The organism is Brevibacillus sp. SYP-B805, assembly GCF_011059135.1.
In the GTDB taxonomy this organism is placed as follows: domain Bacteria; phylum Bacillota; class Bacilli; order Brevibacillales; family Brevibacillaceae; genus Brevibacillus_F.
This window is the reverse complement of sequence record NZ_JAALGD010000009.1, coordinates 57,227-113,007: the sequence shown is the minus strand read 5'-3', so window position 1 is coordinate 113,007 and position 55,781 is coordinate 57,227. Positions and strand designations below refer to the sequence as shown.

The window sequence follows — 55,781 nt, the reverse complement described above, 5'->3', positions numbered from 1 at the left end:
GCAGAGCAGCATCTTTCTGCCGTCGGCCGTCTCTTCGATGACCGACATCATTTTGCGATCGGAATCAAACGGCAGCTCATCGATCCGCCTGTCCCCGGCCGCCAGCCGCTTGCCCGCTGCCTGGCCGCGCAGCGCTTTGGCAGCCATGACGAGCAGGGCCCCTTCCGTCGGGTCGCCGATCACGTTCCAGGCGCGCTCCTTTTTGCCGAACAACAGCCCCTGCCCCTCCTGCTGCTCCGCGACCAGCCGGGCGTTGTTGCAGCGTTCCGCGATCCGGCACAGCTGTTTCAGCCCGGGATCTGCCGCCACCGTGACCGTCCTTCCCTGCAGCCTGATCTCGCCGACGGGTTCATAACCACTGCCGGTTACCTCGAAGGTTTGGTCACTGTGCCAGATGCGGGTGACCGTCATCTTGTTCTGGGTCAGCGTCCCCGTCTTGTCCGAGCAGATCACGGAGGCACAGCCGAGGGTCTCCACGGAGGGCAGCTTGCGCACGATCGCGTTCCGCTTGATCATCCGCTGTACGCCCAGCGCAAGCGCGATGGTGACGATGGCCGGCAGCCCCTCGGGTATGGCCGCCACGGCCAGGCTGACCCCGGCCAAAAACATCGTCAACAGGTCATGACCGTGCCAGACACCCGCAATAACGACCACGGCCGTAAGCAGGACGGCGACGCCCACCAGGATTTTGCCCATCTGTTCCAGCCGAAGCTGCAGCGGCGTCTCCATCGTCTCCGCCTCATTCATCAGATGGGCGATTCTGCCCAGTTCGGTATCCATCCCGATCGCCGTGACGATCCCCTTGCCTGTGCCGCCCGTCACCAGCGTCCCCATGAACGCCAGGTTTTTCCGGTCGCCGAGAGGCAGTTCCCCTCCCCGCCCTGCCGGGACGCAGTCGGTCACTTTGGTGACGGGAACGGACTCGCCGGTAAGGGCCGATTCTTCGATTTCCAGCCGGGTGGCGCGGATGAGGCGCAGATCGGCCGGCACACGATCACCCGCCTCCAGGAGAACCAGATCACCAGGCACCAGCTGCGAAGCCGGAATCACCGCTGTCTGTCCATCGCGGACCACCCGGGCCATCGGGGCGGCCATCTCCTTGAGAGCCTGCAGCGAGCGCTCCGCTCTTGCTTCCTGGATAAAGCCAAGCACCCCGTTGATAAAGATGATGGCGATAATGGTGATCGCATCCAGATACTCTCCCAGAAAGAAGGAGATGATCGTGGCAATCATCAGGATGACGACCATGAAATCCTTGAACTGGCCGAAAAAGACGGCAAACAGCGAGACCCGTTTGGTTTCGCGCAGGGTATTGGGGCCAAAACGGTTCCGCCTTTCCTCCGCTTCCCTGCAGGAGAGACCGGATTCCCCGTTGCTTCCCAGCAGGCGGGACGCCTCTTCCGTCGACATTTGATACCATGGTTTGGTCGCTTGCATGGTTTCCCAACTCCTCCAGTGCTCGTCTCATCTCCATTTCTATGCGCCCGCGGGAAACTTATGAGAGGAATTTATTATACTTTTTTATTTACTAAGTATATTATATGGCGTATACTATGGGAAAAAGCAGGAAATCAGGTGAACGAAATGATGATGTTGAAACGATCCTCATCCGGTATCCGTACAGTGTTCCTGCCCTATCCCCGCGAAGCGCTGCTGTTTGTCGCCGCCAGCTTCGTCAACGCGCTGGGCAGCGCCTTCATGTGGCCGCTTACCACCCTGTATGTTTATCAGGTGTTGGGGCGTTCCGCCGCAGATGCCGGGTTTGTCCTGATGCTGCAGTCGCTGGCCGGGATTGCCGGACAGTTCACGGGCGGCGCGCTGTTCCACCGGCTCGGCGCCAAACGGCTCATCGTGGGTTCGCTCCTCTGCAGCTCCTTGCTCCAATGCTCCCTGCTCTTTCTCACGCATTGGCTGGTCTATGCCGGTGTTATGGCCGCACTGGGCTTTCTTAACGCCGTCACGATGCCGGCCATCCAGGCGTTTATCGGGTTTCGCTGGCCGAACGAGCGGCGTTCCCTCTTCAATGTGGTGTATGTCGGCAACAACGTAGGAATGGCCGTTGGCACGTCGCTGGCCGGCATTCTGGCTGCGCTCTCCTTCCCCCTCACGTTTCTGGTGGACAGCATCACCACGCTGGCCTTCGCCCTCTTCTTCCTTCTTTTCATGCGCATCTCCGCCGATGCCGACAGCCAGGTATCGCTGCTGTCGCTCAGGGAAAGCGCGGGTCAGCAGCCCTGGATGCTGCTGAGGCAGTACCGTCTCTACCTTTTTCTCGCCCTGGGCTCGGCTGCGCTCTTTTTTGCCACCACCAGCTGGAGCACAGGCGTCGCGCCCTACCTCGCCGATCAGGGCATGAGCATGGCCGCCTACAGCTTCCTCTGGACGGTGAACGGCATCGTCATCTTTGCGGGCCAGCCGGTCACTTCCTTCATCAAGCGCATCCTGGCCAAAACCCCGACGGCCCAGCTGATCGCTAGCGCCGCCTGCTATACGATCGGGTTTGCCTTCATGCTGCTGTTTCACCGTACATATGACATGCTGGTGCTCGGGATGGTGATTACCACCTTCGGGGAGATGCTGAAGGCGCCTACGGTTCCCGCCTTCATTACGGAGTACACCGGCAGTGCGGCTCCCTTTTACCTCGGGGTGGTTGGCAGCATCGGCAGCCTGGGCCGTCTGTTCGGGCCGCTGCTGCTGGGATCGATGTATGATGTCGGCGGCATCGTGCCCGTGGCGGCCCTGGCCTCCGCGACGTGCGCCGCAGCGGTCGTTCTTTTTGCCGTCCATGCCTTCTTGCATCGCCGGGTCATCCTCAGACAAAAAGAAGCCGGGCTCCTGTCATGAACAGGAACCGGCTTCCTTTGTCAGCAACACCCTGTCAATTGCCGATGGCATTGTCGAAGTTGACAAGGGCCAGATTGTACTGATACACTGCGGACTGGTGCTGGTTTTCCCGATTGGACAGCTCTTCGTCCGCCTGCATCACTTCCACCGTCGTAGCCATGCCGTTTTGATAGCGCAGCAGGCTGAGACGGTAGTTTTCCTTGGCGGCATCCAGTGCCTTTTGATAGGAAGCAAGGGCTTCCTTGGCGGCCTGCAGGTTATAGTAAGCCTGGGCCGCTTCCAGCGAAACGCTTCGTTTCGTATCCTCGAGGGCCAGTTTGGCCTTTTCTACCTCATTGCGGGCCATGTCCCCCTGATAGGTGGAGAGCGCCAGATATTTGTCGATCAAATCCACGTTCAATTCGGCCACTTTCAATTCTTCCTGCTTTTGCAGCACTTCCGCCCGCTGCCGGGCTGCCAGGGACGCCGCTTCTTCGGCCGTCATGTTCAGCTGCTCGGCGGCCAGCTTCTCCGGCTTCAATTCCCATTTCTTCATCAGGTCCGTGCCCAGCATGTCGTTCAGCTTCATCTCGGCAACCTTGACGTTTGTTTCAGCTACCGCCAGGGCTGCTTTCGCCGCAGCGACGCCGGCCTCCGCCTGCAGCACGTCCGTCTTGGCCCGGGTGCCTACCTGGAAGGCCACATTGGCGATTTTCAACTGCTGCTCCGCCCGGGACAGGCTCTGCTGCTTCAGGGCCAGATCAGCCTGGGCATTGAGGAGGTCGTAATAAGCTTTCTCCACGCCCAGCTTGATTTTGCTCTCCGTCGCTTTCACGAAGGCGGCGTTCACCTTTTTGGCCATCTCCGCTTTGGCCTGGGTCACATATTTCTGCTGGGCCATATCGAGCGATTCGATAAGGGAACTGGGAATATCCTTTACCTGCGAGTTGACCAGGCGGGCGTTGATATCCGCATTGTCGGCGTCCAGGCGCAGTGACAGCAGATCGCTGTTGGTTTTCAGCGCCATGTCAACCGCCTGGGCCATGGTCAGCTGCTCCTTCTGCTGCTCCTGGTCCTTGGATGGAGCGGGCTCGGCCGGCGCTGCCGGAGCCTGGCCGTCCGCCGTTCGAATCTCTACAACCCGGTCGTTTGCCCGCCAGGTTACGGTCGCGCCCAGCGCCTCACTGACGAAGCGAAGCGGAACATAGGTGCGGCCCCTTTGAATGACGGGGGGCGCATCCAGCAGGATCTCCTTTCCTGCTCCCTCCACCTTGGTCGAGCCTACCGTCAGGACGATGTTCCGCTCGCCCTTGGTGACGGTCACCTGGCTTGTTTCAGGCTTCCAATCCACTTGTGCCGCCAACGCCTCGCTGACGAAGCGTACCGGAACCATGGTGCGGTTATGGCTGCGATCAATGTAGGGATTGGCATCCGGCAGCACCAGCGGCTTGCCGTTGATCTCGATTCCGACGGCGTCGGCTGTCTGACCCGCTTGAACCGTTTGTGCCGCTTGCGGCTGGCCCGCCGCCAATGCAGCGCCTGCGGAAGGGACGGAAGCCAGTACGGCGGCGCTCAGCACCATCGTCATCAGCTTTTGTTTGGAATACGGGTATGACATGTTCCGATCATCCTTCTTTCGTCTGGGGTATTGCCTCTCGTCGGTTGTCAGAAGGCATTATTTCGGTATACGAAATTTTTGGTTACAAAGATAATATAGCATATCTGCCACTTTGCCGTTAAGGGAAATAACTACCAATTGACGTGCCTGGCGCCGAAAAAAGGAACCTGCCAATCAACAGGTCCCTTCAGTCAAGCTGCTTATGAAAACGCCAGCTCAGGCAGCTGATACCATTCGCCCGACATCCACTCGCTTGCTTTCCAGCGCAGCACATCCGCCCGCACCAGCGGCATGATCTCCCGGAAAAAGGCGAGCCGTTCCACATCGTTCATGGGCGTAAAGCTGGCAGCCGCCTTCACGTCTGCCTCCAGTTCGCTCATTTTGCTGATGCCCAGAATCGCCGTCGATACCGGCAGGCTCCATGTATAGCGGAGCGCCTGCTCGGTCCAGGGAGCCAGTTTGCCGAGCGCCATCACTTTCATGCCGATCACCGCCACTCCCTTTTCAACCGCCAGCGGCACGAAGTCGTGGGCAAAGCTGTAAATAAAATGGTCAAGCGCGGACAGCGCCACCAGCGCGCTGTCGAACGGAAAACGTCGGATCGCTTCGGCCAGCAGGCGCGGGTCGGTATGGCCGCTGATGCTCAGCTTGCGGACCAGCCCCTGCTCCTTCGCTTCGATCAATGCCTGCAGGGCGCCGTCTTTCGCAAAAATTCCCTCCAGATCATGCGGCTGCATAACATTGTGCACCCGCCACTCATCCACGTAATCGGTCCGAAGCCGCTTCAGGCTGGCTTCGAGGTCCCGCCACGCCAGGTCACGGCTGCGGCCGCCCGTCTTCGTTGCGATCCATACTTTGTGGCGCAGCCCTTCCAATCCCAGACCGAGGCGCGTCTCCGACTGCCCGTCGCTATAGCTGGGCGCCGTATCGAAATAGTTGACGCCGAGCTCGACGGCCCGCCGGATGATGGCGATCGCCTCCTCTTCCGTGCAATCATGCTCGTCCACGATGCGCTGCGCGCCAAAACCAAGCAGCGATACCCGGTGCGGATCGCGTCCGAATGGTCGTGTTTGCATGGGTTCATCCATCCTTTTCTTCTATGGCGGAAAGAAAAACGCCCATCGCCGGGCGCTTTTTCGTCCTGATTAATTTTTGCAGTATTGATCGTACAGGGAGGTCAGCAGCCCGGAGATGGTCTGCAAATCGTTGTTTTCGATCTGGTGGCGTTCGATCATGCCGACCAGCTTGCCGTCCTTCATCAGGGCGAACGATGGCGAAGACGGCGGATATCCCTCGAAATATTCGCGCGCCTTGGCGGTTGCTTCCTTGTCCTGGCCGGCGAATACCGTGTAGAGAAGATCAGGCTTCGGGTCATGCTGCAGCGAGTGGGCGACGGCCGGACGAGCCAGACCTGCTGCACAGCCGCACACCGAGTTTACCACCACCAGAGCGGTGCCTTTCATGTTGGCAAACGCCTGCTCCACTTCCTCCGGCGTCCGCAGCTCGGTAAAGCCCACGCGGGTGAGCTCGTCGCGCATCGGCTGAATGACCTGATTCATATATGCTTCATAAGACATCATTGGCAACTCTCTCCTTTTTCATATACTCATTTCTATTATATCCGTTCTGTGCTGTCCGGAGAATGCCCGCATGCACTTCATGGCAGAAAACGCCTCTGCCTCCAGCGCGTGTCACACTTCCATCAGGATGGTCAAAATCATCGGGTTGCGGCCTGTTTTCTCATAGATGAACGGCTTCAGCACCTCGTTGATCTGCGCCTTCAGTTCGCTCCATTCCTTGATCTTCCGGTCAAGCGCTTCCGTCAGCTTCGCCCGCACCCGCTCGGTCGCTTCCTGGATCAGCGATTCCGATCCGCGCACATAGACAAAGCCCCTGCTGACGATGTCCGGCCCCGTCAGGATCTTGAAATTTTTCATATCGACGCTGACGACCACGACCATCAGCCCGTCTTCCGCCAGATGCTTGCGGTCGCGCAGGACGATGTTGCCGACGTCGCCAATGCCGCTGCCGTCAATCAAGACAATGCCGGCGGGCACCTTCTCCAGATGGGCCCTCTCCCGGGTACAGCAGAGCACATCCCCGTTGTCCAGCACGAAGATGTTCTTCTCGTCAATCCCCACCTGCGCCGCCAGCCTGGCGTGCGTTTTCAGCATCCGGTACTCGCCATGGATCGGCATGAAATAGCGCGGGCGAACGAAGTTGAGCATCAGCTTCAGCTCTTCGCTGCTGCCGTGCCCCGAAGCATGGATGTCAAAAACGGAACCGTGGATCACATTGGCCCCGGCGCGGAAAAGCTTGTCGATCGTCCGGTAGACATTGACCGTATTGCCCGGGATCGGCGATGCCGAGATGATGACGGTATCGTCCGGATAGATCTGGACATTGCGGTGGGAGCCGGACGCGATCCGGGTCAGCGCCGCCATCGGTTCCCCCTGGCTGCCGGTGCAAATGATCAGCACCTGATTGTCTGCATAATTGTCGATCGTCTTGATATCGATCAGCATGCCCTCCGGCATCTGGATATACCCCAGCTCCTGCCCGATGAGAAACGCTTTCTCCATGCTGCGCCCGATCACCGCCACTTTGCGGTTGCACGCCATCGCCGCATCCACCACCTGCTGGAGACGGTGGACGTTGGAAGCGAACGTCGCCAGGATGATGCGCCCTTTGGCCTGGGACACCACCTCCATGATCCCTTCGCCGACCGTTCGCTCCGACATGGTAAAACCGGGACGCTCGGCGTTGGTGCTGTCCGAGAGCAGCGCCAGCACATCCCCGCTGCCGATGCGGGCCAGCTTGGCGTATTCGGTGGTCGCTCCCACCGGCGTCATGTCAAACTTGAAATCGCCTGTATGCACGACCATTCCTTCCGGCGTGTCGATCACGATCCCGTAGGAGTCCGGAATGCTGTGGTTGGTGCGGAAAAACGATACCTGCATGTGCCGGAACGGAATGACCGTATCCTCGTTGACCGTGATCAGGTCGACCTCGTTTTGCATGCGGTGCTCTTCCAGCTTCGCCCTGACCAGCCCCAGGGTCAGCCTGCCTCCGTAGATCGGCGTCTTGATCTGTTTCAGGACATAGGGAATCCCGCCGATATGGTCTTCGTGACCGTGCGTCAGCACCATCGCCTTGATCTTATGCTGGTTGTCGATGAGATAGGAGATATCCGGGATCACGAGATCAACGCCAAACATCTCATCTTCCGGAAACTTGACCCCGCAGTCGATGATGACGATCTCGTCCTCCACCTCGACGCAGTACATGTTTTTCCCGATTTCTCCCAATCCGCCCATGGCAAAAATTCTTACTTCACTCAATCGAAACCCTCCTGTTTTTCCGCAACCGGATAAATGCCGTTCAAAAACCCTTCTTCTATTGTAACACAGATGATTGCATTCGTTTCCTTGGTCTTGCCAATCTTGGCAAACCGTTGTTCATGGCCAACCTTCCTGTGGTATCTTTGGAATGAACGCATCCGTGAAGGAGTGGACCGTATGCTGCCCGATCAAGCCCAAGCCAAACGTCTGAAGGAAATCGCCCTCTCCTTCCTGAAACTGGGAACCGTTGCGTTCGGGGGCCCCGCCGCCCACACGGCCATGATGGAAGAAGAGTTTGTCCGCAGGCGCAAGTGGGTGGATCGCGAAACCTTCATGGATCTCCTGGGCGCCGCGAACCTGATTCCCGGCCCCAACTCGACGGAACTGGCGATTCACCTAGGTCTGAAGCGTGCCGGATGGCTCGGCCTGCTGCTGGCCGGAACCTGCTTTATCCTGCCCGCGATGCTGATTGTGCTCATGCTGGCGGTTCTCTATACCCGCTACGGCTACCTGCCGCAGACGGCGTCTGTCCTGTATGGCATCAAGCCCGTCATCATCGCGGTGATCCTGCAGGCATTATGGAATCTCAAATCGACTGCATGCAAGAACCGGTTGACGATCATCGCGGCGGCCGCCTCCATCCCGTTGGGGGCGCTGGGGGTAAACGAGCTGCTGCTGCTTCTGTTATCCGGCCTGTTCGTGATGCTTGCAGCCAACCGGCAGCGGCTACGCAGCCGTCTTTTTGCCCTGCCGCCTCTTCTCTCTCCGGTCATGCTGTCGGCAGGGACGGAGCAGGCTCCCGCTGCGCTGGGCAAACTGTTCTGGCTCTTCCTGAAGATCGGCTCCGTCCTGTATGGCAGCGGCTATGTGCTGATCGCCTTTTTGCAGGCGGACTTCGTCGACCGCTGGGGCGTCCTGACCGCCCGGCAGCTGCTTGACGCGGTCGCGATCGGCCAATTTACCCCGGGCCCGCTCTTTACCACAGCCACCTTCGTCGGTTATCTGATCGCCGGGATTCCGGGGGCGCTGCTGGCGACGCTCGCCATCTTTCTTCCGGCCTTTCTGTTCGTTGCCCTGACCGCGCCATGGCTACCCAGACTGCGCCAGTCCCCCTGGACCGGCCCGCTGCTGGACGGCGTGAATGCCGCCTCCGTCTCCCTGATGGCGCTCGTCACCGTCCGGCTGGGGAGCACGGCGCTGGTCGACGGGCCGACCGTTCTCATCGGCTTGGCCAGCTTCTTGCTGCTCTTCCGCTATTCCATCAACTCCGCCTGGCTGGTTCTCGCCGGCGGTCTCTGCGGCTTCCTGATCCACCTTGCGTAAAGGAAAGAGGCACTCGCCTGGCGATGACGGCCTGCCTCTTCCTGTTCATCCTGCCTGCGACAGCATCCCCTGTCTCCCATCCCCAATGGGAAACCGCCGTTTCGAAGTATATGTATCAATCACCTTCGCGGCCGCAACGGACAAGGTATTCTCCATCCGCTTCCGCAAAGGGCGCAGCATGCATGGCCTACTCGTCGGCGAGCTGCTCCAGATCGCGCGTGACGGCATCCGGATCCATCTCCGCCCCCATGCCGTGCATCACGCGCAAGTTCCGCTCCTTGTCCAGGATGAATGTACGCATCGTATGCAGGTAGGAGCCATCCGGCTGTTTCAGCACACCGATGCCGAACGCTTTCGTGACCTGCGCGACGGTCGCCTCATCCCCGCGCAGAAAATACCAGCCGCTCTGATCCGCATGAAACTGCTCGGCATACTTTTGCAGGACTTCCGGGGTATCGCGCTCCGGATCGAACGTGATCGTCAAAAAGACGACATCCTTGCCGTACAATCCTTTGGCCTTCAGCTCCTCCTGCATTTTGGCCATATAGAAGGTGGTCGCCGGACACACATCCGGACAATGGGTGAAAATGAAGGAAACCAGCCTCACCTTTCCATCCGTATCCCGCAGATGAAACGGTGTGCCGTCCAGTTTTTCCAGCGTGAAATCATCCATCCGCTTGATCACCGGAATCTGCTTGCTCTGCCAGTAGGCAAAGAGCAGCGATCCCGCCGCAGCCAACCCGATCAAACCGACCAGCAGCGCCAGCCAGTGGCGGCGCCAGAATGGGGGTTGGCCGGCCGTCTGAACCCGATCTTGTTGCAATCTCCTTCTCTCCTCTCACTGCGCCAAATCGATCTCATAGGCAAACGAGCGGCTTTTCCCCTGCTCGTCCGCCCAGACCAACCGGAGCTGCCATTTGCCCCCCATCATCAGGTGAGGGCCTTCCCCCTTCCAGGTGCCATCCGGTTGGGAAGCAAGCGCCAGTTCGCTTTTGCCGTGTTCCATCCCGGCCATTGCGAAATACAGCGTCGCCCTGCCGCCGGTGACCGTCTGATGCTGTTGGTCTTTCAAGGTCACGGTAAATGTGTTCGGGCCTACGCTGCCCGGCGCTATCGCAAGCGCGGCTGAATATCCGTCGCTTGTCCCGATTAGGGAAATCGGCCCCTGGCTTTCGGTTTTCCCGCACCCGGCCGCCAGGAGGAGCAGGCAGAAGAACAGCACCCACACTCCCCGCTTCATCCCATCATTCCTCCTGTATGGAAAAAGGCACCAGCCTTTCTGATGCCGCGCTTTCCCGTTATCTTTCGATTTCACCCGGCCATGCCAGCATGCCGCCGACCATATTGGCGGCATCAAATCCCAACATCGTCAGGTATTCCGTCGCCCGGTGGCTGCGCGCGCCGCTGCGGCACACCATGATGATCGGCGTCTCTTTGTCCAGTTCATCGATCCGCACAGGCAGCGTGCCGAGCGGAATCAGCTTCGCCTGCGGGATGTGGCCGGCATGCCACTCCTCTACCTCACGCACATCGATCAGCTGGATCGCTTCCCCTTTCGCCAGCTTTTCCATCACTTCTTCCGGCATGATTTCCTTCACGTACGTCTCCATATCGCGCCGCTCCTCTCTCTACGGTGCTGTCCGCCTCATGTGCCATCTGATCCATCATATCACATGGGAAGGCGATTTTCTAATTGCTGTGATAGGAACCGGCAAATCAGCCAACATTAGAAAGGAGAATGTTGGAGGAGGGGTTTGCTTGACCCGATTGCTGTGGAAACTGATACTGATCCCCGCAGCCGTGCTGCTGGGGGATTACCTGATCGGAAGCGTCTTCTATCCGTCTTATCTGCAGCCGATCCTGACAGGACTCGCGCTGGCCGTCGCGCAGCATGCGATGGAGAAAGTATGGCTGCGAACAGGAACGCTATGGCTCATGACCGTGCTGGACATCTTGGTAGCTGCTGCGGTTCTCTGGTTAAGCGCCGCTGCGTTTCCGGGTGCCCGGGTGCCGCTGGATGGCGCGCTGCTCGTCGCCCTGCTGCTCGGCATTGTCGAATACGTTTACCATCGCTGGCTGCTGAAAAACCCGATTTATGCGCGGAATTAACGATTTTCTGTAGATTTGTTGGAACAATCATGGTAAAATGGAATACGTTGATGCGTTTTCCCATAAGGTAAAAAAGTAATGACCGCAGGTGCGGCAACACCTGCGGTTCTGTACAATAGGCGTTCCCCACAAGGGGGCGGCTCATATCGCGATGTTGTGGATCACCTGGATGGAAGTGTTCAAGGGTGATCTACTTCTTTTTAGGGAAGGACAGTATCGCCACTATCAGCATGGCAAAAGCAATCATCACTGATATCGACTCATATACTGTCATAGCCCCACCCCCTTTCGATCGGGGATGAGCCGACCACCCTTGAGGAGCCGATCTACTGTACAAGGAAAATTATACCATATGGAGACAAATTAGAAAAAACGCAAATAGTCCTTTTTAATCGAATTTTTCGACAACGATTGCCGCCTTTTCCGAAAGGACCCATATGCGTTTCCCATCAAAAATGGCGTCATTACCTGTGTTTTCGGGAATCACTCCTGCCGGACGGACTCCGAAAAATTCGGCATCTGGGTCTAACTCCTCAATTTTATTGTAAAAAAATGGAACGTATGTCCCATACCTCCCTTTCCCACTCTTTTTTTCTCGCCCGCCGCCGGATCGGCAGCGCCAAAATGCCCGGCCGCTACAGCCAACACGGTGTCCCCAGCACGATTTTCACAATTCTCATCGCATTACTCGGAAATAATGATTGACGATCAGACGGAACTTTCGTACAATTATGAATAACTTCATACGCATCATCGAGAGTGGTGGAGGGACTGGCCCGATGAAACCCGGCAACCGGCATGAAAAGATGCAAGGTGCCAATTCCTGCAGAATCGATCCGATTCTGAGAGATGAGCCTGCGTGACAGGGTATACGCGCCTTCTTCTCCTCAGAAGAAGGCTTTTCTGATTTCAACCGACATTTATGAAAGGGAGAGATGATGATGGCGGAAAACCAAGCATGGAGACTGGAAACAATCGCCCTGCATGGGGGGCAGGAACCCGATCCGGCTACCGGGTCGCGCGCGGTACCGATTTATCAGACGACTTCGTATGTGTTCCGCGATACGGAGCACGCCGCCAACCTGTTTGGCCTGAGAGAGTTCGGCAATATTTACACACGGATCATGAATCCGACCCAGGACGTGTTTGAAAAGCGTGTCGCCCTCCTGGAAGGCGGTGTGGGTGCGCTTGCCACCGCATCCGGCCAGGCGGCCATTACCTTTGCGCTGCTGAACATCGCGCAGGCCGGAGACGAGATCGTTTCTTCCTCCAGTCTCTATGGCGGCACATACAACCTCTTCTATCACACCCTGCCCAAACTGGGAATCACCGTCCATTTTGTCGACCAATCCAACCCGGAAAATTTCCGTGCGAAAATCAACGAGAAGACCAAGGCCGTGTTTTGCGAGACCATCGGCAACCCGCGCATCGACGTGGCCGACCTCGAGGCGATTGCGGCGATTGCCCACGAACATGGCATCCCGTTGATCGTAGACAATACGTTTGCCTCTCCGATCCTCTGCCGTCCGTTTGAACACGGCGCGGACATCGTGGTTCACTCCACCACCAAGTTCATCGGCGGACACGGAACCTCCATCGGCGGCATTATCGTCGACTCCGGCAAATTCGACTGGAACAACGGCAAGTTCCCCGGCCTGACGACCCCGGATCCCAGCTATCACGGCGTGGTTTATTCCGAAGCGGTGGGGAACCTCGCCTACATCATCAAAGCTCGTGTCCAGCTGCAGCGTGACATCGGCGCAGCGGTCTCGCCGTTCAACGCCTTCCTGTTCCTGCAGGGGCTGGAAACGCTGCATCTGCGTATGGAACGCCACAGCCAGAATGCGCTGGCCGTCGCCAAATTCCTCGCCGGGCATCCCCTGGTGGAATGGGTCAACTATCCGGGCCTGGAAGGCGACTCCCAGTATCAACTGGCGCAAAAATACCTGCCGAAGGGGCAGGGAGCGATCCTCACCTTCGGCATCAAGGGCGGCGTGCAGGAAGGCCGCAAGCTGATCGAATCGGTACAGCTCTTCTCCCATCTGGCAAACGTGGGTGACTCCAAATCGCTGATCATCCATCCGGCCAGCACGACCCATTCGCAGATGACCGAAGAGGAACTGCGCCTTGCCGGGGTAACTCCCGAAATGATCCGGCTGTCAGTCGGTACGGAAGCCATCGAGGATATTCTGGATGATCTGGATCAGGCGCTGCGGAAGGCAGTGAAGTAGCGTCAGCAGATAAAACTGCCCCAGGGTAATGTGGTCAAGTCCCCATTTTGTAGACAATAAGAAAACCCGGCCGTTAGTGGTCATGCCCCCATTTCGTGAACACTGAAAAAAACACCTAGGCTGCAAGCTGTCGTCGGTATTCAACCGGCGTCAGCTTGTTTCGTTTTCTCTGTGGACATTTATCGCATGAGCTGTTGAACGACTGCGTCCTTACCGGTGCCATGTCGCTTCATACGGCATGGAATCCGCTTCTGGAGATGCCGGGCACGGATAAAGCTTCACTCTCAGTTCGAAAAATATGGAATATTATATTTGAATAATATAGAATTACAAAAAACGGTAATGATCGGAGTTGGTTCCATGAAACTGCTCGATATGTCCCACGGACGCAGCACCTACACGGTGGAGCTTGCCGTTTCTCCCCTGTTTGAATGCGCGCTGGGCATCGCCGCTGCAACCTATCCGGAGATCCATCCCACGCTGGAACAGCCCCCTTCCTGCTGGGAAGAGCTTGTCTCCCGTCTGACGGATGAAGAACGCCGGGAGTTTCGGCATGCCCAAGAGCACAATACCTGGAAAACGCTGCTGCAGCTTTTGCACGCACGGCCGTTTGCCGACCTGGCGGACTTTCTCGACTATGTCAGCTCCCTTGACGCCCGCAGGCTGCGCTATGAAAGCCTTCCATTTCTGGGCATGTCCCAGGAAGAGAGGCGGCAGAGCGCAGCGGATGGCGATCGAAAGGCGGTGAGGCACCTGATCGATCGGTGCCGGGACCACAAGTTCTTCCCCGCCTATATCCGGTATATTTGCGAGGCGGATACGGAGAGGTTGAAGAGACACCTGACCACCCTGATGGCCGGTTGGCATCGGGTCCATATCGCCCCTGCGGAGGAGCGACTCACGGCCATTCTTCACAGGGATGTGGAACGGAAGCGCGGTATGCTGGCCAGCCTGGCACCCGAGGCGTTCGTCGAATGGGCGACCGGCGGGCTCGCCTATCCGCCCGAGCCCGAGGTGACACGGGTGCTGCTTGTTCCCCATTGTGTCTATCGGCCCTGGAACATCCAGGCCGATGCCGTCCGGACGAAAATCTTCTACTACCCCGTCGCCGATGACAGCCTGGACGAAGGGACCGACCCGTACCGTCCCCCGCTTTCCCTCGTGCAGCGATTCAAAGCCCTGGGTGACGAGCACCGGATGCGCATGATCAAGCTCTTGTCCGAACGGGAGATGACGCTGCAGGAGCTGACAGAGAAGCTGGCTCTCTCCAAGTCGACGATCCATCATCACCTCTCCATGCTCCGCTCCGCCCAACTGGTGGAAACGGCCGGGACAAGCTATCGGTTGAAGCCCCAAACCCTGGGTCTGCTCGCGGGCGAACTGCAGCATTATTTGGAGAAAAAAGGAGGCTTGCGCGGATGAGGCGGAAGACTGACTCCCTTTGGCGCAACCGCTCTTTTCTGGCCGTGTGGAGCGGAGAGACCGTTTCCGAGATCGGCGGCAGCATTGGCTCCCTGACGAATTCCTGGCTGGCGTATCAGCTGACCGGCTCGGAAGCGGCATTGGGCAGCATGCTGATGACCTACTTTCTCCCCTCCCTGCTGGTGCAGCTTGCCGCAGGTCCATATCTCGACCGCTGGAACCGGCGGCGGGTGATGATCTGTTCCCAATGGGCAAGGGGGGCGGCCTTTCTGCTGCCGCTGTTGATGCTCTCGCTGGGCCGCCTGGAGATTTGGCATCTCCATCTTGTCTCGCTGATCAACGGCTTGATTCAGCCGTTCTACGTTCCATCCAGTCTGGCTTTTCTCCCCACGATCGTGCCAAAAGAACAACTGCCCTCCGCCAATGCCGCCATGGACGGTACCGTGCGGCTGATGATGGTGGTCGGTCCTCCGCTGGGCGGTTTGGCGCTCGCCGCCTGTGGCACCGGGGCCACGATCGGTGCGGTCTGTATTGCCTACCTGGCAAGCGGGGCATTTTTGCTTGTTTGCGAGGACGATACGGCTGACAAGGCCGACGCCAAGGAATCCTGGGTGAGGCAGTTCACGGCGGGCATGCGCTACTTTCGACGCCAGCGCGTTCTCCTGTGGCTGGGGATTTTCCTTTCCTTCGTCCAGTTTGCCGTCGGAGCGGCGATGGTGCTGAATCCTGCCTACGTGACCGATGACCTGCACGGCGATTCCTTTCAGTACGGATTGTTTGTGGCCGGCTATCCATGCGGCTATGCGCTAGGCTCCCTGCTGATCGGCAGGACGCGGGAACTTCGCAGGTGCCGATGGATCATGCTGGGTTCCCTTTTTTTCGGCGGCCTTACCTTTATCGCGCTCGCCGGCATCCACCATATCGGGTTGGCTATCCTGACAGAAGTGGTGGCCGGTGTCGCGGCCCCCTTTTTTCACGTGCACAGCACAAGCCTGTACCAACGCATGGTGCCGAGTGAGCTGTTGGGGCGCGTGCTCTCCGTCCGGCTCCTGATCATCCGCACCGCCATGCCGCTCGGAATCCTGCTCTCGGGCTTCTGGGCCGAGAGCTGGGGCGTCCGCCCGATCTATGCCGTCATCGGCTTCGTCATCTGCCTGACATCCCTTGCCGGCATCCTGCTGCCATGGTTCTCTTTTTTGGAGGAGCAGCAAGAAAACTGCGAAAATTTTGTCCAAATGTGACATAATACCAGATATCGGTAAAAAACATTTTTTGGATAAAGGAGTAATGGTATGTCGCCATCCAAAACCCAACTCTTGATTGAAACCGTAAGCCGGGTCATGGTGGGCAAGGAGGAACAGATCCGCCTGCTCGTCGCGGCCCTCCTCGCCCGCAGCCACGTGCTCCTGGAGGATCTGCCGGGAATGGGCAAAACCATGCTGGCCAAAACGCTTGCCCAGGCGATCGGGGGAACATTCCACCGCCTGCAGTTTACCTCCGATCTGCTGCCGTCCGATGTGGTCGGTCTCCACTATTTCAATCCGCAAACCAGCGCATTCGAGCTGCGACGCGGCCCCGTCTTCACCAACGTGCTGCTGGCCGACGAGATCAACCGGGCCACTCCCCGCACCCAGTCCGGCCTGTTGGAATGTATGGAAGAGCGCCAAGCCACCATCGAAGGGGTGACGCTGCCGCTGCCCGCCGTCTTTTTTGTGATCGCCACCCAAAACCCGATCGAGTCGGAAGGCACCTACCCGCTCCCGGAGGCGCAGCTCGACCGCTTTCTCCTGCGGCTGTCCCTCGGGTACGGCACCCGTGACGATGCCCGGGAGATCCTGCGCCGTTTCCGCGGGGACTCGCCGCTTGCCCGGATCGAACCGGTGGTGAGCATCGACGAGATCGCCGCAATGCAAAGAGAGGTGCAGGAGATCCATGTCAGCGAAGCCGTGGAAGAGTACGTGATCGACCTGACGGAGGCAAGCCGCGCGCATAAGGCCGTAGAGGTCGGAATCAGCCCGCGCGCTATGCTCGCCCTTGTCCGTTCTGCGCAGGCCCTCGCCTATATCGCGGGACGCGGCTATGTGCTGCCCGATGACGTGAAACAGGTTGTGCCCGCGCTGTTCACCCACCGTCTGCAGCTCTCCCTGGAGGCGGAGCTGCATGTGACGGAGGCGGAAGTGGTGAATGAGATCCTGCGCAGCGTGCCGACTCCCGTGGAAGAGGGCGTTCGCTAGATGTTGAGCACCCGACAAACGTACACCCTCTTAGGAAGTTTGGTTCTCTTTTTCGGACTGATCTCGGGCAGTTGGTTCCTGTGGCTGTTTGGCGGCATCTTCTTTCTGCTGGACGGGCTGCACCGCTGGTGGGTGAGACGGCTGCCCGCTTACCTCTCCCTCTCCTGGGAAGCCGATCAGACACGGGTCATGCCAGGGACACCGGTCCACATTCGCCTGACGCTGACGAACCGTTCCTGGATGCCGCTGCCGCTGACACGGCTGCAGTTCTCGCTGCCGGAGCACGTCCGGGTGGAAGGGGCCGATGACGTGCAGGTGAGGCAGAAACAGACGGTTGTCCAGCTGTGGCTCAGCATTCCGCGCCGTTCGCAGGCCGTTCGCCTCCTGACCTTGATCCCGGAGCAGCGGGGCGTGGTTTGGCTGAGCGAGGTAACCGGCGACATGATCGATCTGTTCGGAGACGAAGCCTGCAAGGTCGATCTGCCGCTGCCGTTTTCCCTTCTGGTTTATCCGATGCCGCTGCCATTGCCCGACTTCTCGCTGGGGGACGTGGAACCGGTCGGCAGCCGCTTGTCGCTGCAGCGGCTGCAGGATGATCCTACGTTCCTGCGGGGATTGCGTCCGTATGCCTCCGGGGACCGGCTGAAAGCGATCGATTGGAAAGCAAGCGCCAAAACCGGTTCGCTGCAAACCCGCCAATTCGAATTTACCGCCCGCTCCAGCTGGCGTGTCGTGGGGCATATCCTGCCCTCCTACGAACCGCTTCTGCAGCGGTACAACGATGAAGTGAACGAACGCACCATCTCCTGTCTCGCCGCTGTGGGGACCCGCTGCCGCCGGAGTGGACTGGCCTACGAGCTGCTGCTGAACGTCCGCTTCCGCGGCAAAGACTGCTTTCAACTGCCAAAAGGCAGCGGCAAGACGCATCATGTCCAGGCCATGACGCAGCTCGTGCGGTTGAATCAGCACATACCGACATCGCTTCCGGCCCTGCTTCGCCGGCTGGAGCACAGCCGGGAAAAAGAGGCGATTCTGGTTGTCTCGCCCCGGATCGACGCCGGCATCGAAGAAGCGCTGCAGCGGTTGGTCGTCCGCGGCCATGCCGTCCTGGTGCTCGATGTGTCCGGGAAGACGCCTGTCTGCCGGCCTGTCGTGCCGCTCGCCGCACAGAAAGGAGGGCTTGCCTGATGCAGATCCGCACCGCCCTGTGGCGATGGACCACCGCCTTTGTGCTGGAGGCATATCTGGCTGCCGGTCTGCTCACCTTGTTCGGGTATCTGCCGGCCACTTTTGCAGCCATGTTCGGCTTTACCGTGATCGCCATGCTGCTCCTTGCATTCGGCGGCTGGCTTTATCAAGGCGGCGGCCACAGCATGACGGTTCATCTCCTGCTGTATCCCGTGATCCTGGCCGCAGGCGTCGCCAGCTTTCTGATGTTTGATTCATGGCTGGCCGCCATTCTGCTGGCAGGGGGATATTTCTGGCGCATTCATACGATCGTGACGATCCGCATCTACCATTTTGATCTCATGCGCCGCTTCGCTCTGGCCGTCTTGTCTTTTTTGGGCTGCCTCATCTATCAGACGATCATCGTGTCGGTAACCAAGGGCAATCCTTCGATCATTCCGCTGTTCGGCATGCTCGCGGCCCTGCTCCTCACTTTTCTGGTGTGCAGCTGGGGGGAGTTCCTGACGAGGGAGAAGCCAGTGGGGATTTCGGTAGCCCCGGCGCTTCGCTGGCGCTTTGCTCTTGAATTGGGGCAGGCGAAGCTGGTGGTGTTGGGGGGGTATGTCGCCCTGGCCAGCGCCCTTTTTTTCCTCGGGGCCTTCCTCTGGGCGTGGGTGAAAGCGCTCGTCGGGCCGTTCCTGTACAGCTTGGCCGCCCCGCTTTTGCGCATGATTGAACGGTGGATCACGCAGCTTGCCAGAACGTTGGCCAAAGACAAACGGATTGACCTGGTTACGGGCAGCGGCGGGGAAGCGGGAACAACCATCGACGCCGGCGACATCGCTAGCGGCCCCTCTTTGTTTGAACGGCTGGAGCCTTACCTGGCCGCCGCCGTGATCGCGGCCTTTGCCGCATGGTTGGGTTGGAAAATGTGGCAGCGCCGCCATCGTCCGACCGAACAGACGGTTCACCTGCAGGCAGCGTCCCCGGAGACAGCCGTCAGCAGGCTGGAGCGGCCCGCGAGCGGCAGCGGGAACGCTCATGGCAGCCGCATACGAGACATGTTCGGTCAATGGTTCGGTCACCAAGACGACAAAGCCCGCTATGTCTACTCCCAGTTCCTGCGCTACATGGCCGCACAGGGTCTTCCCATGCGCAAGGATGAAACCAGCCGCGAATTCATGCTGCGGGTGCAATCCGTCTGGCTTGACGAACAGCGCGTCTCGCTCGTCGCAAAAATAACGGATTTCTACCAGCGGCACCGCTATCATAAGCGGCCGCTCACCGAGGAGGAGCTGGCCGCGCTGGAGAACTGCCTGCAGCAGTTGAAAAGCAGTCCGGTCCGCTAATCTCCCTTTTTTCCCCACAAAAAGAACCTCCTTTGTTTCCAAAGGAAACAAGGGAGGTTCTCCTATTTTGGCTGGACGGCCGGTTTTACCCGACCAGCGCCCCGACGATGGGGTAGCGAAACGGGCGGCCGTTGAGGGAATAGAGAATTCCTTTAATCGGATACCAGATCGCCATGAGGCCAAAGACGATCAGGAACGGAATCCCGATCAATATTCAGGAAAAGAGCCATGAGATGCCGATCAGGATGGACATCATTACATGGAAGAGAAGCGCCTGCAGGGCCATGCTTTTGGTGCTTCTGTCCGAGACCAGCAGCCAGACGATGATCGGCACCAGGATGGGGGCGAAAAAGGCGCTGGCATGCGTGATCACTTTGACTCCGTTGTTGTCCATGAGAGTTCCTCCCATTGTTTTTCGTCAATCCATTGACATTGTAGAGGATTCGGCTGTGGCGGGAAACCGTCGGGGGCTCGACGCCGCTTCGGCCCCCGGACGGAGCCTCCCCCCTTTAGGCATGTTTTTTCAGCCGCTTCCGTAACTGCTTAAGCGCCCGGTGATGGATCACCTTGACCGTCGATTCCGGCTTGCCTATCTTCCGGGCGATTTCCTTCATGCTCATCTCCGCCCGATAGCGCAGGGAAAGCACCTGGTATTGGTCAGGCGTAAGCGTCCGCGCTTGCTGCCAGACGGCATCAAACTCTTCGTTTTTCAGCAACGTCTCTTCCGGATTGGCATCCTCATCTGCCAAAGAAGCGTGAAACCATTCCGCTTCCGCCGGCAGATCCCGCTTCTTCCGCAGATAATCCGTTAGCGTGTTGCGGGCGATCGCGTACAGCCAGGAACCGAATGGATATTGGCTGTTGTACTGTTCCAGCCGGGAGAGCGCCTTGGTGAACACGGTGGCGGTCAAATCCTCCGCGTCCCAGGGGCTGTTCGTCCGACGGCGGAAATAGCGGGTCATATTCGGGTAGTATCGGCGATAGAGTTGATCATACGTGGTTGGGCAGCTCATCTTTCGTGCTCACTTCTTCCACTCGTTTCATTCCGGGATAGTTTGATCTTACCGAATGGATGAGGGGACGGATACCAGCCCGAGCACGGTTTTGGGGTAAGTCTTGAGACAGAGAAGTCAAATAAATGCCGCTTTTCCGACAGGCACCTCCGATAGCGAACATCCCCTCCTTGCAAACGGGAAGGAGCGCATCCTTTCCTGTTTGCCGGGAGGGGATGTTTTCATGATACGGCTGCGCTTTCATCTTCGCTTCGTCAAACGTCCAAATCCGCCGACGCGGGTCTTGGGGGGAGATTTGCTCTTCGGCCGGGAGAACAGGGAGCCTCCGCTGTCGCTGCCGCCGGAACTCGGGCTGTCCGACGAGCGGAAGATTTTGCCGAAGAAGCCCCCCGAATCGGTGGTTCCCTTCTCTTTTTTCGTCAGGCTGCCGTCCGATCCGAGCGACGTGCCTGCCCCGCTGCCGGACGAAGATCGTTTGATAATGGAGCCGACGCCCTCTTTGGTGATCGGCGGGTACTGCTTCTTCTCCTTGGCGGTTGGTGCATGGTAGACGACAACCGGTCTGTACACGTCCCGGGTGGAATACCCGCGGTACTTGCCATGATGACCTTTCATGGAGTCGAACAGATCATCCAGCACGCTGGCGAGCAGGTATCCCTGCAAAAATGACGAGTCGTAGTTCTGCCGCACAAACTCCCGGTTGTCCACTTCGATCAGCGTGTCGGCCGGCTTGTTCGGGTCCTTCTGCAGGTGGTACAACTCGTCCGGATAGACCAGGAACATGCGGTCCGGATCTTCCTTGGACATCTCCTGCGGCGTCTTCTGATCCGCCAGCTCGTGGGCCACTTCGGGAACCGTCTTGTTCTCGGCGCGGTAGACGCGCGAGAGCTGGTCGCCGTCCTGCGTAACCGATTCCAGCGGGTAATTGGCGGCGGCCAGATTGGCTCCGCACCCCGCCAGCACCGTCACGGACAACACGATTGCCATGATGCTGTGCAGCGCTGTACGCCAGTTGATTCGCATTGGTTTCACTCCTACGTTCCGCGCAGCACCTGCACATCGGCGGGGAGGACGAACTCGCCCTCATACAGCATGAAGCGGCCGTCCTGCCACTCGATTCTGAGCAGCTTGCGATCGTCCGATTGGAACTGCCACACATACTGCTCCCCGGCCGCCGGAAACGGGGTTTTGCCTGCGACGCTCACCTGTCCGGAATACTGTTCCTCCAGGTGATAAAACGTCCCTTCCAGCTCGATGGTCGTCGGCACTTCATCGAACGAATCCAGCCGGCCGTCTATCGGGGTATACAGTTCGTATTCGGTCCTCTCCCGCTCTTCGATGTGCAGATAGCGGATCTGATTGCCATCCTGCAAGGTTAACAAGGCGGCGTTGCGGTGCGAATGTCTTGTCCGGCCCGTCACCTGGTACGTGACCAGCGACACCTCCACCACATCGCCCGGTCCGACGGTCAATATGCTTTTTTCCGGCTTCGGCGGCTCCGGTTTCTTAAACAGATTGGCGACTCGTTTCAAAAGGCTCATCCTCGGATCCTCCTGCTGCGTGGATGTTCATGTATTACAGACAAGCGGCCAGTACAAGCGCTCCCACCACATGGAAGGAGCCCGCCAGCAGCGCATAGGCCACCTGCCCCTGCTGCGTGCCCTGGTTCAGGTCGATCCCCGCCGCCACCTTCAACAGCAGCTCGGCGATCGCTTCGATCACGAACAGGATGATGAAGGAGACCACGGAAGCCAGCAGGGCCATCCACAAATCGTCCGACTTGGCGATGGACTGGGACAGGATATATCCCTGGGCAAACAGCTTCATCACGAAGCGGGTGGTGACCGCCACGTTGCCCTTCCTGATCTCCGCCATGTCTTTGTATTTGGTAAACAAGGAATCCAGCCACATCAAAATGAATAACACGATAATGCCCGCGCCGGTCCAGACCAGCATGGCCAACACATTGTGCAGCGTCATCGACATACTCTCCTCTCAAAATAGCCCACCCGGCCTTTGCTTTCCCCCAAAAAGTGACGCTGGCCTTCGCAGCTTATTCCGAGTGCTTTTCGGGGACCCCGGACAAACTGCGCCGGGCGGGGCCCCAACCCTTTTTCCGCCGCTTCAGCGCTTATTGTAACGAAACTTTCGTTCTTGCAAGAAAGAAGAGGGGGCGCGCCACACGCTTACCCCTCGTATTTCTTCATCAGTTCTGCCAGCTCATCTTCCACGGCCTTGTCCCTGTTCAGCTTGGCGATCTCTTCATCGAGAGAAGCCTGCTTTTTGTAAATCTCGCCGCTCGCCTCCGCTTCCGCTTCCAGCTGGAGCGCCTTCTCCTCCATCCGTTTCAGCCCGGCCATCGCGGTATCGGCATTGAAACCGGCCATCGACTTGTTGATGTTTTTCTGGGCGCGGGCGGCGTTGACGCGGGCAACCAGCGTTTCCCGCCTGTTTTTCAGCTCGGTAATCTGCTTGCGCATCTCTTCCAGCTTGTCGCGCAGGTTGTCGGCGGCCGCCTTGTTTTGCTCGTAGCTTGCCTTGTATTCCGCCATCTTCTGCTCGGCCGCTTTCTTCTCTTCCAGGGCGCGGCGGGCCAGGTCGATGTTCTTGGCCTGGGCGGCGATGTGCGCTTGCTCGTCGCGCTTCTTCACCAATGCTTCCTGCTCTTCATACAGCTGCTTGAACTTTTTCTCCAGCGCGATCTGGGCGGCTACGGCTTTCTCGGCCTCCTCCAGATCCTCCTGCATGTCGCGCAGGTATTGGTCGGTCATTTTAATCGGATCTTCCGCACTTTCGATCAAGGCATAGAGATTGGCCAGGGTGAGATCGCGCAGTCTTTTAAAGAGTGACATATCCACAATCCTCCTCAGGATTTTTTCGCCATTCTGTTATGTATGTACGAACCGAAACATGAAAAGTTTCGGGAATGATTGGAAATTCGTCTCCCCCTTGTCTGTACGCACAATGGATGGGCCTTGCTCATATATTGGAGTCAATTGGAACGAAGGGGGTATCTGCTTGAGCGACCTGCTTGCGCTCTTCCTGGTTTCCATTGCGATCAGTCTGGACGGCTTCGGTGTCGGCATGACCTACGGCCTGCGCAAACTGCGCATGCCGTTTCATTCTTTGGTGGTGATCGGGTGCTGCTCGTTTGCCGTCGTCTACGTCGTGATGACGGTAGGCGGTTCCCTGACAGGCTGGATCTCTCCCGATGCGGGCAAATGGCTCGGCTCGAGCATTCTGATCCTGATCGGGATCTTTACGCTGTGGCGCCTCTGGAAACAGCCCGACAGCGGGGAAGGACCGAGAGCGTCGTCCGTCGACGGGAATCAGCCGATCACCCAAATCCACCTGTTTGGCCATATCATCCAGATTTTGAAGGACCCCGCCCGGGCCGATGCGGACAAATCCGGCCATATCGCCGGGTGGGAGGCCGTCATGCTCGGGTTCGCCCTCTCTCTTGACGCCTTTGGGGCCGGACTGAGCCTGACGCTATTCGGGTTCTCCCCGCTGCTCGTATCCGGCAGCGTTGCCATTACGAGCGCCCTTCTCCTCTTTGGCGGCAGCGTGGTGGGCAGCCGCCTGGAAAAGTTCCGCTGGGTTACCAGGCTGTCCTGGCTGCCGCCCGTTCTCCTGATCTGCATCGGACTGGCGCGGGTCGTCATCTGATCGGCCCGAACCAGAAAAAAACCCGCCCGGCTTGAGCTATCGCTGCGCCGGGCGGGGCCCCCAACCTTTCTTTCTCCGTCACTTTATCACTTTAAAGAACTTAAACTTTCTTCTCTGACCAAAAAGTGATGTCTGCCTGTTGGGGGCATCACTTTTTTGCATGCCCATTTTGGAGTAGAATAGAGGGATAGCAACCGATCGACCTGTCTTGGGGAGAAAGCAATACATCAGATAGATGGAGGAACAACTGATGAAACGTATTTTTTCCGGCGTACAACCATCCGGCAACCTGACAATCGGCAACTACCTCGGCGCCATCAAGCAGTTCGTGGAGCTGCAGCATGACGCGACCGCCTATTACTGCGTCGTTGACCTGCATGCCCTGACCGTCCCGCAGGACCCGGACGCGCTGCGCAGAGCATCCCGCGAAATCGCCCAGCTGTATCTCGCCTGCGGGGTCGATCCGGCCAAGGCCACGATCTTTATCCAGTCCCATGTGCGCCAGCACGCCGAACTGGGCTGGCTGCTGCAGTGTGCTTCCTATATGGGAGAGCTGAACCGCATGACCCAGTACAAGGACAAGTCGGAAGGCAAGGCCAATGTGCAGGTCGGCCTGTTCACCTATCCGGTGCTGATGGCGGCGGATATTCTGCTCTATGACACCACCCATGTGCCGGTCGGGGAAGACCAGAAGCAGCACATCGAGCTGACCCGCGACATCGCGGAACGCTTCAACAAACGGTTTGGGGAAACCTTTGTCATTCCGGAGCCGCATATCCAGGAGTTCGGCGCACGCATCATGGCGCTCGACAACCCCGAGAAGAAGATGTCCAAATCGGCTGAAAGCGAAGCAAGCCGCATCGCCATTCTCGAGAGTCCCGACGTCTTCCGCAAAAAAATCATGCGGGCGGTCACCGACACGGAAAACGAAATCCGCTTCGATCCGGAGAACAAACCGGGCGTCTCCAACCTGCTGACGATCTACAGCCTGTTTGCCGACGAACCGGTCGATGCGCTGGTAGAGCGCTATCAAGGGCGCGGATACGGCGATCTGAAAAAGGATCTGGTGGAAGTGATGAGCGACAAGCTGGGCAAAATCCAGCAGCGCTTCCGCGAGCTGGACGATCCGGCGGAACTGGACAAGATCCTGCGGGACGGAGCGGAAAAGGCTGCGGCCGAGGCGGAGAAAGTGCTGCTGCGCGTCAAGCAGGCCATGGGTTTGGTATTGTTGTAAGGATTCTGGTTGGATAGATCAAAAAAGGAACCGGGGCCATGTCCCCGGTTCCACCTTTTTTCGCCATCAGCGGCCGGAACTGATCTCACCGCGCTGTGCCAGCCGGTCGCGGTACTTGTCCAGCACGGCGGACAGCGCCTTCTCCGCATCAACCCCTGTGCTGTTGGCGACACAGAGCAGGGAGAAAAACACATCCCCCCACTCTTCCGCCCAATCATCCCCCGGCACAAACGGCTTGCGGCCGTACGCGGTTCCTTTCAATACCTCTTTGCTCAATTCCCCTACTTCCGACACCAGATCAAGCAGGCGATCCTGGATCGCGACCTCCAGCCGGTGCTGCCTGACAAAAGCGGCGACCCGCTCCTGCGCGTCCGCCATGCTCATCGATTCTCCCTCTCTTCCACCCGCTTAGAATGCCGTTGCCACCAAGCCGGCCAGGATGCCGATCATCATGACGCTCACCGTTAAAAAGGCGATAACTTTGGCGGGAAAAGCTTTTCGCAACATGAATATGGCGGGAAGACTTACAACAGGCAGCGTAACCATGAGCGCTGCCGCCGGACCGGTTCCAAGGCCGGAAGAAAGAACTGCTGCCGCGATGGCAATTTCAGCCGCTGTAGGAATCACAAAGAATGTACCCACAATGGCCATCGCCACAATCAGCCACACGCTGTTCATCTCTGCCGCTCCGGCAGACGGGAACAGCCACGCTTGCGCCGCCCCAAGAACAAGAACGGTTGCAAAGTGAACGGGAATGATGGTGATTGCCAATTTTACAAACGTTTTTACCCATTCCACAAAGGGATGAGCACCGGCTTCTTCTGTTTCGTCAACAAGAAGGCTGCTGTCAACCTGAACATTTTTCGCAATCCGATTGGCGATATAGCTGAGTCCAAATACGAAAATGACTCCCACAACCAAACGCAGCAGCGTAAATTTCCAGCCAAGCACAAAAAACATAAACACCAAAACGGCCGGGTTCAGTGCCGTGTTCCCCAACCAAAAGGCGACTGCGGCACCAACCGAACTGTTTTTTTGCCTCATTGCCGCGACAACGGGGGCTGCGCAGCACGTGCACATCATCGCGGGCAGCGCGAGAAATCCGCCTTTCAGCGTGCTCAAATAGCCATCTTGTCCGACCACTCGCTGCATCCAGTTTTTTGGGATAACGACCTTCATCAGGGACGCCAATATCAGGGCCACCAGCATGGCTTTCCAAATCGCCAAAAAGTAAGCCGACGCATACGTGAGCGCCAAATCCCAGGATGGGGCAGCTTCCCCGGAGAGCGTGGTGACAATGGGATTCCCCAACGTGTGTTTCTCCGCAACCGTCATGGCTTTGTGATAATACGGCTCCCACTTCGCCCAGAACAACCCCGCCACGGCTGCCACCGCGAAGAGGGCAAGACCGAGCCATTTTTTTCTATGTACTTCAACCACGTACTGCATAGTTTTTTTCCCCTTCGTCTCCCTAAGAATTTTGTTGCTACCTCACTATTATAAGAAAAAAAGGGAAGGATTTTTACCCCCGTGCGCAGGCAAAGTCTGTCGATGGTAATGGTTCCTGCTCGCTCTCTTGACGACCCGTTCAAGCAAAAAGCCCCCACTGGCGGAAATTCCGCCGGTGAAGGCTTGTCATGCTGGTTCGCTGCGGTTCATCAAACCGCATCATATCGGCTTTTATTCGGGCATGCTGCCGGTGTAGTTGGATTGCGGACGGATAATCCGGTTGTTTTTCGCCTGCTCCAGCACGTGTGCGGACCAGCCCACCACCCGGCTGACGGCAAACGTCGGGGTAAACAGTTCATCGGCAAGACCGACGGCGCGCATCACGGCTGCGGCGAAAAATTCCACATTGGTGTGCAGCTTGCGTCCCGGTTTGTACTCTTCCAGGAGCTGCATGCCCACTTTCTCCACATGGGTCGCCAGATCAAACCACGGATCGCCGGCCGACAGCTCGGCAGCGACGACGCTCAATGCCTTAGCGCGCGGATCGATCGTTTTGTAGATGCGGTGGCCGAAGCCCATCAAGCGCTCGCCTTTTTCGAGCTTCGCCCGGATCCACGGTTCGGCGTTCTCCTTGGTGCCGATCGCTTCGATCATCTCGGTCACCTCTGACGGCGCCCCGCCGTGGAGCGGCCCTTTCAGCGAACCGATGGCGCCGGTAATGGCCGAGATCAGGTCGGACTGCGTCGAGGCAATCACACGGGCGGTAAAGGTGGATGCGTTCAGCCCGTGCTCCTGTGTCAGGATCAGATACGCATCAAGGGCCCGCACATGCGCCGGATTCGGCTCTTCCCCTTTCAGCATGTAGAGATAGTTGGCGGTATGATCGAGATCGGCGCGCGGTTCAAGCGGGGTGCGGCCGTCCAGACGAGCTTTGCGGTAGGCGACGATCGTCGGCAGCTTGGCTGTGAGCGCGATCACCTGATCCAGCGTCGGAGGCCAGCCATGCCCGCTCTCCCCCAGGAGAGAAACGCCGGAGCGCAGCACGCTCATCATGTCCACGTCGGCCGGAATCGCGTCGATGGCGGCCTTCACGTGGGCGGGGAGGGCGCGGTTCGCTTTCAGCGCATCCTTCAGCCTGCCGAGTTCCTGCTCGTTTGGCAAATGTCCGTACCACAACAGATGGGCCACTTCTTCAAACGTATGATGAATCGCCAGATCGCGTGCCCAGTGTCCGCGATAAACCAGGAGTCCGTTCTGTCCGTCAACCAGGCTGAGGTCCGTCTCCGCAACGACGATGCCTTCCAGCCCGATCGCCACGATGTTTCCACTCATATCCATTCCCTCCCTACGTTCCATTCTCTGTATACGCTGTTATAAGTATAGCAACGGAAAAATGAGAAGGGAAATAGAATGAAAACACCAATTTAATTACAAAACGTAATTAAGAGATGCCTGGATAGAGTGCAGTCAAAATTTCCACAAACCGCTCTGCCGTCTCCGAAACATTCAGCCTGGGCAGGACCAGATAGGACGCCACCTTGGGCAGCGGCAATCCCGGGGTGTCCAGTTCGATGAACCGGTTTTCAAACAGATCGCGGCTGATGGCGGATCGGGGCAAAAAGGAGACGCCCAATCCTTCCTCAATGAACCGTTTGGCGATGTCGGTCTGGGTAACCACCATCGTGCGCAGGGAATATCCGCGCTGCCGCAGCATCAGGAGCAGTTCGTCCCAATATCCCGGATGGTTGTGGGTCAACAGCCTGTGGGTGGTCAGCTCCTGCTCCCAGTCCGGCAGCGGTGCGTCCATGTCCCCGCCGCTGTGCGGCACAGCGAACACGACCGGATCTTCATACAGGAGATGGGACGTCACCTGGAATTCGCCCGGCAGGATCCGCGACAACCCGAGATCGGCCTGTCCGTTCTGCACCAGCGGGCCAACCTCCACCGATTCCACAATGCGGATGGAGATGTCCACATCCGGATACATCTTCGTGTAGCGGTGGATCAGATGCGGGAGGGTCGTGCGGGCGATCGTCGGGGAAGCCGCTATCTGCAGTTTGTCCGTATACCCCTGCCGCCAGGCGTGCAGATCCTCCAGGCCGCGGTGCCATTCTTCCAGCAGTTTTTTGGCGTGCGGCAGAAAGCGCATCCCGGCGGGGGTCAGCTTCACCCGCTTGCCCGTCCGCACGAACAGGGAGATCCCCAATTCCCGCTCCAGCTGCCGGATGTGCTGGCTGACCGTCGGCTGGGCGATGTACAGGGCTTCTGCGGTCTGATGGAAGTTCTCAGTCGACGCCGCAATCACGAAGGTTTGCAAAAGGCGAAAATCGATGGCGCCTCACCTCCGGCTACTCCCGGGGCACAGCAACGCGATGCGGGCCGCCGCCCGTTCCGCTTCCCGGATGAGCTTCGCCACGATCTCGGCAGCGGATTCCTCCTCCCGCAGCATGGCGACTCCCTGCCCGGCCCACAGGGTCATGTTCTCACTGTCGTTTTGCCGCGCGGCGGCGGCCCGGATCTCCCCGGTCAGCCGATTCTGCACCGGAAACGGCAGCGGGGAAACGCCGGCTTCTCGCTGCGTCTGCATGAAGCGGTTGTCCACGCCGCGGGCCGGCCGTCCGGAGAAGGCCCGCGTGATAGCCGTATCCGTCTCCCTGGCCGCCAGCAGGCGCGCCTTGTAGGCCGGATGGGCGCTGCTCTCCTTGCAGGCCAAAAAACGCGTGCCCAATTGGACGGCATCCGCTCCCAGCGCAAGCGCCGCGATCATCCCGCGTCCGTCCATGATCCCGCCGGCGGCGATGATCGGCATATCCGGCAGGGCTTCGGTCAACAGGGCAACCAGCGGCAGCGTGCCGATACAAGCGCCATCCCCCTGATCCCCCACGTGGAACGTTCCCCGGTGTCCGCCCGCCTCTCCGCCCTGGGCGACGATCGCATCCACACCCGCTTCCTGCAACGCAAGCGCCTCTTCCAGGGTGGTCGCCGTGCCGATCAGCTTCATCCCGGCGCGGCGGGCTTCCTCCCCGAACGCTCCCGGCAGCGAAAACGCAAAGCTGAATACCGGCACCTCTTCTTCCAGCAGGATGCGGAAACGCTCCGCAATGGCATCAGGCGTCATCGGCAGTTCTCCCGACCATTCCGGCAGTCCTACGGCGGCTCTCCTGCCGTTCAGCCACTCTGTGAACGCCGGGGTCACCTCCGGCCGCTCCACTTCCGGGTAGAGCAGCAGATTGACGGCAAACGGCTTGCTGGTCAAACGTTTGATCTCCCGAATCGCCTGCCGGATCGCATCCGGCTGCATGTAGGCGGCTCCCAGCGTGCCCAGCCCTCCCGCTTCCGAGACGGCGGCAACCATCTCCGGCGTGGTGATGTTTCCCGCCATGCCTGCCTGGATCAGCGGCAGTTCCACGGAAAAACGCTCGCAAAACCGTGTGTTGAGCATCTTTACCCTCTCCTCCCTCATATCCGCGAATCCATCCGTTTCCATTTTACATGAACCGGCGGGAAAACCCCATTTTATAACTCCCGGTTATATCCCTTCTTCCCAAATGGAAGTACGGCTTCCGTTCCCTTTCCCTGTATGATGGGGACCAGAAAGGAAGTGGATCACCATGCTGCTTGGATATGTCGTCATGTGCCTGATCTTCGGCACCTCCTATCTCATGATCAAAATCGGCCTGATGGAAGGAATCCCCCCGTTTCAATTCGCGGGACTGCGCTTTCTCATTGCCGGAGCGCTGGTGCTGGCCTTCCTCGGCATTCGCCGGCAGCTGCCCCGCCTGTCTGTCAAGATCTATGCAGAGGTCGCCCTGCTTGGTTTTCTGATGACCACCATTCCGTTTGCCTCGCTGTTCTGGGCGGAGCAGCATGTTTCCTCCGGCACGGCGGCTCTGCTTGTGGCCACCGCCCCCATCTTCACGCTGTTCCTCGGCCTTGTCCTGCGGGAGATCCGCTTCCGCTGGCATCTCTTCCTCGGGCTTGCGGTCAGTCTGTGCGGCGTGGCTCTGCTAGTCAGCCACAACCTGGGAGGAGAAACGGCGGGCCTGCCCGCCTTGGCCGGCAAGCTGTCCATCATGGGGTCCGAACTGTTCTTCTCGCTGGGCGTCATCCGTTCGCGCAAGCTGATGGGCAAGATTCCGCCCTTTGTGTTCAACGGGTATCAGTCGGTCTTCGGCAGCCTCGGCCTGCTGCTCATCTCCTTCTTTACGGAACAGGTCTCCGCAGCCGCCTATACCTTCACGGCGGTTACGGCCCTCCTGTACCTGGCCATCGTCGTCTCCATCGTCGCCTCCTCCATTTACTACTGGCTGGTGAAAGAGACCAATTCCACCTTTCCCACCACCTGGACCTATGTGGCGCCGGTGCTTGCCATGGTGAACGGCACCCTTTTCCTTGACGAAGCGCTGACGGTGGAGGTCTTGCAGGGCGGCGTGGCCGTGCTCGTCGGCATCATCCTGCTGAATTGGGAGACCTGGCAAAAGATAGCGAGTGAACGGAAAGCGAAAAAGAACCGCGTCCCAGCAAACAGCGCGCCTTAAACGACAGGCGCGCTTGTTTCGCATAAGACATGTACCTCTTTTTCAAAACGGGGCTGATACAGGACATCAAGCGTCCGGTAAAACGGTTCCCCGCCGATCTTCCGGATGGCGATCTGCGGATCATGAAACTGTTCCGCCACCATGCGCGGCAGAAAGGTGACGCCGTATTCCTTGGCGACAAACGTCTGCAGCGAGTGGGTAAAGTCCACTTCCAGCCCGATCACCGGCTGAATGCCAAGCTTGTTGCAATGCCTCCGGAAATTGCTGCGGATATCACAGGGATCCTTGTGCAGGATCATGTTTTCCCGGCACAAGTCGCGAAAATCGATCGTTTCCTGGGAAGCAAGCGGATGGGAAGCCGGCAGCACGGCCAGATACGGCTCCTGAAACAGCGGCAGGCTGGCGAATTCGGGGTGTCCCCCCAAATCCTGCACGAAGGCCACATCAATCATCCCCTGCTCCAACAAATTGACCAGATCCGCCGTGGTGTCGCGCACTTGGATGGAGACGCGGATTTGCTGCTCCCGCTGCAGGCGGCTGACCGCTCCCGGCAGGTAGCAGTTTGCAATGCTGGGCAGGGCGCCGATTCTGAGCGGGGTATCCGCAGCGTACTCTCTCATCCTCTCCACCGTCTGATCCAGCTGCTCCAGGATATGGCACGCCCTGTCATAGAAGAACCGGCCCGCTTCGGTCAGTTCGATTCCCGTCATGCGGCGGTGAAACAGGACGCAGGAGAGCTGCTTTTCCAATTGGGCAAGCTGTTTGGTCAGGGCAGGCTGAGAGATGAACAGGGCTTTGGCCGCCTTGTTCAGGCTGCCTTTTTCCACGGTCGCGACGAAATATCGCAGCTGTTCGAGACGCAGCATGAGATCCCTCCCCCTCTCCAATCTCACTCCATCATACCGCATGATTCTCCACTCGACTATAGCCGGCACTGCACATCCGCCAAGCGGAACTTTTTTTGGTGGAGAGGCATGATCTTGGCACCTTCCCGTAGAAATAGTACACCAGGATATTTTTTCTGAATATTCTATGAATAGATACCTTTTCAGCTGCCGTGCTGCCCAACCTTTTTGGAAGGAGTGTGGTCACATGCACAAGTCTATCTACTACGCCATCCCCTGGAGCGAACAAAAGAGGGTGAAGGAGGTGCTGCGTACCATCAATGTCCCCTACACGTTTCAAACGCTCGACGGGAGGTGTATTGTCGTTTTCTCCGATCTCCCCGTCTGGCAGTACTCCCAGGTCCGGAATGTCTTTGGCTACGAAGGTGCCTTGATTACCGAAAAAATGTAAGCGGTATCATTCCCCGTGATCGTTCCAGCAACCGGGTCGGAGAACTTGTCAAACGATTCGTTTCTCGCTAATAATAAATATTAGAAACAGGAACGTCGACGGGACAGCACCGACAGCACCGTCTTTTGCCAGTCACCCGTTTCCTTCTCATGGTAACGGGTGACCATCATCGATGAGCACTCTGCCAATGACGCCATGCAGCAGGGTTCTCCTCCATAACCGATACCCCCTTGCCGGGCCGAGAGCCATACGGGCAAGGGGCTTTTGTTTGGGTACTGTGGCATAATTTTCACGAAGCGAGCGGTGTGGATTTTCCTTCACGCTGGTCGGGGGCGCCCCCTGGCTGAATCTGTTGAATACCCGATATCACGTCGGCAAGAAGGTGCAGGCGGTCATGCGGCCTGGCCTGCATGAAGCGGTATGCGCCGCCGCACTCATCCGGACGATTCGGGACAATATGGGAGTGGCCTCGCAGGCGCTCCCTTTCCTGTCGGGCTAAAACCAGATGTCTTTGTAATCGACCCATCCCAGCGAATTGAGCGCCACCCCTTTTAACGCGGGATCATAGGCAGAGCTCTGGCGCGAATGGTAGAGAAACAGCAGGGCATGCTCCCGTTTGAACACCTCTTCCAGCCCTTGCAGCATCGCCAACCTATTCGCCCGGTTCCCCTCCCGCAGCGCGTCCGCGATTCCGCGGTCAAGCTGCTCCCGCAGTGCATCGCTCAGGTGGTAGCGAAAGAAGCTGCTCTCTGTTTGATACATCTCGACAATCCCAAACTGCAGGTCTTCATCCAGCACCTCGCCCGCGAGCAGCATCTCCGCTTCCAATGCCCGTTCCCTGCGCTTCAATTGCTCAATCGGCAGGGCGGTCACTTCGATGGCGATCCCTGCACGCTGACATTCCTTCTGTACCCAGCAGGCATCCTCCTCATTGCTGGAGCCCTCGTAGGTATATAGCTTCAATGTTTCTCCCCGATAACCGGCCTCGGCCAGCAGCCGGCCGGGATCAGCCTGCTTGCGGCAGGATTCCCCTGCCTCAATCGCTCCGCTTACCGCCGGAAAAAAACTGTGGGCCGGACACAGACGGTTTCCCCCGAGATCGGCGATCATCTTTCTTCTGTCCAACAGAAGCTGAAGAGCCTTCCGGAAGCGGCTGTCCTGCTGCGGACCCGGTTTGTTCAGGTTAAAGGTGATGTACTTTGCGCCCGTTTCGATATGTTCAAGATCTTTCCACTGGGAAGGCTGTTCTCCCCGGCGCGAAAACGGCAGGTACGCGAGCCGGTACCCGTCCACGCCTTCCTGGACCCCGCGGGCCAGCAAATCCGGAATCACCCAAACTTCCACCCGGTCAAGATGCGCCCGTCCCTGATAGTAAGCCGGGAATGCCTCCAGGACAAGCTGCGTGTTGTCGTTGCGCACGAGCCGAAACGGTCCGCTGCCAACCGGATACCGGGCAAACCGTTCTCCTTGTTCCGAGCAGAGCTCCGTCGGCACGATCGATAGCCGGTCGGATGCCAGATAGTGGAGAAACAGACGGTTCGGCTTGGCAAGCTCGATGTGCAAGAGCGTATTCTTCGCCACCTCAATGTTGACGATATCGGCAACCATCCAGCGAAACGGCGAGTTTACCCGCGGATCGCGCACACGCTCCAGCGTCCGCTTCACGTCATGGGCGGTCAGCTCCCGTCCGTGATGAAACTGCACCCCTTTGCGCAGATAAAAGGTCCATCTTTTCCACTCGGCATCGCTTTCCCAATGATGGGCAAGCTGCGGACGAAACGTGTCAGCAGCCGCATCGTAACGCACCAGGGTGTCAAAAATCTGCTTCACCATGTGCGATTCCGTGCGGCGCACCACGAATGCCGGATCAAGGGCCGGAATCGGCCGATAAAACGGCATGCGCAGCGTATCCACCTGCTTCTCTTCCGACTCCACCACCTGATACCCGAAGTGGTTCATGAGCCAGTCGAAAAACCGTTCCTTGACGGCCGGACGCACTTCCCTCCCGCCCAACTGTTTCAGAGCTTCCTCCACATTGCCCTTCATCACGTGACGGCGGGCCAGCTGCAGCACGATCTCATCCGCCCCGACCCGAAATGTCAACAGGGAGCGATTCCCCCGTCCCCGCCCGGGTGACCAGTCAATCCACCCAAGTTCCGCCATCTGCTTGAGGATCAGCTTCACATTGCGGGTCGAGCAGCAAAGCGTCTCCGTCAGCTCCTGCAAGGTCGTTTCGATGCGCACCCCTTCTTTGCCGGCCGCCATCTGCGTATTCAATCGAATGTAATGGTAGGCAAGCTGCATGGCGTTTTCCTCCCGCCCCATTCCCAAAAAGGGGAAATCATGACAAGGAAAGCTTACACTTTTTCTTCCCCTTTCACCAGAAAAAAATAAAAAGAGCAAGTATCGGATGCAAAGGGGGAAAATCCATGTCTACCTTACAGACCGACACACTCGCACCGAAAGCGGAGCCGCGCCCCTCCAACACGGTCTGGCAGAACCGCAGCTTTCTGATCCTGTTTCTCTCGGGGGCCGTCATCAGTTTCGGCAGCAAGGTATATGAACTGGCGCTGCCGCTCATCATCTACCAGATGACCCATTCCTCCGTATATATGGCCACCATGCGGGCGATCGAATTCCTGCCCAACCTGCTGCTCGCCATGTTTATCGGGGTGCTGGTCGATCGGTTTAACAAGAAGCGCTGGACGCAGACGATGGTGTTCCTGCAGGCGGTCATCCTGCTTGCCCTTTTCCTGTTGGTACAGTTCGGCAAGGCCAGTCTGCTTTATTTTTACATCGCCGGGTTCTTCCTGATGACCTGCAATTATGGCTACGGCAACGCGCGGGTCAGCATCGTGAAGCTCGCGGTGCCCAAACATCTGCTCACATCCGCCAACGCGAAGTTCTCCTTGATCTGGACGCTGATCGACATCATGGGACCAGCCATTTCCGGCATTATCCTGATGTTTTCCGCCCTGCACAACGGGCTGTTGATCACGGCATGTTCCTTTTCCCTTGCCCTGCTGCTGCTGTCGTTTCTGGATACGGATAGCTTTGCGCCCGCTGCCGGGCGAAGCGCGTTTCTGCAGGAGTTTCGCGAGGGCTGGCAGGAACTTCTCGCGAACAGGCCCTTGTGGCTGATCACGCTGCTGGTGATCTTCCTCAACGCCACGGCCGGCATGTTTGACGCCATGGTGGTCTTCTTCGCCAAGGATCATCTGCACCTTGCCAACTCCCAGCTCGGGATGGTCTTGTCTTCCGCAGGGCTCGGGGGGCTGGCAGGCAGCATGCTGGTGGAACTGTGCCGGAAATATATCCCGACCGGCCGGCTGTTGGGAATCACCATCCTGTCGCTTGGCGCCGCCTATTTGGTGATGGTTCTGGCCGATAGCGCCTGGTTGATGTGCGTGTCGCTCTTTTTCACCGGGATGATCGGCACCATCGAGAACATCTGCATCTGGACGTACCGGCAGGAGACCACGCCCTCCCATTTGATCGGGCGCATCAGCGGCATTACAGGGTCCATTTTCAAACTGGGCATGGTCTTTACCATATACGGGTCGGGATGGATTGCCGAAACCCTGGGGACGAAGTGTGTGTTTCTCGGAGCGGCTGTGAGCAATCTCTTGATCTTTCTCGTCTACCGTCGGCTTTCCTTGTGGGGATTGAAGTAGAAAAAACGAGCGCCCGGGATATGTTTCCGGTGCTCGTCCCGTGGATCGTCACGGAGCGGACAGGGATTGTTTGTAAGAATATCTGACATGCTTGTTGTGCGAAAACAATACTTCGTCTATAGTAAATGGAAACAATCATGCCGCATGGAGGGGTTTGGGTTGTTTCGTGATGGGAAGATTGAAGAAATAGATGCCATGGAAGAACATATTGATCAGCTTGCGGAACTTCTCGTAGAGGTGGTAGAGGATGGGGCGTCAATCGGTTTTCTGCCACCCCTGAAACGTTCGGAAGCGAAACAATATTGGGAATCCGTCTTGAAACCTGATGTGATCTTGTGGATCGCGAAAATCAACAATCAGATCGTCGGAAGCGTCCAGCTGCATCTATGTACCAGGCAGAACGGCAGGCACAGGGGGGAAATCGCCAAATTAATGACTCATCCTGCTTATCGACGCAGCGGGATTGGCCGCGCATTGATGCAAAAAGCGGAAGAACGGGCCAAACAAGAAGGTCTCTCCCTTTTGGTTCTCGATACCCGGGAAGGAGACCCTTCCAATCGCCTCTATGCGTCAATCGGCTTCGTGGAAGCGGGGCGAATCCCGAACTATGCCAGGTCGGCAAACGGGGAACTGCATGCCACCGTTATCTATTACAAATTGATATGAACCGAAGCTGCAGAATAAGGGTGAAGCATGGAGCGATGGGCCGCCGGTCGCCGGGAGAGCGGGCGGGAACCATCCCCCATGACACGGAAGGCCTTCCGAATCGAAGGCCTTCCTTTTTTAACGTGTTTCTTCCACTTTGGCATAAGCCGCCTTATCCAGATAGAAATGGGCGTTCGGATGGGTTTGCAGCACGCTGGCCGGCAGGGACGGGGTAACTTCCCCCCGGAGGGCCTGGTAGACGGCCTCCGCTTTTTGGGGACCATTCGCCGCCAATACCACTTTTCTGGCCTCCAGCATATGCTTGATGCCCAGCGTGATCCCCTGGGAGAGCTGTTTCGGTTCCTTGAAATATTTCTGCCCCACTGTTTTCGTCACCTCATCCAGGTCGACCACATGGCAGTAGCTGTCAAAGGAAACGCCCGGCTCGTTGAACCCCAGATGCCCGTTCACGCCGATGCCCAGCAGAATCAGATCAAGCGGGCCGCGCCGGAAGAGCAGTTCATCGATGCGCCGGCACTCCGCCTGCAGGTCGCTGGCCTTGGCGTCAAAGAGGTGAATCTGCGACTCCTTGATCCCCAGCGGCCCGTATACCTCTGTGAACAGAAAATGCTGGCAGCTTCCTTCATCTTCGCGCCCCAAACCGACAAACTCATCCAGCCCCACGAAGGTTACCCGGCTGAAATCCACGCGCCCCTCCTGCACCGCCTTGACAAGCTCCCGGTAGGTTCCAAGCGGGGTACTGCCGCCGGGCAGGCAGATCAGGGCGTCCGGCTTCTCCTTTACCAGATCGATGATGCATTGGGCAACGTTTACCGACATCTCTTCATAGCTTTCAAACACATGCAGATTCATCCGTATGGCCTCCCTTTTTCTCTCTTATTCTTTTATGCCACCGGCAACCATGCCTCGCACCAGATAGCGCTGGAAGACGATCGCGATGAGGAGGGGAGGAATGGATGCCAAGACCCCGCCCGTTGCGATCATCCCGTAATCCACCGCGTTTTTGCCGCTGAATTCGGCGATGGCCACCGAAATGGTTTTTGCCTCAAGCGAAGACGTGAACAGCAGGGAGAAAAAGAATTCATCCCAGGCGAGCAGAAAAGCCAAGATGCCTGTCGCGATGATTCCGGGCCGCACGATCGGAAAGACCACGTACCAGAGCGTCTGCAGCCGGCTGCAGCCGTCCACCGCCGCCGCTTCGTCAAACTCTTTCGAAATGGAATCAAAATAGCTTTGCATGACCCAAATGACGAAGGGTATGACGAAGGTTAGATCCAGCAGCACCAGCGTCATTTTGGAGTCCAGCATTTGCATCTCGCTGAAAAGCAAATAGAGCGGGATGACGATGACGACGGACGGGATCATGTACGTGAACAGGAAGAGATAGACCAGCTTCTCCCGGAACCGGAACCGGTACCGCGAAATGGCGTAGGCGGCCAATCCCCCGACGATCAGGGCGATGACGGTCACCGTGGAGGCCACCGTGAAGCTGTTGATCATCGCCATTTTAAATGCGTACGCCATCTCGTTGTCCGGATTGGTGAAGATATCCCGGTAGCGCTCAAAGGTCAGGTTGTCCGGAATCCACTTCAGCGGCGTGGTTGTCAGATCCTTTTGGTAGGAGACGCTGGAGATCACCAGCCACGCAAACGGGGCCAGCGTGAAGACCGCCACGCACAGCGCGAATGCGTACTGGAGCAGCCGGAACGGTTTGCTTCTCATCTTACGCCGCCTCCCCTCTCTTCAGCATTTTCACGTACCCGTAGGTTAACAGGGCGATCATCATGCCGATCAGATAGGAAATGGTGGCCCCCTGCGAGTACTGCAGGTTGCTGAATGCTTTCAAGTAGGCCTGGTAGGTCAGGACCATGGTGCCGTTCGCCGGGCCGCCCTGCGTGATGGCGTAAATGATGTCAAACACCTTGAACGTCTCCATCGTTCGCATCACGATGATCACCAGCAGCGTCGGCTTCAGGTAAGGAAGGGTCAAGGTAAAAAACCGTCTGATCATCCCCGCGCCATCCACCATGGCTGCCTCATAGACCGACTTGTTCACCAGCTGCAGGGACGCCAGCAGAAAGATCGTCACCAGCGGGGTCATTTTCCAGACGTCCGCAATGATCACCATGTTCATCGCCATCCACGGGCTGTTCAGCCAGGAATGGTAGTGATCGATGAGATGAAGCTGTGTCAGCAGTGCGTTCAAGGCCCCGTATTCGCTGTGATAGATCCATTTCCACATCGCCCCGTTGACGATGGTGGGCACAGCCCACGGAATGATGATGATCGAGCGTAGGAAGGTTTTGCCCTTGATCTCCTCGTTCAGGAGCAGCGCGATCAGCGTACCGAGGATCAGCTCCAGGGAAATGGAGACCGCCGCGAAATAGGCCGTTCGCCCCGCAGAGGCCCAAAAATCCCCATCTGATAAAATCTCAAGGTAGTTGTGCAGCCAGACATAGTCGCCGAGGCTGCCGGCGGACAAATCCAGATCTTTCAGACTGTATAAAAACGTTTCAAACAGCGGATACAAGACGATGCCGAATACAATGACAACGGACGGAGCAATGATGAGCCATGCAAATTGAGCATCGCTAAGCTTCCTCTTCATGCTGTACCCCTTTCTCCGAAGAAGAAAAGGGGGAGAACCCCCCTTGCCACTCCTACTTGTTCGCGAGTTCCTCCGCTTTTTGCTGCAGCTCGGCCAATGCATCCTTGGTCGATTTTTGACCCAGCAGCGCCTGCTGGATGCTTACCTGCAGCTCCGTGGAAAGGCTGCCGTACCAGGGAACCTGCGGACGGTTAGCCAGATAGTTGTACTGCACTTTGGAAGCGGCCACGACTTCCGGGTTGGTGGCAATCACATCCTTGTCATCATAGAGCGATTTCCAGATGGGAAGGGCGTTTTTGGCGTATTTCTTTTGCACTTCCTTGGAAGAGAGGTATTCCATGTATTTCCAGGCCTCTTCCGGATGCTTGCTGCCTTTGGCGAGCGCCACCCCCATGCCGCCGTTGACGGAAGCGCTGACCACGCTGCCTTGCCCCGGGCTTGGCGCAATGCCCACCTGTCCCGCTACCTGGGATTGGGTCTTGTCATTGGCGAGGTTGTACATGTAGGTCCAGTTCAGGGCAAACGCCGCTTTGCCGCTGGAGAAGACGCCCCGCACATCCTCCTCCAGGAATTCGGTCGATTTCGGGTTGCTGATGCCGTCTTTCAGGCTTTGCACCATGAAGTCCAGCGCCTTTTGATTGCCTTCATCGGTCAGGGTCGGCTTGCCGTCCCGCACCAGCTTGCCGCCAAACGTTTCGGACAGGGTCGTAAAGTCGCAGGAGAGCGCTTCTGCCTGCTTCCAGCTCCAGACGATCGGGTACTCCACGATGCCTTTCTCCTTGATCACTTTCGCCTGCGCCATCAGCTCGTCCCATGTCTTGGGGGGGTTGGAGAAGCCCGCCTTTTTCAGCATCTCTTTGTTGTAGAAGAGAAACTTCGTATCGTTCAGCCACGGGAGGCCGTACAGCTTGCCTTCATAAGAGACGGCATCCAGCGCCCCGGCGAAAATATCCTGCCGGTCCGCTTCCGGCAATTTATCGGTAACCTCCTGCACAATGCCCGCTTTGGCAAACTTCGCGGTCCAGGGGGCGTCGATCAGGACAACGTCATAGCCCCCGTTCGGCGCGCCTGTCAGGATTTTTTGCTCCAGCGCCTCATACGGAACAAATGTCGTATTTACCTTGATATTCGGGTTTTTGCTCATAAACTCTTTCGTGATGGCCGTGATGTCGTCCTCGCTGTACCCCGCCTGCTTCATGAAAATGGCATTCAGGGTTACCGGCCCGCTGTCGGCCGAAGAACCGGCATTTTCCTTGCCGGCGCCGCAACCGGCGAGCGAAGCCGCAACCAGGATGGAAGACAGCGCCATGCTCCAGAATTTTTTCATTCAAAATCCCCCTTTTCATTCGCTTCCTGTATTTTTTGAAAAGCATATGCGATTGCTCCCAGACCGCCTGCGTCCGTCCCCAAGCGGGCCAGCTCCACTTTGGGATGATTGGGCGTAAATTTCTTAATATTGTCGGTCACCTTGTCCAAAATCTGATGCATGGACTCGGATACGCCGCCGCCCAGGACCACCTTCTCCGGGTTGAGCAGGCTGCAGATATTGGCAATCGCAATCGATACATCCAGAATAAATTGGTCAATCACGGCGACCGCTTGGGGATTGCCATGCTGGTACTGCCGGAACAGCTCGGCTCCGGTAAAGCCGTGTTTCGACAGAGCCGTGCCGGAGGTCCGGTTTTCAAAGGTGCCAAAGCGGCCTACGCTGTTTTCCTGACCATTCCGGACATCCAGCATGTCAATCAGGTAGCCGATCTCCCCGGCCGAATAGCTGTGCCCTTCGATCAGCTCGCCATTGGAGACAATCGCGCAGCCGACGCCGGTTCCAAAGGCAATGAACACCATGTGGCGCGACTGGCCGCCGGACCCCAGCCACTTCTCCCCAAGGGCTGCGCACCTGACATCGTTGTTGATGAACACCGGGAAGGAAAAGTGCTGCTGCATGGCTTCCCGCAGCGGGAGATTCTGCCACCCCAGCGCCGGAGAATCCACCACGATCCCCTTCCTGGTGTTGGTAATGGCCGGCACGCCTACGCCCATCGCGATGATCAGCTGTTCATTGACGCCGGACTGCCGGATGCTTTCCTTGATCATGGAGACCAGATCATCCACGTTTGAAGACGTTTTCAGTTTCGTCTTGTAAACAACCTCACCGTCCCAATCCGTAATGATGATCAGCACTTTGGTTCCACCGATATCGACACCTACCCCATAAGCCGACTTCGGATTGAACCCCAATTCAATCCCCCGCCTGCCGCCTTCCTTGGTGGAACTGCCGAGCCCCAGCTCGATGATGATTTTCTTGTGCAGAAGGTCGTCGACAATCGAAGAGACGGTGGAACGGCTAAGGCCAAGCCTCTTCGCGATGGCAGCCCTGCTGATCGGCTGCTCGGAACGGATCAATTCGAGTACCAGAGAGTGATTGGTGTTTTTAATCAGCTTCGATATGGCGTTTTTCTCCATTGTCTCTACCCTTCTGATCTAGTTTGTTTGTTCGCAATTAAAACAAACTTGCATCTTTATCGTAGCGAACGGTTTGTTTTATGTCAATATAAAAAATTCACAAAAAAGAGCCGGGCGGGACGTTATCGACGCTGGCGGCTCCGCTCCCGATTTTATGGTGAGAGTAAACGCTTTTCCCAAAAAAATAACCCCGGATGAACGAATCGTTTCATCCGGGGCTGCTCACCGAGGAACCCGCTATCCGGTCACTGCGCTTGCCTTTACGCTGTTGGCCTGCTTGTCGGCAGCCGCTTGCACCATCCGGTATTGAAAGAATCCGGCAACCAGCAAAGTCAGGGCGACCAACAGGAAACTGCCTACACCGCCGAGGCGGGTGAATGCTGCGCCTCCCAGCAGCGGTCCGACCGCCCGGGAGATCTGCCAGTTCATCCCGTAGATGGAGAAATACCGGCCGCGCATTTCCGGCGGTGCCATCAGGGAGATCGCTTTTTGCATATGCGGTCCGACCAGCATCTCGCCGACGGTGAACAGCATCTCCACCGCCACCAGCACCGCAAATGCCGGCGCAAACGCATAGCCGCAGGCAACCGCCACCAAGATCAGGTAAGCGGCGAGAATCACCTTGTGGGAGGAGAGATGCTCGGTCCGCTTGGCCAGCCACATCTGCAGCAGGATGACGGTTGTCCCGTTGATCGTCATCAGCCAGGCGAAGATCGTCTGGTAATCCGCAAACCGGCTCTTCAGATGCAGCGGCAGGACGGTCTCCACCTGGGCATACAGCATGCTGACCGGAACCGCCAGGATGGTGATCCACAGGAGTCTCCTGTGCTCCCGCAGCTCCAGTTTTGGCGCGTCAGTCCGGCGCGTGGGGCCGCCCCCGTCCACCGGCAGGGTCTCCGGCACTTTCCACCAGAGCATGGCCCCATAGCACAGGAAGGCCAGCGAGGCGCTGCTGAAGACCAGGGCCGGGTTTTGGGTGAACAGCACCAGACCCATCAGCGGTCCCGCCGCCGCGCCCACGTTCAGCGCCGTGTGCAGGAGCGCAAACACCTCGGCGCGCCGATCCTCCGGCACCACATCGCTCACCTGGGCGTTGGCCGCCGGGAAAAAGAGCGAGCCGCCCAGCCCGTTCATCACGGTCAGAAGAGCGAAGTGCCACACCGTCTCGGCGAACACGAACCCCAACATCGACAAGGTCTGTATCGCCAGCGCGACCAGCATGACCGGCTTGCGCCCATACCGGTCCGAGAGTCCGCCGCCCATGAGGCCGACGATCATCCCGGTGAACGGCTGCAGGCCCACCACCACCATCGGCAGCAGGATGGAGCCGCCCAGTTTGTCATACAGGTATAAAACCAGAAAGGGGCGGAGCATAAACCCCGTCATGGAGGTTAACACCGTTCCCCATACGCGCACCCAGATGGCCGTATCGTAGCGGACATACCATGTTTTCAGCCGCTGGACTGCTTCGCTGATCCGTTTCATCCTATCCGTCCTTTTCCGAATTGCATGTATGGTTGCCGCCATTCTCGAAGGATCAGGGCTGGACGGTTTTCTTCTCCACCAACACCTGCGGTTCCTCATCTTCCCTATGGCGCTGATACCACCATTCTAGCTGGATAAAGATGAAGAAAAAGTGTCATGTATATATCAGGAAATTTCATCTTTTCGGACAAGGGGGAGTTTTCATGCAGCTGGCGGACCATTATCTACGCCTGCGCTCCCACTTTGCAGCGGTGGGGGAAGGGCAGCGCATCCCGGTTTCGCTCCAGCGGCTGGCTGACATCCTCTGCTGTACCAACCGCAACGCGAACCTGCTCTTGAGCGGCTGCGCACCATGGATCGCCGGATTGCCGACATTTTGCGGGAGCCGGATTCCTCCCGCCAGTTGGAGAAGCTGCTGCAGCTGGAGAGGAAGCTGATCGGGGAAGGCGTCATCATCCCGTTGGTTCGCAGGAAACAGCGGACGTATTATCATCCGTCGCTCAAAGGGGTATCGATCCGTTTGTTCGGTTGGGTTGATTTCAAGGACATCTGGTTTCTTCCGGAGCAGCGGGTATAGATGCGGGTGAAACCCCGCTCCTCCCGTCAGAGGCTTGCCAGCACGGCATCTTCCGCCGCGTAGTCAGACAACGCCGAAGAGCCGTTTTCCGGCGGATGGAGGCTCTCCCATTCCACGGTGCGCCGGATGGACTCCTCCAGCGAAATCCGCTCTTGATAACCCAGCTCGCGGCGCATGCTCGACGAATCGCACACAATATGCTGGGCGGCATGGATATTCCACCGCAATGCTTCGGGGAGCCGGTCAGCGGGTACGGAGACGATCTCCCCGCTCCAGCCCACCGCCTGGGCGATCGCCTGAATCCATTCCCGCATGCTCATGGCTGCCGGTTCTCCGACATTGTAGATGCGTCCGGCCGCCCGGCCATCGGATACCGCCAGCGCGATCGCGTCGGCCACGTTTTCCACATATCCGCGCGTCCACCGCCACTCCGGCAGCCCTTCCTCAAGCAGGATCGCCGGCCGCTTATCCAGCATCCTGCGCAGGAAGAAGTACATGCGGTGCTGATAATCGTGCGGCCCATAGACGGCGGGGAGGCGCAAGACGGTGCCGGGCAGCTCCGGATCGCCCATCACGACCCGCTCCACCAATATTTTCTCGTAATCGTCAGGGCCGTTTCTTTTGCCGCGGTAAGCGAACAGCCGCTCCCTCAGCGGCGCGTCCTCCGTCAGCGGTCCCTGTTCAACCGCCCCGTCTTCGAGGCCGTGGAGGCGGCCAAATGCCCGATACACATCGCAGCTGCTGATCGCCACCACCCGGGCCGCTATGCCTTGGAAGGTCTGCATCACGGTCCGGGCATCCTGCTCCGTATACGGCACCATGTCGAGCACGACATCGGGCCCCCATGCCGCAAGCTCGCTCCGGTACCCGGCCAACTCGCGGCGATCCCCCAGCAGGCGGCTGACGCCATCCGGGAGAGTGGACACCGTTTGCCCCCGGTGAAACAGCATCACCTCATGCCCTTGCTCGATCAGCCGTCTGACGGTGTAGAAGCCGATAAAGCGTGTCCCGCCTATGACCAGTACGCGCATGCCCCTGCCCCTCCTTGTGTATCTCTCTTCTACAGCTTTTCAATAACTTTGTCGATGAGGCCGTAATCCTTCGCTTCGGCTGCCGACATGAAGTAATCGCGGTCGATGTCACGCATCACCTTGTCAAAGGATTGGCCGCTTCGTTCGGCAATGATGCGGGCATACATCTCGCGGTTTTTCAGTATGCGGTCGGCCTGAATCTTGATGTCGCTTGCCTGCCCCTGCGCACCGCCCCACGGCTGGTGGATCATCACTTCCGCATTGGGCAGCGCATACCGTTTCCCTTTTGCTCCCGCCGCCAGCAAGAGCGAGCCCATCGACGCCGCCATGCCGATGCAAATGGTGGAGACATCCGGCTTGATGTACTGCATCGTGTCGAAAATCGCCATGCCTGCTGTCACCGAGCCCCCCGGCGAGTTGATATACAGGTAAATATCCTTGTCCGGGTCATCGGCAGCCAGAAAGAGCAGCTGCGCCACCACCGCATTGGCCACCTGGTCGTCGATCGCGCTGCCCAGGAAGATGATCCTGTCTTTCAGCAGGCGGGAATAGATGTCATACGACCGCTCGCCGAGATTCGTCTGTTCTACAACGACGGGTACGAGATTCATTCTGCAACGCCTCCTTTCGCGGTTAAGCCGCCATGCCCATTCGAGCCTGCGGCGCTGTGGATGGTGCCGCTGCGCCGAAGCCCGAGGAGACCATGCGGATGGTGACCGGCGCTGCCGCGTCTTGCTGCCCGCCGACCGTCCATTCGGTCACGGTCGCCTCCTGGAACGTCTCCTCCCGTTGGTCCCGGCGGCTCCCTGGAAACGGAATGACCTGTTCCGCTCCGGCGGCCTTTTTTGAGCGCTCGCCGCTTTTCCGTGTCTGCCACACCAGTACAGGTTTCACGTCTGTTCGCCTCCCCGTTCTGTTTGCGGATATACCGCCAGAATCACCGTGTACGCATCCCTGCCGCCATTCGGGGCCTGATACTTTTCCACCAGCTTCTGCACCATCTCCACATACTCGCTGACGAACGCCTGCCGCTGCTTGTCATCCGCCAGGGCTATGCTCGCCTGCAGCGTCGCGCTGGGGATCTCTTCGCTGGCCTCGGATCGTTCCAGCAGCACCAGCGCGTCCCGCTTGATTCGCTCGGACGTCGTGATCAGATGGGAGAGCGAGCTTTGGTCTTTCAGCCGCTGCACGGTCTCCGCATTCCAGCCGAGCGATTCCGGCAAAATGAACGTCCGGGCGATGGCCTGATACAGCACTTCCACCAGATTGCGCACCTGCCGGGTGCCGACGCGCCGCACCAAGCCTGCCTTCTCCAGCGCTTTCAGGTGATAGTTCACCCGCTGCGGAATTTCATGGATGCTGCGGGCAATCTCTGCCGCCGAGGCCGGTTCCGCCAGCTTGCCGAGAATCTCCGAGCGCAGCGGATTCAGCAGCACCATGGCTTGATCCGGCTGCTCCACGACATAGGTTTCCATGATGTCCTGCGGCAAGGGATCACCTCCTACATAAACCATTTTATTCACGTAAAAATATATTATTACGTTGAGTTATCTTTGTCAAACAGGCAAAAGGGCACCTTGTTGCAAGGTACCCTCAGTGTGCAGACAAAGTCCTTTTTCGCATGGGTAATGGTTCCTGCTCGCTCTCTTGACGACCCGCGCAGAAGTAGGCCATGTCCGCTCCGAAACGCGACGCGGGCGGGGGCTCAACATCTGGGTGTTTCGGGGATGTGAGACTCACGCCCCCTTTGCTCCCGCGTCTTCGTTTCTTCGCTGAGCCGGTCGTCAAAGGAGCTCGCTTGGCCCCATCACGCCATGATTCTAACTGCAGTTTGTCGTCAGTCTGAGTGTACCTTCTTGCCAAGGTACCCTCTCTCCCTAAAACGACAGCCATTCCCCATCGGCGGGGATATGCACCTGGTGGGTGAGCTGCGCAGCCGCCAGCGCCTCAGCCAGTTCGCGGCGCGTCAACAGGCAGTGATTCCACGCCTCCATGTGAACGGCGACAACCCGCGCTTGGGGCGCTTTGCGGCACGTCTGCACGATATCCTCCGCCGTCATCGTGATCGGGCCGCCGGTCAGAAACCGCGCACCGCCCGCATTGACAACCACGATGTCAGGCTGGTGGGCCGCCAGCGCCTCTTCCATCTCGTCGCACCAGACCGTATCCCCGGCGATGTAAAGGGTAGGCTCTCCTTCCGCCTGCAGGACCAAGCCCGATACCGGCCCCATGGCTTTGCCGATCTCCCCGGTCCCGTGCTGCCCTCCCGTGCGATGGAAGACGATGCCTTCCCATGCTGCCTCCGTGGAAACCGGCTGTACCCGGGTAAACCCGAAGCCGCGAAGCTTCTCCTCGTCTTCCGGTTGGCTGAAGAGCGGCAGATGCTTGGGGAGTGCCGCGACCGCCGCATCATCCAGGTGATCCCGGTGGGTATGGGTAACTACGATGGCATCGATGTCCAGCAGGGAACGAGGGTCCATCGGCAAATCCACCAGCGGATTGGGCCGCTGATTGGGGGTGTTGGGGGTGGCAGGCAGCGCCCCGGCAGGACTAAACATCGGATCAACCAGCAGCCTCTTGCCGCCGTACTCTACCAAAAGGGTGGCATGGCGTACCAATTGCATTCTCATCGCAAACCCTCCGATTTATAATGGTACTGATGTTTCACCTCCGATTATAGCCTCCTGCCCCTTTTCCCCGCGAACCAATTGGCCGAAGAATTTTTTCACCGTGAAAGGAACGATGGTCATGCTCGATCAGACCGATCTGGCGATTCTGAAGCTGCTGCAGGAAAATGCCCGGATGCCGTGGCGGGAAATCGGCGAGCGCGTCCATCTTACCGGACAGGCTGTCGGCAGCCGCATCCGCAAGATGGAGGAGACGGGAGTTATCGAGGGCTACACGCTGCGGCTAGACCCAAGCAAGCTCAGCCCCTCCCTCCTCGCGCTGGTCACCGTTTTCATGAAAACAACGGATCATGCCGCCTTCCAGCGCTTCATCCAGCGTGACGAGCGAATTTGCGAAGCGCATCGGATCAGCGGGGAAGGCTGTTATTCGCTGAAAGTGAGCGTCCCGAACCAGGAGGAGCTGAACCGCCTGCTGGACGAGATATTGGCATACGGCAACTACCGGGTCAACCTGTCGATCGGGCGGGTGAAATAACCGATCGCGTGCCCGGAAAAGGGGGACATAGGCTCGCCCAGGTCTCCTTGTTCTGAAAATGCAAAAAAAGACACGCCAGCGATTGGCCTGTCTTTCTTGGGCGGATGCAGTTCCACCCCGGGCAACCGGGGAGTGGAACTGCCTTTTTCACTGCTTCTACTGCGCGCGATCCTGCGTGGCGGGGATGTGGGCGGGTTCGCCGCTTTCTTCCTCCGTTTGCAGCAGCGGTACATCCTGCTGATACGGCTTGTGTTTCGTCGGATAGGCCCCGATCTGCTGCATCTCCGTCACTTCATTCGTCTGTTCGGGCGAGGTCATCTCACAGCGCTCCTTCTTCTGGAAAAATCGATTTTCCTTAGCATCACCTGCTGACGGAGGAAATATGCGGACTCCCCCACGCCTCAATGGGCCGCTTCTTTCACGCTTCCGTCCGGTTCCACGCGGACGCCGGTGGAAATGGACTCCACCCGCCGGATCAGCCGGGCGCCGTCCTGTTTGTTCATCGGCACCGCCTGACCAAGCTCCGCGCGGAAAGGCAGCATCTTCAAGGTACAGGTTCCCCTTTTCGTGCAGGCTGCCTGCAGCACCATGGTTTCCCATGTTTTCGCAACGCTTGAGCGGGTGAAGACAAAATTGCCCAGGCTGTAGGCAATCCACTTTCCGTTGTAGGATTCGAACCCCTGCAGCACATGGGGGTGGCTGCCGACGACGAGGTCTGCGCCCGCATGGATGTAAGCGCGGGCCAGCTCCTTCTGGTGATCCACCGGGTAGTCCACCTTTTCCTGTCCCCAATGGGCGATGACCACCACCAGATCAGCCTGCTTCCGGGCGGCGGCAATCGCTTCGGCCGCCCGGGTCGGTTCGTACGAGATGGCCACTCCCGGCTTGCTGGTGCCGGCATACCAGCCGACATTGGGAACCACCCGGCTGAATCCCAAAAAAGCCACCTTGATGCCGTTCCGCTCCACCATCACCGGTTGGTAGGCACGCGTCGCATCGGCTCCGGCCCCCACATAATCGATGCCGTTCTCCTCCAGGATGCGAAACGTATCGAGCAGCCCTTCTTCCCCTTGATCCATGGAATGGTTGTTGGCCAGATTGACCACATCCATGCCGGCTGCTTTCAGAGGCGGGATGGCGGCCGGCGGCGATTTGTACACATATTCCTTGTTGGGGGCGGGGGTGCCTCTCTCCGTAACGGGCGTCTCCAAATTGGCGATCGTGCAGTCATCCTGCTGAAAAAGCGTCTTCACGTACGCATAGGGAAAATCGTAGCCTTTGGCTTTCAGCAGCGATTCCACATTGCCGCTCATCATCACGTCCCCGACAAAGGTGAGACGGACCACCGGTTCTGCGGCGCCCTCCTCCTCCCCTTCCTGCCGCCCGGATGCCGCCGGGCGGATCGTGTCAACCGGGCCGGACGAGCCTGCGTTTCCCTTGTCCTGGGCGGATCGGAGGAGCGCATCGGCGAGGCCGGCAAGCAGCAGGAGGCCGGCGATTCCCATGAACCAACGCCGCGCGCGGCTTCGCTTCCGTTTTCGCTCGGCCCTCAGCCGTTCTGTTCGCGTTGCATGCATCGTGCTCCCTCATTTTTCAAAGTCTTCTCCTTTGTTTTACGTGTGGCTGGCCGGAACGTTTCCACCTTGTCTACAAACAGAAGCGGCACACCCATATCGGTGTGCCGCTTGCTGTATCCGTCTGTCAGGTCGTTCTCGCTGCTTTTACCGCGTCCACAAACCGGGCGGCCCGCTCGCGCAGCTTGTCATACTCCCCGGCCGCCATCAGCCTGCTGTCGACGAGGCTGCCGCCGACGCCCAGCGCAACCGCACCGGCTTTGATAAACGCGGCCGCATTCTCCAGGTTCACCCCGCCCGTCGGGATGACCGGAATGTGCGGGAAGGGGCCGCGCACGTCCTTGACATAGGACGGGCCGAGGCTGCCTGCCGGGAAGATCTTTACCAGATCGGCCCCCCACTCCATCGCCTGGATCATTTCGGTCGGGGTCATCACGCCCGGCACGACGATTTTGCCATAGCGCAGACCGGTGCGGATCACCTCCTGATGCAGGCTGGGGCTGAACAGAAACTCCGCCCCGCAGTTGATGGAGAGCCGGGCCGTCTCTGCATCCAGCACCGTCCCGGCGCCCACCACGGCTTTCCCCTGCAGGCGGGACGCGATTGCCTCCATGGCCCGGAATGCCCCGGCTGTCTGCACCGGTACTTCCAGCGCCGTGACCCCGCCTTCCACCAGGCTTTCGGCTACACGCACCGCGTTCTCCTCCGGCACGTGCCGCAGGATGGCGATAATGCCGCCCTTGATCATGTTCTGCAAACGCTCCGCTTTCTCCAGCATGATGCTTGCGCCACCTCCCCGCTCTCAGCGGAAAATCTCCGGTTTCTCTTCATCCGGCGCGATCTGGGACCAGTACGGATATCCTTCCACATCGCCCTTCACCGTCACGGCATAGGCTCCGATGCGATTACCCAGACGCACCGCTTCCCGGTACGACCATCCCCGAATCAGTCCGAAGAGAAGGCCGGCCGCAAATCCGTCGCCTGCGCCGATCGGATCGACCACCTGCGCCACCGGGAAGCCGGGCACGTACTCCTGCCCGTCAGCCGTGGCATAGAAGGCTCCCCGTTCGCCCAGCTTGATCACCACCGCTTTGGTCTCGCCTGTGAGCAGCCGCTGCGCGATCCCCTCCGGCGTCCGTTCGCCGGTCAAGAGCTCGCCTTCCTCCAGCCCTGGCAGCACGATGTCGCACCGGGCGGCCAAGGCGGTCAGCGTCTCCCGCGCCTGCCCGGCCGTCCAGAGCTTCAAGCGGATGTTGGGGTCGAAGGTGATGGTCAGGCCGTGGCGTCTCGCGAGCGCGATGGCCCGCTCCACCGTCGCCAGACAGGAAGCGCTCAAGGCCGGCGTGATACCGGTCAGGTGCAGAAAGCGGGCCTGGGCGATCAGCGTTTCGTCCAGATCATCGGGCGTCATGAAGCTGGCCGCCGAGCCTTTGCGATAATAGTAGACCCTCGTCTCTCTGCCCGGCTGCCGCTCCTTGAAAAAAACGGCGGTCGGATGCCGGGGGTCAAACACCACCCCCGACGTATCCACGCCTTCTCCCCGGATGAAATTGCGGACATACAGGCCGAACTCATCATCCCCGAGCCTGCTGATCCAGCTGACCTTGGCCCCGAGCCGGGCCAGACCGATCGCCACATTGGATTCCGCACCGCCGATCGTCTTTTCAAACTGATGCACATACCGCAGCGGGCCATCGGCGGCCGGATGAAACAGCACCATGGTTTCTCCCAGCGTGACAACGTCCATGTGCGTGCGCTCCTTACCATTCCGCGACGGAGCCGTCCGCATTGCGCCAGACCGGATTTTTCCAGTCGTGTCCTTCCTCCGCCGCCTGTTTTACCCGTTCCTCATTGATCTCGATGCCAAGCCCCGGCCCTTGGGGAATGGAGACATAGCCGTCCTTGTAGGCGAACACCTTCGGATCGAGCAGGTAGTCCAACAGGTCGCTGCCCTGATTGTAGTGGATGCCGAGGCTCTGTTCCTGAATGATGGCATTGGGCGTGCAGGCGTCCAGCTGAATGCAGGCAGCCAGCGCAATCGGCCCGAGCGGACAGTGCGGCGCCACAGACACGTCAAACGCTTCCGCCATCGCCGCGATCTTTTTCACTTCCAGAATGCCGCCGGCGTGGGAGAGATCCGGTTGGATGATGTCCACATAGCCGTCCATCAGGATCTGCTTGAACCCCCAGCGCGTGTATTGTCTCTCCCCCGTGGCGATCGGCGTCGTGGTGTAACGGGCGATCTCGCGCAGCGCCTCGTTGTTTTCCGGCAACACCGGCTCTTCGATGAACATCGGGCGGTACGGCTCCAGCTCTTTGGCCAGAATCTTCGCCATCGTCTTATGCACCCGGCCATGAAAATCCATGCCGATCCCGATATCTTTGCCCACCGCTTCGCGCACGGCGGCGATTCGGTTGACGGCGGCCTCTACCTTGGAGATGGTGTCGATGTAATCCATCTCTTCCGTCGCGTTCATCTTCACTGCGGTAAAGCCGGCCTCCACCTTCTCCCGGGCTGCCGCCGCCACATCATGGGGACGGTCGCCGCCGATCCAGGAGTAGACGCGGATCTTGTCGCGGGCGGCTCCTCCCAGCATCTCGTAGACGGGGAGATGGTAGAACTTGCCCTTGATATCCCACAGCGCCTGCTCGATGCCGGAAAGGGCGCTGGTGAGAACCGGGCCCCCCCGGTAAAATCCACCTCGGTACAAGACCTGCCAGTGATCCTCGATGCGCAGCGGGTCCTTGCCGATCAGATACTCGCTCAGTTCTCTCACACAGGCTTCCACGGTAGCGGCGCGGCCTTCCACGATCGGTTCGCCCCATCCCGTGATGCCCTCGTCCGTCTCCACCTTCAGAAACAGCCAGCGCGGCGGTACTTTGTACAAGGTAAACTGGGTGATTTTCATCCGTTCATCTCCTCTGCAACAGGTTTCCTTGGGCGTCGAACGTCCAGGCATACGGCTCCGTCAGAATCTCCATGTCCGGATGCGCCTTCGCCAGCGGCAGCAGCGCTTCCGAAATCTCGATCTCGCCCAGCGTCAGCGTATTTTTGATCCGTACCAGCTTCACATCGTGAAAATTCAAAATGTTGCACGTCTTGATCGCCGCCTGAATCGCTTCCCGGTCATTCGGCAGGGTGGTCGCGATCTTCGTCGGCGCGACAACCGTTGAGGTCAGGCCGTTGGCATAGGTTTTCTCCAGGTCCATCTTGTCGACAAGCCGCTGGGTCGTAAAATCGGCCGTCCCTACGCCATTGGCATTGCCCTCGGTCTCGTCGGTCAGATCCAGCACCACCATCTTGTTCACCACAGGCCCCCCATGGGCGTAGGGGGTGGGGTAGCGGCCCGTGATGTTGGGGTCCATCCCGTCGCCGCTGATGTTCTTACCGATCTCGTCGATCACCAGGACATCGATCTGGTCGAACATGATGCGGGGCAGCAGGCGCTTCGCCTCCTTCAGCAGCTCCACTTCCACCTGCTCGATCTCGGCGGCAGGGATGGCCGCGATCCGCGCCACCTTGTCAAACGCGTTCTCCACCGTGGCGACGCCGAAGAGGATCGGCATCCGGTCGATCAGCATCCGGGCCATCGCCGGGACGTTTTCCGCCATATGGCCAAAGCCGAGCTGATGGCAGGCTTCCGCCCCTTTTTGCTTGCCCAGGCCGATGCTAATCATCTTCATCAGGCCGCTCTCCACCCGCCCGCGAAAAGCGGTGTGCGGCTTCACGCGGTTGATCACCACGATGCCGTCCGCCTGCGAGGCGAACCGGTCGATGTAGACAGGCAGCCCATTGGGCAGCGTGCCCACCTGCACGACTTCCATCGACGAGCGGATCTCTGCCCCCACGCTCTCTTCCGTGATGCCGAGGTGGCGCAGTACGGCGACCTGCCCTTCCGCAGTCGCACCGCCGTGGCTGCCCATGCTGGGTACCAGAAACGGCACGCCGCCGCGCTCCCGAATCATCCGCACGGTCTCCCGCGTGATCGTCACAATCTGGTCCACCCCGCGGCTTCCAACCGCGACGGCCACCTCCATGCCGGGCCGGATCAGCCCCTCCACCTTGCGCAGCTCTTCCCGGACGGCAGCCTCAACATCGGTGATGTGCGCGTCCGGAAACGATTGCTTCACCTTCACCACTTTGGGCAGCGGAATATCCTTCAACAGCTCCTGAAGTATCCCCATACGGGCACCTCCCCCTTCATGCTATTCGTCCGCGCTGACCACCGCGTGGCCGCCGAATTCGTTGCGCAGGGCGGCCACCACCTTGCCGGAGAAGGTATCCTCCTGCAGGGAACGGTAGCGCATCAGCAGGGAGAGGGCGATGACCGGCGTCGCCACCTGGTAATCCAGCGCCGTTTCCACCGTCCATTTCCCCTCGCCGGACGAATGCATCACGCCCCGGATGCGCTCCAGGCGCGCATCCTTGCGAAAAGCGTTCTGCACCAGCTCCATCAGCCAGCTGCGGATGACCGAACCGTTGTTCCAGACACCCGCCACCTTCTCGTAATCATACGAGAACGGCCCCTTCTCCAGCACTTCAAAACCTTCGGCGATCGCCTGCATCATGCCGTACTCGATGCCGTTGTGCACCATCTTGAGGAAGTGGCCGCTGCCGACTTCCCCGGTGTAGAGGCAGCCATCCGCCACCGACAGGCTTGTGAAAATGGGCTCCAGCTTGCGGTACGCTTCTTCCCGTCCGCCCACCATCAGGCAGAGGCCGTTGAGCGCGCCGCTCGTGCCGCCGCTCGTTCCCGCATCAAGGAAGTCGACGCCCAGCTCGGCAAGCTCCCCCGCCCTGCGGATCGAGTCCTGGTAGTGGGAGTTGCCGCCGTCCACCACGATATCCCCCGCCTGCAGATGCGGCTTCATGGCCGCCAGCACCTCGTCCACGACGGGCCCGGCCGGAATCATCAGCCAGAACGTGCGGGGCGCCGGCAGCTCTTTCACCAGCGAGTCCAGATCGCCGTAGACGGTGACCCCATGCGCCGCCGCTTCCTCGCGGCGTCCGGCATCCACGTCGTACGCCGACACGTTTATCTTGTTGCGCAGCATGTTTTGCGTCAGGTTGAATCCCATCTTGCCAAGCCCAATTACACCGATATGCATACTCTTTTCTCCTTTTTCTCCCGTTATGAATTCGTAACGCTAGCCTTTCACCGCTCCGCCCGTCAGGCCGGCGATGATGTACCGCTGGGCGACAAGCGCGATGACCAGCACGGGCAGGGTGATAATCACCGATGCCGCCATCAGGCCGCCCCAGTTGATTTCCGAGTAGGAAAGGAAGTTAAAGATGGCAATCGGCAGCGTCTTCGTTTTCTCCCCGGCAAGAATCAGGGAAAACATGAAATTGTTCCACGAAAAGATAAAGGCCAGAATGGATGCGGTGATGATGCCCGGCCAGGAGATGGGCAGCAGGATGCGGAGAAAGGCGCCCGTCGTCGTGCAGCCGTCCACGCGGGCCGATTCCTCCAGCTCATGCGGCAGCCCCTCAAAAAACGGAATCATCACCCAGATGATAAACGGCATGGTGACCAGCATGTGGCTCAGGATGAGCGACGTATAGGTGTCGATCATCTCCAGCTTGGAAAAGATGATGAACCACGGGATCAAAAAGGAGATCCCCGGCACGATCCGGGCAACCAGGATCAACAGGCCCATGCCCTGCTGCTTGTATTTGGCGATGGCATACGCCGCAGGCAGGCCCAAGAGGAGGCCGAGC

The 55,781-nt window shown here is 58.7% G+C and carries 59 protein-coding genes, 1 pseudogene and 1 riboswitch (2 of these 61 running past the window's edge); of the genes and pseudogenes, 19 read left to right on the top strand and 41 right to left on the bottom strand.

What is annotated here, in order from left to right; genetic code table 11:
• Positions 1–1,437, bottom strand: the 5' portion of a protein-coding gene (locus G3578_RS12610; protein WP_165213187.1) for a calcium-transporting P-type ATPase, PMR1-type. 1,311 nt of this gene lie to the left of the window's left edge; 1,437 of the gene's 2,748 nt are visible here — the first part of the coding sequence; it begins with the start codon at positions 1,435–1,437; its stop codon lies off the left edge, out of view.
• A gap of 147 nt (positions 1,438–1,584) precedes the next feature.
• On the opposite strand from G3578_RS12610, the gene G3578_RS12605 reads away from it, so the two are divergent.
• Positions 1,585–2,844 (top strand): MFS transporter, encoded by a 1,260-nt coding sequence (locus tag G3578_RS12605; protein ID WP_241254612.1) that lies wholly within the window; start codon positions 1,585–1,587, stop codon positions 2,842–2,844.
• A gap of 34 nt (positions 2,845–2,878) precedes the next feature.
• On the opposite strand, the gene G3578_RS12600 is transcribed toward G3578_RS12605, so the two are convergent.
• The 4 genes from G3578_RS12600 to rnjA all read right to left on the bottom strand — a co-directional run bounded on the left by G3578_RS12600 (position 2,879) and on the right by rnjA (position 7,782).
• Positions 2,879–4,441: a stalk domain-containing protein gene (locus G3578_RS12600; protein ID WP_165213185.1), complete on the bottom strand. Its 1,563-nt coding sequence runs from the start codon at positions 4,439–4,441 to the stop codon at positions 2,879–2,881.
• Positions 4,442–4,641: 200 nt separating this feature from the next.
• On the bottom strand, positions 4,642–5,517 hold the full coding sequence (locus tag G3578_RS12595; RefSeq protein ID WP_165213183.1) for an aldo/keto reductase: 876 nt from the start codon (positions 5,515–5,517) through the stop codon (positions 4,642–4,644).
• A 69-nt stretch (positions 5,518–5,586) separates the two neighbouring features.
• Complete coding sequence (locus G3578_RS12590; protein WP_165213181.1) at positions 5,587–6,021, bottom strand: BrxA/BrxB family bacilliredoxin; 435 nt, start codon at positions 6,019–6,021, stop codon at positions 5,587–5,589.
• A gap of 111 nt (positions 6,022–6,132) precedes the next feature.
• Positions 6,133–7,782: a ribonuclease J1 gene (rnjA, locus tag G3578_RS12585; protein WP_277603145.1), complete on the bottom strand. Its 1,650-nt coding sequence runs from the start codon at positions 7,780–7,782 to the stop codon at positions 6,133–6,135.
• Between the two features lie 177 nt (positions 7,783–7,959).
• On the opposite strand from rnjA, the gene chrA reads away from it, so the two are divergent.
• Complete coding sequence (gene chrA / locus G3578_RS12580; protein ID WP_165213179.1) at positions 7,960–9,105, top strand: chromate efflux transporter; 1,146 nt, start codon at positions 7,960–7,962, stop codon at positions 9,103–9,105.
• A gap of 187 nt (positions 9,106–9,292) precedes the next feature.
• On the opposite strand, the gene G3578_RS12575 is transcribed toward chrA, so the two are convergent.
• Genes G3578_RS12575 through G3578_RS12565 form a run of 3 tightly spaced genes read right to left on the bottom strand, consistent with a single transcriptional unit; the run spans position 9,293 to position 10,715 of the window.
• Positions 9,293–9,928, bottom strand: coding sequence for an SCO family protein (locus tag G3578_RS12575; protein ID WP_165213177.1), 636 nt, complete (start codon positions 9,926–9,928; stop codon positions 9,293–9,295).
• Between the two features lie 15 nt (positions 9,929–9,943).
• Positions 9,944–10,345 (bottom strand): FixH family protein, encoded by a 402-nt coding sequence (locus G3578_RS12570; RefSeq protein ID WP_165213175.1) that lies wholly within the window; start codon positions 10,343–10,345, stop codon positions 9,944–9,946.
• Positions 10,346–10,403: 58 nt separating this feature from the next.
• Positions 10,404–10,715 (bottom strand): rhodanese-like domain-containing protein, encoded by a 312-nt coding sequence (locus G3578_RS12565; RefSeq protein ID WP_165213173.1) that lies wholly within the window; start codon positions 10,713–10,715, stop codon positions 10,404–10,406.
• Positions 10,716–10,863: 148 nt separating this feature from the next.
• Here G3578_RS12565 and G3578_RS12560 point away from each other — a divergent pair, with 148 nt between their 5' ends.
• Entirely contained in the window at positions 10,864–11,214 is a 351-nt protein-coding gene (locus G3578_RS12560; protein WP_165213171.1) for a DUF2512 family protein, read from the top strand.
• Positions 11,215–11,404: 190 nt separating this feature from the next.
• Here G3578_RS12560 and G3578_RS21395 read toward each other — a convergent pair whose 3' ends face one another.
• Positions 11,405–11,488 (bottom strand): putative holin-like toxin, encoded by an 84-nt coding sequence (locus tag G3578_RS21395; RefSeq protein ID WP_481752742.1) that lies wholly within the window; start codon positions 11,486–11,488, stop codon positions 11,405–11,407.
• 473 nt (positions 11,489–11,961) lie between these two features.
• Positions 11,962–12,070, top strand: a riboswitch (SAM riboswitch).
• Positions 12,071–12,155: 85 nt separating this feature from the next.
• On the opposite strand from G3578_RS21395, the gene G3578_RS12555 reads away from it, so the two are divergent.
• From G3578_RS12555 to G3578_RS12530, 6 genes are all read left to right on the top strand, one after another.
• Complete coding sequence (locus G3578_RS12555) at positions 12,156–13,445, top strand: homocysteine synthase (RefSeq protein ID WP_165213169.1); 1,290 nt, start codon at positions 12,156–12,158, stop codon at positions 13,443–13,445.
• A 360-nt stretch (positions 13,446–13,805) separates the two neighbouring features.
• Complete coding sequence (locus G3578_RS12550) at positions 13,806–14,867, top strand: ArsR/SmtB family transcription factor (protein WP_165213167.1); 1,062 nt, start codon at positions 13,806–13,808, stop codon at positions 14,865–14,867.
• Positions 14,864–16,108: an MFS transporter gene (locus tag G3578_RS12545; protein WP_165213165.1), complete on the top strand. Its 1,245-nt coding sequence runs from the start codon at positions 14,864–14,866 to the stop codon at positions 16,106–16,108. Before G3578_RS12550 ends, G3578_RS12545 begins: the two co-directional genes overlap by 4 nt.
• A 51-nt stretch (positions 16,109–16,159) precedes the next feature.
• On the top strand, positions 16,160–17,101 hold the full coding sequence (locus tag G3578_RS12540) for an AAA family ATPase (RefSeq protein WP_165213163.1): 942 nt from the start codon (positions 16,160–16,162) through the stop codon (positions 17,099–17,101).
• The gene (locus tag G3578_RS12535; protein WP_165213161.1) at positions 17,102–18,289 is read left to right on the top strand and encodes a DUF58 domain-containing protein; all 1,188 of its coding nucleotides are present in this window, start codon (positions 17,102–17,104) and stop codon (positions 18,287–18,289) included. It begins immediately after the preceding gene.
• A complete protein-coding gene (locus G3578_RS12530; protein ID WP_165213159.1) occupies positions 18,289–19,617 on the top strand; it encodes a DUF4129 domain-containing protein in 1,329 nt (442 codons plus the stop codon). The genes G3578_RS12535 and G3578_RS12530 overlap by 1 nt, the downstream gene beginning before the upstream one ends.
• 85 nt (positions 19,618–19,702) lie before the next feature.
• Here G3578_RS12530 and G3578_RS12525 read toward each other — a convergent pair.
• The 6 genes and pseudogenes from G3578_RS12525 to G3578_RS12500 all read right to left on the bottom strand — a co-directional run bounded on the left by G3578_RS12525 (position 19,703) and on the right by G3578_RS12500 (position 23,482).
• A pseudogene (locus G3578_RS12525) lies at positions 19,703–20,011 on the bottom strand (magnetosome magnetite crystal formation protein family).
• Positions 20,012–20,126: 115 nt separating this feature from the next.
• The gene (locus G3578_RS12520) at positions 20,127–20,630 is read right to left on the bottom strand and encodes an RNA polymerase sigma factor (RefSeq protein ID WP_165213157.1); all 504 of its coding nucleotides are present in this window, start codon (positions 20,628–20,630) and stop codon (positions 20,127–20,129) included.
• A gap of 240 nt (positions 20,631–20,870) precedes the next feature.
• On the bottom strand, positions 20,871–21,653 hold the full coding sequence (locus G3578_RS12515; protein WP_165213155.1) for a DUF4247 domain-containing protein: 783 nt from the start codon (positions 21,651–21,653) through the stop codon (positions 20,871–20,873).
• An 11-nt stretch (positions 21,654–21,664) separates the two neighbouring features.
• Entirely contained in the window at positions 21,665–22,171 is a 507-nt protein-coding gene (locus G3578_RS12510) for a DUF4178 domain-containing protein (RefSeq protein WP_165213153.1), read from the bottom strand.
• A gap of 34 nt (positions 22,172–22,205) precedes the next feature.
• Positions 22,206–22,610, bottom strand: coding sequence for a DUF350 domain-containing protein (locus tag G3578_RS12505; RefSeq protein ID WP_165213151.1), 405 nt, complete (start codon positions 22,608–22,610; stop codon positions 22,206–22,208).
• Positions 22,611–22,816: 206 nt separating this feature from the next.
• Positions 22,817–23,482, bottom strand: a complete 666-nt coding sequence (locus tag G3578_RS12500) for a PspA/IM30 family protein (protein WP_165213149.1) — start codon at positions 23,480–23,482, stop codon at positions 22,817–22,819.
• A gap of 166 nt (positions 23,483–23,648) precedes the next feature.
• On the opposite strand from G3578_RS12500, the gene ytaF reads away from it, so the two are divergent.
• Together ytaF and trpS are read left to right on the top strand one after the other, a co-directional pair.
• Positions 23,649–24,299 carry a sporulation membrane protein YtaF gene (ytaF, locus tag G3578_RS12495; protein ID WP_165213147.1) on the top strand — a complete coding sequence of 217 codons (651 nt, stop codon included), beginning with the start codon at positions 23,649–23,651 and terminating at the stop codon, positions 24,297–24,299.
• A 250-nt stretch (positions 24,300–24,549) separates the two neighbouring features.
• On the top strand, positions 24,550–25,533 hold the full coding sequence (gene trpS, locus G3578_RS12490) for a tryptophan--tRNA ligase (protein WP_165213145.1): 984 nt from the start codon (positions 24,550–24,552) through the stop codon (positions 25,531–25,533).
• 66 nt (positions 25,534–25,599) lie between these two features.
• On the opposite strand, the gene G3578_RS12485 is transcribed toward trpS, so the two are convergent.
• The 5 genes from G3578_RS12485 to G3578_RS12465 form a co-directional block, all read right to left on the bottom strand.
• A complete protein-coding gene (locus tag G3578_RS12485) occupies positions 25,600–25,917 on the bottom strand; it encodes a MazG nucleotide pyrophosphohydrolase domain-containing protein (protein ID WP_206529662.1) in 318 nt (105 codons plus the stop codon).
• Between the two features lie 24 nt (positions 25,918–25,941).
• Complete coding sequence (locus G3578_RS12480) at positions 25,942–26,868, bottom strand: permease (RefSeq protein ID WP_241254603.1); 927 nt, start codon at positions 26,866–26,868, stop codon at positions 25,942–25,944.
• 345 nt (positions 26,869–27,213) lie between these two features.
• Positions 27,214–28,314, bottom strand: coding sequence for a citrate synthase/methylcitrate synthase (locus G3578_RS12475; protein ID WP_165213141.1), 1,101 nt, complete (start codon positions 28,312–28,314; stop codon positions 27,214–27,216).
• 109 nt (positions 28,315–28,423) lie between these two features.
• Complete coding sequence (locus G3578_RS12470; RefSeq protein WP_165213322.1) at positions 28,424–29,314, bottom strand: LysR substrate-binding domain-containing protein; 891 nt, start codon at positions 29,312–29,314, stop codon at positions 28,424–28,426.
• A 6-nt stretch (positions 29,315–29,320) separates the two neighbouring features.
• Positions 29,321–30,424 carry an NAD(P)H-dependent flavin oxidoreductase gene (locus G3578_RS12465; RefSeq protein WP_165213139.1) on the bottom strand — a complete coding sequence of 368 codons (1,104 nt, stop codon included), beginning with the start codon at positions 30,422–30,424 and terminating at the stop codon, positions 29,321–29,323.
• 169 nt (positions 30,425–30,593) lie between these two features.
• Between G3578_RS12465 and G3578_RS12460 the strand changes: the two genes are divergently transcribed.
• Complete coding sequence (locus G3578_RS12460; protein WP_165213137.1) at positions 30,594–31,520, top strand: DMT family transporter; 927 nt, start codon at positions 30,594–30,596, stop codon at positions 31,518–31,520.
• On the opposite strand, the gene G3578_RS12455 is transcribed toward G3578_RS12460, so the two are convergent.
• Positions 31,517–32,386, bottom strand: a complete 870-nt coding sequence (locus G3578_RS12455) for a LysR family transcriptional regulator (RefSeq protein WP_165213135.1) — start codon at positions 32,384–32,386, stop codon at positions 31,517–31,519. The two genes, G3578_RS12460 and G3578_RS12455, sit on opposite strands and share 4 nt — an antisense overlap.
• 226 nt (positions 32,387–32,612) lie before the next feature.
• Here G3578_RS12455 and G3578_RS12450 point away from each other — a divergent pair, with 226 nt between their 5' ends.
• Both G3578_RS12450 and G3578_RS12445 read left to right on the top strand, forming a co-directional pair.
• Positions 32,613–32,816 carry a hypothetical protein gene (locus tag G3578_RS12450; protein WP_165213133.1) on the top strand — a complete coding sequence of 68 codons (204 nt, stop codon included), beginning with the start codon at positions 32,613–32,615 and terminating at the stop codon, positions 32,814–32,816.
• Between the two features lie 352 nt (positions 32,817–33,168).
• Entirely contained in the window at positions 33,169–33,315 is a 147-nt protein-coding gene (locus tag G3578_RS12445) for a hypothetical protein (protein ID WP_165213131.1), read from the top strand.
• On the opposite strand, the gene G3578_RS12440 is transcribed toward G3578_RS12445, so the two are convergent.
• Positions 33,312–35,120: an SgrR family transcriptional regulator gene (locus tag G3578_RS12440; RefSeq protein WP_165213129.1), complete on the bottom strand. Its 1,809-nt coding sequence runs from the start codon at positions 35,118–35,120 to the stop codon at positions 33,312–33,314. The genes G3578_RS12445 and G3578_RS12440 overlap by 4 nt on opposite strands.
• A gap of 125 nt (positions 35,121–35,245) precedes the next feature.
• Here G3578_RS12440 and G3578_RS12435 point away from each other — a divergent pair, with 125 nt between their 5' ends.
• Together G3578_RS12435 and G3578_RS12430 are read left to right on the top strand one after the other, a co-directional pair.
• Positions 35,246–36,490 (top strand): MFS transporter, encoded by a 1,245-nt coding sequence (locus tag G3578_RS12435; RefSeq protein ID WP_165213127.1) that lies wholly within the window; start codon positions 35,246–35,248, stop codon positions 36,488–36,490.
• Positions 36,491–36,634: 144 nt separating this feature from the next.
• Complete coding sequence (locus G3578_RS12430) at positions 36,635–37,156, top strand: GNAT family N-acetyltransferase (protein WP_165213320.1); 522 nt, start codon at positions 36,635–36,637, stop codon at positions 37,154–37,156.
• Positions 37,157–37,273: 117 nt separating this feature from the next.
• On the opposite strand, the gene G3578_RS12425 is transcribed toward G3578_RS12430, so the two are convergent.
• The 6 genes from G3578_RS12425 to G3578_RS12400 form a co-directional block, all read right to left on the bottom strand.
• A complete protein-coding gene (locus tag G3578_RS12425) occupies positions 37,274–38,008 on the bottom strand; it encodes a glucosamine-6-phosphate deaminase (RefSeq protein ID WP_165213125.1) in 735 nt (244 codons plus the stop codon).
• A gap of 24 nt (positions 38,009–38,032) precedes the next feature.
• The gene (locus tag G3578_RS12420; RefSeq protein ID WP_165213123.1) at positions 38,033–38,878 is read right to left on the bottom strand and encodes a carbohydrate ABC transporter permease; all 846 of its coding nucleotides are present in this window, start codon (positions 38,876–38,878) and stop codon (positions 38,033–38,035) included.
• A gap of 1 nt (position 38,879) precedes the next feature.
• A complete protein-coding gene (locus G3578_RS12415) occupies positions 38,880–39,764 on the bottom strand; it encodes a carbohydrate ABC transporter permease (protein ID WP_165213121.1) in 885 nt (294 codons plus the stop codon).
• Positions 39,765–39,816: 52 nt separating this feature from the next.
• A complete protein-coding gene (locus G3578_RS12410; RefSeq protein ID WP_241254601.1) occupies positions 39,817–41,091 on the bottom strand; it encodes an ABC transporter substrate-binding protein in 1,275 nt (424 codons plus the stop codon).
• On the bottom strand, positions 41,088–42,230 hold the full coding sequence (locus G3578_RS12405) for an ROK family transcriptional regulator (protein ID WP_165213119.1): 1,143 nt from the start codon (positions 42,228–42,230) through the stop codon (positions 41,088–41,090). The genes G3578_RS12410 and G3578_RS12405 overlap by 4 nt, the downstream gene beginning before the upstream one ends.
• A gap of 237 nt (positions 42,231–42,467) precedes the next feature.
• The gene (locus G3578_RS12400; RefSeq protein ID WP_165213117.1) at positions 42,468–43,715 is read right to left on the bottom strand and encodes an MDR family MFS transporter; all 1,248 of its coding nucleotides are present in this window, start codon (positions 43,713–43,715) and stop codon (positions 42,468–42,470) included.
• Between the two features lie 140 nt (positions 43,716–43,855).
• On the opposite strand from G3578_RS12400, the gene G3578_RS21390 reads away from it, so the two are divergent.
• Both G3578_RS21390 and G3578_RS12390 read left to right on the top strand, forming a co-directional pair.
• Positions 43,856–44,152 carry an SgrR family transcriptional regulator gene (locus G3578_RS21390; protein WP_481752741.1) on the top strand — a complete coding sequence of 99 codons (297 nt, stop codon included), beginning with the start codon at positions 43,856–43,858 and terminating at the stop codon, positions 44,150–44,152.
• On the top strand, positions 44,068–44,292 hold the full coding sequence (locus G3578_RS12390; protein WP_165212985.1) for a hypothetical protein: 225 nt from the start codon (positions 44,068–44,070) through the stop codon (positions 44,290–44,292). The genes G3578_RS21390 and G3578_RS12390 overlap by 85 nt, the downstream gene beginning before the upstream one ends.
• A gap of 26 nt (positions 44,293–44,318) precedes the next feature.
• Here the strand turns inward: G3578_RS12390 and G3578_RS12385 are convergent, their stop codons facing one another.
• The 5 genes from G3578_RS12385 to G3578_RS12365 all read right to left on the bottom strand — a co-directional run bounded on the left by G3578_RS12385 (position 44,319) and on the right by G3578_RS12365 (position 47,953).
• On the bottom strand, positions 44,319–45,323 hold the full coding sequence (locus tag G3578_RS12385) for an NAD-dependent epimerase/dehydratase family protein (protein WP_165213113.1): 1,005 nt from the start codon (positions 45,321–45,323) through the stop codon (positions 44,319–44,321).
• A gap of 29 nt (positions 45,324–45,352) precedes the next feature.
• Positions 45,353–45,934, bottom strand: a complete 582-nt coding sequence (gene clpP / locus G3578_RS12380; protein ID WP_165213111.1) for an ATP-dependent Clp endopeptidase proteolytic subunit ClpP — start codon at positions 45,932–45,934, stop codon at positions 45,353–45,355.
• A 22-nt stretch (positions 45,935–45,956) separates the two neighbouring features.
• The gene (locus G3578_RS12375) at positions 45,957–46,217 is read right to left on the bottom strand and encodes a hypothetical protein (RefSeq protein ID WP_165213109.1); all 261 of its coding nucleotides are present in this window, start codon (positions 46,215–46,217) and stop codon (positions 45,957–45,959) included.
• Entirely contained in the window at positions 46,214–46,813 is a 600-nt protein-coding gene (locus tag G3578_RS12370; RefSeq protein ID WP_165213107.1) for a winged helix-turn-helix domain-containing protein, read from the bottom strand. Before G3578_RS12370 ends, G3578_RS12375 begins: the two co-directional genes overlap by 4 nt.
• 387 nt (positions 46,814–47,200) lie before the next feature.
• Positions 47,201–47,953 carry an MBL fold metallo-hydrolase gene (locus G3578_RS12365; RefSeq protein ID WP_165213105.1) on the bottom strand — a complete coding sequence of 251 codons (753 nt, stop codon included), beginning with the start codon at positions 47,951–47,953 and terminating at the stop codon, positions 47,201–47,203.
• Between the two features lie 100 nt (positions 47,954–48,053).
• On the opposite strand from G3578_RS12365, the gene G3578_RS12360 reads away from it, so the two are divergent.
• On the top strand, positions 48,054–48,485 hold the full coding sequence (locus G3578_RS12360; protein ID WP_346774006.1) for an Lrp/AsnC family transcriptional regulator: 432 nt from the start codon (positions 48,054–48,056) through the stop codon (positions 48,483–48,485).
• A 156-nt stretch (positions 48,486–48,641) separates the two neighbouring features.
• Here the strand turns inward: G3578_RS12360 and G3578_RS12355 are convergent, their stop codons facing one another.
• From G3578_RS12355 to G3578_RS12320, 8 genes are all read right to left on the bottom strand, one after another.
• Positions 48,642–48,803, bottom strand: coding sequence for a hypothetical protein (locus G3578_RS12355; protein WP_165213103.1), 162 nt, complete (start codon positions 48,801–48,803; stop codon positions 48,642–48,644).
• A gap of 83 nt (positions 48,804–48,886) precedes the next feature.
• Complete coding sequence (locus tag G3578_RS12350; protein WP_165213101.1) at positions 48,887–50,062, bottom strand: CapA family protein; 1,176 nt, start codon at positions 50,060–50,062, stop codon at positions 48,887–48,889.
• Positions 50,063–50,186: 124 nt separating this feature from the next.
• On the bottom strand, positions 50,187–50,837 hold the full coding sequence (locus G3578_RS12345) for a bifunctional 4-hydroxy-2-oxoglutarate aldolase/2-dehydro-3-deoxy-phosphogluconate aldolase (RefSeq protein WP_165213099.1): 651 nt from the start codon (positions 50,835–50,837) through the stop codon (positions 50,187–50,189).
• 24 nt (positions 50,838–50,861) lie between these two features.
• Positions 50,862–51,806, bottom strand: a complete 945-nt coding sequence (locus G3578_RS12340; protein WP_165213097.1) for a sugar kinase — start codon at positions 51,804–51,806, stop codon at positions 50,862–50,864.
• Between the two features lie 13 nt (positions 51,807–51,819).
• Positions 51,820–52,968: a galactonate dehydratase gene (dgoD, locus tag G3578_RS12335; protein WP_165213095.1), complete on the bottom strand. Its 1,149-nt coding sequence runs from the start codon at positions 52,966–52,968 to the stop codon at positions 51,820–51,822.
• A 4-nt stretch (positions 52,969–52,972) separates the two neighbouring features.
• A complete protein-coding gene (locus G3578_RS12330; RefSeq protein ID WP_165213093.1) occupies positions 52,973–54,244 on the bottom strand; it encodes a nickel pincer cofactor-dependent isomerase, group 22 in 1,272 nt (423 codons plus the stop codon).
• Between the two features lie 21 nt (positions 54,245–54,265).
• On the bottom strand, positions 54,266–55,168 hold the full coding sequence (gene gnd, locus G3578_RS12325) for a phosphogluconate dehydrogenase (NAD(+)-dependent, decarboxylating) (protein WP_165213091.1): 903 nt from the start codon (positions 55,166–55,168) through the stop codon (positions 54,266–54,268).
• Between the two features lie 39 nt (positions 55,169–55,207).
• On the bottom strand, positions 55,208–55,781 hold the 3' portion of the coding sequence (locus G3578_RS12320; protein ID WP_346774005.1) for a carbohydrate ABC transporter permease. The gene runs 242 nt beyond the window's last position; the window shows 574 of its 816 coding nt (coding positions 243–816); the start codon falls outside the window, past its right edge; its stop codon occupies positions 55,208–55,210.

Bases quoted from the DNA above. Each gene is read 5' to 3' on its own strand.
- G3578_RS12595 (WP_165213183.1), bottom strand. From the start codon at position 5,517: ATGCAAACACGACCATTCGGACGCGATCCGCACCGGGTATCGCTGCTT.
- G3578_RS12425 (WP_165213125.1), bottom strand. From the start codon at position 38,008: ATGAATCTGCATGTGTTTGAAAGCTATGAAGAGATGTCGGTAAACGTT.
- G3578_RS12570 (WP_165213175.1), bottom strand. From the start codon at position 10,345: ATGAAGCGGGGAGTGTGGGTGCTGTTCTTCTGCCTGCTCCTCCTGGCG.
- chrA (WP_165213179.1), top strand. From the start codon at position 7,960: ATGCTGCCCGATCAAGCCCAAGCCAAACGTCTGAAGGAAATCGCCCTC.
- G3578_RS21395 (WP_481752742.1), bottom strand. From the start codon at position 11,488: ATGACAGTATATGAGTCGATATCAGTGATGATTGCTTTTGCCATGCTG.
- G3578_RS12455 (WP_165213135.1), bottom strand. From the start codon at position 32,386: ATGCTGCGTCTCGAACAGCTGCGATATTTCGTCGCGACCGTGGAAAAA.
- G3578_RS12345 (WP_165213099.1), bottom strand. From the start codon at position 50,837: ATGCTGGAGAAAGCGGAGCGTTTGCAGAACATGATCAAGGGCGGCATT.
- G3578_RS12605 (WP_241254612.1), top strand. From the start codon at position 1,585: ATGATGATGTTGAAACGATCCTCATCCGGTATCCGTACAGTGTTCCTG.
- G3578_RS12340 (WP_165213097.1), bottom strand. From the start codon at position 51,806: ATGGACGTTGTCACGCTGGGAGAAACCATGGTGCTGTTTCATCCGGCC.
- G3578_RS12420 (WP_165213123.1), bottom strand. From the start codon at position 38,878: ATGAGAAGCAAACCGTTCCGGCTGCTCCAGTACGCATTCGCGCTGTGC.
- G3578_RS12530 (WP_165213159.1), top strand. From the start codon at position 18,289: ATGCAGATCCGCACCGCCCTGTGGCGATGGACCACCGCCTTTGTGCTG.
- G3578_RS12545 (WP_165213165.1), top strand. From the start codon at position 14,864: ATGAGGCGGAAGACTGACTCCCTTTGGCGCAACCGCTCTTTTCTGGCC.
- G3578_RS12565 (WP_165213173.1), bottom strand. From the start codon at position 10,715: ATGGAGACGTACGTGAAGGAAATCATGCCGGAAGAAGTGATGGAAAAG.
- G3578_RS12500 (WP_165213149.1), bottom strand. From the start codon at position 23,482: ATGTCACTCTTTAAAAGACTGCGCGATCTCACCCTGGCCAATCTCTAT.
- G3578_RS12450 (WP_165213133.1), top strand. From the start codon at position 32,613: ATGCACAAGTCTATCTACTACGCCATCCCCTGGAGCGAACAAAAGAGG.
- G3578_RS12390 (WP_165212985.1), top strand. From the start codon at position 44,068: ATGGATCGCCGGATTGCCGACATTTTGCGGGAGCCGGATTCCTCCCGC.
- G3578_RS12440 (WP_165213129.1), bottom strand. From the start codon at position 35,120: ATGCAGCTTGCCTACCATTACATTCGATTGAATACGCAGATGGCGGCC.
- G3578_RS12365 (WP_165213105.1), bottom strand. From the start codon at position 47,953: ATGAGAATGCAATTGGTACGCCATGCCACCCTTTTGGTAGAGTACGGC.
- G3578_RS12475 (WP_165213141.1), bottom strand. From the start codon at position 28,314: ATGAGTGGAAACATCGTGGCGATCGGGCTGGAAGGCATCGTCGTTGCG.
- G3578_RS12510 (WP_165213153.1), bottom strand. From the start codon at position 22,171: ATGAGCCTTTTGAAACGAGTCGCCAATCTGTTTAAGAAACCGGAGCCG.
- G3578_RS21390 (WP_481752741.1), top strand. From the start codon at position 43,856: ATGAAGAAAAAGTGTCATGTATATATCAGGAAATTTCATCTTTTCGGA.
- G3578_RS12435 (WP_165213127.1), top strand. From the start codon at position 35,246: ATGTCTACCTTACAGACCGACACACTCGCACCGAAAGCGGAGCCGCGC.
- G3578_RS12385 (WP_165213113.1), bottom strand. From the start codon at position 45,323: ATGCGCGTACTGGTCATAGGCGGGACACGCTTTATCGGCTTCTACACC.
- G3578_RS12600 (WP_165213185.1), bottom strand. From the start codon at position 4,441: ATGTCATACCCGTATTCCAAACAAAAGCTGATGACGATGGTGCTGAGC.
- G3578_RS12350 (WP_165213101.1), bottom strand. From the start codon at position 50,062: ATGCATGCAACGCGAACAGAACGGCTGAGGGCCGAGCGAAAACGGAAG.
- G3578_RS12535 (WP_165213161.1), top strand. From the start codon at position 17,102: ATGTTGAGCACCCGACAAACGTACACCCTCTTAGGAAGTTTGGTTCTC.
- G3578_RS12485 (WP_206529662.1), bottom strand. From the start codon at position 25,917: ATGAGCATGGCGGACGCGCAGGAGCGGGTCGCCGCTTTTGTCAGGCAG.
- G3578_RS12415 (WP_165213121.1), bottom strand. From the start codon at position 39,764: ATGAAGAGGAAGCTTAGCGATGCTCAATTTGCATGGCTCATCATTGCT.
- G3578_RS12460 (WP_165213137.1), top strand. From the start codon at position 30,594: ATGCTGCTTGGATATGTCGTCATGTGCCTGATCTTCGGCACCTCCTAT.
- G3578_RS12465 (WP_165213139.1), bottom strand. From the start codon at position 30,424: ATGCTCAACACACGGTTTTGCGAGCGTTTTTCCGTGGAACTGCCGCTG.
- G3578_RS12550 (WP_165213167.1), top strand. From the start codon at position 13,806: ATGAAACTGCTCGATATGTCCCACGGACGCAGCACCTACACGGTGGAG.
- G3578_RS12405 (WP_165213119.1), bottom strand. From the start codon at position 42,230: ATGGAGAAAAACGCCATATCGAAGCTGATTAAAAACACCAATCACTCT.
- G3578_RS12515 (WP_165213155.1), bottom strand. From the start codon at position 21,653: ATGCGAATCAACTGGCGTACAGCGCTGCACAGCATCATGGCAATCGTG.
- G3578_RS12400 (WP_165213117.1), bottom strand. From the start codon at position 43,715: ATGAAACGGATCAGCGAAGCAGTCCAGCGGCTGAAAACATGGTATGTC.
- G3578_RS12540 (WP_165213163.1), top strand. From the start codon at position 16,160: ATGTCGCCATCCAAAACCCAACTCTTGATTGAAACCGTAAGCCGGGTC.
- G3578_RS12590 (WP_165213181.1), bottom strand. From the start codon at position 6,021: ATGATGTCTTATGAAGCATATATGAATCAGGTCATTCAGCCGATGCGC.
- G3578_RS12430 (WP_165213320.1), top strand. From the start codon at position 36,635: ATGGAGGGGTTTGGGTTGTTTCGTGATGGGAAGATTGAAGAAATAGAT.
- G3578_RS12410 (WP_241254601.1), bottom strand. From the start codon at position 41,091: ATGAAAAAATTCTGGAGCATGGCGCTGTCTTCCATCCTGGTTGCGGCT.
- trpS (WP_165213145.1), top strand. From the start codon at position 24,550: ATGAAACGTATTTTTTCCGGCGTACAACCATCCGGCAACCTGACAATC.
- G3578_RS12505 (WP_165213151.1), bottom strand. From the start codon at position 22,610: ATGACGCTGCACAATGTGTTGGCCATGCTGGTCTGGACCGGCGCGGGC.
- dgoD (WP_165213095.1), bottom strand. From the start codon at position 52,968: ATGAAAATCACCCAGTTTACCTTGTACAAAGTACCGCCGCGCTGGCTG.
- G3578_RS12555 (WP_165213169.1), top strand. From the start codon at position 12,156: ATGGCGGAAAACCAAGCATGGAGACTGGAAACAATCGCCCTGCATGGG.
- G3578_RS12330 (WP_165213093.1), bottom strand. From the start codon at position 54,244: ATGGGGATACTTCAGGAGCTGTTGAAGGATATTCCGCTGCCCAAAGTG.
- gnd (WP_165213091.1), bottom strand. From the start codon at position 55,168: ATGCATATCGGTGTAATTGGGCTTGGCAAGATGGGATTCAACCTGACG.
- G3578_RS12355 (WP_165213103.1), bottom strand. From the start codon at position 48,803: ATGACCTCGCCCGAACAGACGAATGAAGTGACGGAGATGCAGCAGATC.
- G3578_RS12520 (WP_165213157.1), bottom strand. From the start codon at position 20,630: ATGAGCTGCCCAACCACGTATGATCAACTCTATCGCCGATACTACCCG.
- clpP (WP_165213111.1), bottom strand. From the start codon at position 45,934: ATGAATCTCGTACCCGTCGTTGTAGAACAGACGAATCTCGGCGAGCGG.
- G3578_RS12480 (WP_241254603.1), bottom strand. From the start codon at position 26,868: ATGACGGTTGCGGAGAAACACACGTTGGGGAATCCCATTGTCACCACG.